The following is a 57,671-nucleotide window of genomic DNA, read 5'->3' as shown; positions in this document are numbered from 1 at the left end:
CGCGAGACAAGATTGTTTCACCGAAACCGTCTTCAATTGCATCTAGAGCAACATCAACTTGGTCTCCGATTTCAACATCAAGTGTACCGTCAGCATTACGGAATTGTTCAGCTGGGATCGCGCTTTCAGATTTCAAACCTGCATCTACAAGTACGATGTCTTTGTCGATAGATACGATAGTACCCTTAACAATTGCACCTGGACGGGTTTCGATTTCTTTTAAGCTTTCTTCAAATAGTTGAGCAAAATTTTCAGTCATAGTTAAGTTATTTGTTTCATTTTGACATCCACACTGCAATCCGGCTAACGTGGGGTTGTTATTCATTGCCAACTTCATCCTGATGTTGGGCAGTTTACAAGTTAGGTAATGTTAGCTCTTAAATCAGATTTCGATTTTAGAACTAGCAAATTCAGTAATCTTATCAATTACTTGCGTTATTGTTAATTCCGTAGAATCGACAATAAGCGCGTCTTTTGCTGGTACTAAAGGCGCTACGCTGCGATTTGAGTCGCGCTCGTCACGAGCCTCGATGTCAGCCAAAAGGCGCAATATGCTAACATCATGACCAGCTTCTTTCAACTGATTAAATCTACGGTTAGCACGCTCTTGGGCGCTAGCGGTAAGAAATATCTTTACGTCTGCTTCTGGGAATACAATGGTACCCATGTCACGCCCGTCGGCGACAAGACCTGGCGATTCTTTAAATGCCCGCTGGCGACGAAGTAACGCCTCACGGATACTTGGTAATGATGCCACTTTGGAGGCCACCGCCCCAACTTCTTCTGTACGAATGTCATCGCTGACATCTTCACCTTCTAGAATCACCTTACAGCCATGCTCTGCTGGCTCAAAATTAACATCCAAGCCTGAAGCCAATGGCAATAGGCCTGCTTCGTCATTAGGATCAATTTGATGATGGATAGAGGCGATAGCCAAAACACGATAGATCGCGCCGCTGTCGAGGAAGTGCCAACCTAAACGATTGGCTAATAAGGTACTCACGGTGCCCTTACCAGCTCCACTTGGGCCGTCTACTGTGATGACGGGAAATAATTGCATGCTCTCTCCTGAGCTAATGAAAATCGCGCGCAATTATACCCGTTGAATTTATATAAGCAATGTAAGCAAGTTTACAATCTTGTGAACACTGTAAACACGAGCTCATGTTCACAGCGGTCACTAATTTAGACGCTTATTTGCTTTAAACGAGTGAAGTAATCAGGGAAAGTTTTAGCCGTACAGTCAGGATCATTAATCGTCACGGGTGTATCGCTCAATGCCACAAGTGAAAAACACATGGCTACGCGGTGATCATCGTAAGTATCGATATCCGTTTGAACCAACGTGTCCGGAGGCGTAATAGTGATGTAATCATGACCTTCAATAACCTCGGCGCCCACTTTACGTAATTCACACGCCATAGCAGCTAATCTGTCTGTTTCTTTGACGCGCCAATTATAAATATTACGAATTGATGTGGTGCCTTTAGCAAATAACGCGGTCGTCGCGATGGTCATTGCTGCATCAGGAATGTGGTTCATGTCCATGTCAACAGCAGTCAAAGGTGCACCTGTGACTTCAATATAGTCTTCGCCCCATGTGATTTTCGCGCCCATTTTTTCGAGTACATCGGCGAAACGAATATCCCCTTGGATACTCTTCTTCCCTACGCCAGTAACACGCACCGTGCCGCCTTTAATCGCACCTGCGGCTAAAAAGTAAGATGCAGATGAGGCATCACCTTCAACCAAAAAATCGCCAGCAGCTTGGTACTGTTGATTGCCTTTAATAGTGAAGGTTTGGTAGTTATTGTTTTCAACTATTATACCAAATTGCGCCATGGTATTAAGCGTAATGTCTATATAAGGTTTAGATACCAACTCACCGACAATATTGATAACGCTGTCATGTTCAAATAATGGCGAGGCCATCAGTAGTGCGGTTAAAAACTGACTGGAAACCGTACCTTCTACACTAATATTACCGCCTTTTAAGGGCATGCCTTTCATTCTTAATGGTGGATAGCCTTCATTTTTTAAATAGGTGATCTCAGCGCCAGCCTGGCGTAACGAATCAACTAAGGCGCCAATTGGGCGCTCTTCCATACGGGGTTCACCCGTTAATTCAAACTCACCTTTGGAGGTGGCTAAAACAGCACACAAAGGACGCATAGCGGTGCCGGCGTTGCCTAAAAATAATGTCTCTAGGTTATCCACACTAAAACCACGACCTAAGCCTTGCACCCAACACTCGGTTTTATCGTCAGATAAGCGGTATTTTACCCCCAGTTGTGTCAATGCTTTCAACATGTGACGAATGTCTTCACTATCGAGTAAATTAGTCAGGTGCGTTTCACCATTTGCTACTGCGGCAAGCAACAAAGCACGATTAGATAAACTCTTAGAGCCGGGCACATTAACTGTACCCGAAATCGCTGAAATAGGATTGAGGAGTAGTGGAGCTGAACGACTCATATTAACCATTCCTCTTGGCAAAATCTTGCATGAAGTTGAACAAAGTTTGCACACCTTCGATTGGCATGGCGTTGTAAATACTAGCGCGCATACCGCCAACAATACGATGACCTTTTAATGCTTTTAGTCCGGCATTTTCGGCTTCAGCTAAAAACTGCTTGTCCAGTTCGGCGTTTTTCAAATGGAACGTGACGTTCATCCGAGAGCGATACTCTGGAGCAACGTTGTTGCTATAAAAATCTAACTCATCAATGCATGAGTAAAGCAGATCTGATTTAGCTTTGTTGCGTTCAGCCATCGCTGCTACGCCGCCCTGCTCTTTCAACCACTTGAAAACCAAGCCAGCTAAGTACCAAGCAAATGTAGGTGGCGTGTTATACATAGAATCATGTTTGGCGATAACCGTGTAATCGAAGATTGCAGGGGTAATCGAGCGTGCCTTGTCTAACAAGTCGTCGCGTACTATTACAACGGATAAGCCTGAAGGCCCAATATTTTTTTGGGCTCCGGCGTAGATCACCCCAAATTTACTCACGTCTATAGGCTGCGACAAAATATTCGATGACATATCGGCCACAAGGGGAATGTCTCCGGTTGCTGGGATCCAGTTGATTTCAACGCCATCTACCGTCTCATTAGGGCAATAGTGAACATAAGCGGCATCAGGATTTTGATTCCAACTGTCTTGGACAGGCATCACCACTAGGCCGTCTTCGCTGGTCGTAGTGGCGGCAATATTCACGTTAATATATTTTTGCGCTTCATCAACGGCGCTTTTTGACCAAGAGCCACTAACGATATAGTCAGCGCTGTCACCTTCTTGTGACAAGTTCAGAGGCACTGCAGAGAACTGACCACGGCCACCACCGTGAGTAAACAACACTTTGTAGTTATCAGGGATACTCAATAAGTCTCGCAAGTCTTGCTCGGCGGTTTCAGCAAGGGCGATAAACTCTTTACTACGATGACTCATTTCCATCACCGAACAACCTTGGTTCTGCCAGTTGATGAATTCATTTTGGGCTTGCTGCATCACAGCTTCGGGTAACATGGCCGGACCGGCACAAAAATTATAAACCTTGGTCATTCTTTAATTTCCGATACAAAAAGAGCGGCTAAGCCGCTCGTTTTAATAAACTATAGGACGATAAAGTAAGCGTGCAGCCTACCTTATCATCTACGGGCTTTACTCTTCGTTTTGAGGATCTTCATCCGTGGTGTTATCCACGTCTGTTGCTGCGGCTTCGACTGTCTCGTCACCCTCAGCTAACGCCTCTAGTTCTTCTTCTAACTCTTCAACTTCGTCGATGCGCTGCAGACCTACTACATGTTCGTCCTCTGCAGTGCGTATCAAACGTACGCCCTGAGTGTTACGGCCCACGGTAGAGACTTCACCAACGCGAGTACGCACTAAAGTACCTTGGTCACTGATCAGCATGATTTCGTCGCTTTCATTGACCTGTACAGCACCGACTACCTTGCCATTACGCTCTGACACCTTAATGGATACCACACCTTGCGTGGCACGGCTCTTAGCTGGGTAATCTTCGACTGGAGTACGTTTACCGAAACCATTTTCGGTGGCGGTTAAAATTGCGCCATCACCTTGAGGTACAATCAACGACACCACTTTTTGGCCATCTTGTAAACGTATGCCACGAACACCCGTTGCGGTTCGACCCATTGGGCGCAGTGCTAGGATTTCTTCGCCAGTTTCGGGATCAATTTTAACTGCCCCTGTTTCTGAATCACGCGCTTTCTCATTAAAGCGAACGACTTTACCCGCATCCGAGAACAACATAATATCACTGCTGCCGTCGGTGATATCAACACCGATTAGCTCATCACCGTCGTTTAAGTTAACCGCAATAATACCGTTTGCACGTGGGCGAGAGTATTGAACCAAAGCGGTTTTCTTCACTGTACCATTGGCCGTAGCCATTAATACGTACTTGCCTTCTTCAAATTCTTGAATAGGCAAAATCGCAGTGATACGTTCATTTGCTTCCAACGGTAAAATATTCACAATTGGACGACCGCGCGCATTACGACTCGCTAATGGCAATTGATATACTTTTAGCCAATACAATCGGCCGCGTGTAGAGAAGCACAAAATGTGATCATGGGTATTGGCAACTAGTAACTTTTCGATGAAATCTTCTTCTTTCATCTTGGTCGCTGATTTACCTTTACCGCCACGGCGCTGTGACTCGTAATCGTTTAGCTTTTGATACTTAACGTAACCTTCACGAGATAGTGTCACCACAACCTCTTCACGTTCAATCAAGTCTTCAATATCGATATCATGAGATGCGGCAGTGATTTCGGTGCGACGCTCATCTCCGAATTCATCACGAATTTTTTCAAGCTCTTCACGTATGACTTCCATCAAGCGCTCTGGGCTACCTAATATATGCAGTAATTCTGCAATCAGGTCTAATAACTCTTTGTACTCAGAAAGAATTTTTTCGTGCTCAAGACCGGTTAACTTATTCAAACGTAGGTCAAGGATTGCTTGTGCTTGCTGCTCTGTTAAATAGTACAAGCCATCACGAATACCAAACTCAGGCTCTAACCAATCAGGACGAGCAGCGTCATTACCGGCACGCTCTAACATGTCAGACACATCACCTAACGCCCAACCTTGAGCAGTCAATGATATTTTGGCATCAGACGGGCTTTTAGACGCTTTAATCAATGCGATTATCGGGTCTATATTAGCCAATGCAATCGCTAAACCTTCAAGAATATGGGCACGCTCACGGGCTTTCTTCAGTTCGAAAACCGTACGGCGTGTTACCACTTCGCGGCGGTGTAAAACGAAGGCTTGCAGTATCTCAAGTAGGTTGAACACTTTAGGCTGGGTTTTATCCAGTGCCACCATGTTGATCCCAAACACGGTTTGCATTTGTGTCTGCGAATACAAGTGGTTTAGTAAAACTTCACCTGACTCGTTACGTTTTACTTCAACTACAATACGCATGCCGTCTTTGTCAGACTCATCACGGAGAGCTGAAATGCCTTCAATTTTCTTTTCTTTTACTAGCTCGGCTATCTTTTCAATTAGACGCGCTTTGTTGACCTGATAAGGAATTTCGTGCACGACTATGGTCTCTTTACCATTGTCTTCACGCTCAATCTCTGCGCGGGCGCGCATATATATTTTTCCACGCCCCGTACGGTACGCTTCTTCAATTCCTTTACGACCACTTATAAAGGCGGCGGTTGGGAAATCTGGCCCGGGGATATATTCCATCAACTCTTCAATGGAAAGCTCAGGCTTATCAATTAACGCAATACACCCGTTCACAACTTCCGTTAAGTTGTGAGGAGGAATGTTAGTCGCCATACCAACAGCAATGCCTGAAGAACCATTGATTAATAAGTTAGGTACTTTAGTGGGCAGCACGTCAGGGATGAATTCAGTGCCATCGTAGTTCGGTACGAAGTCGACGGTTTCCTTTTCTAAATCCGCCAATAATTCATGGGAAATTTTCGCCATACGGATTTCGGTGTAACGCATTGCAGCGGCTGAATCACCATCAACTGAACCGAAGTTACCTTGACCATCTACCAACATGTAACGTAAAGAAAACGGCTGAGCCATACGTACTATCGTATCGTAAACAGCTGAGTCTCCGTGTGGGTGGTACTTACCGATAACATCACCGACAACACGTGCCGATTTCTTATATGGTTTGTTAAAATCGTTTTTCAGCTCGTTCATAGCGAATAAAACCCGGCGATGCACGGGCTTCAAGCCATCTCTTACATCAGGCAGCGCCCTGCCTACAATTACACTCATGGCGTAATCAAGATAAGAATTTTTAAGTTCTTCTTCAATATTAATAGGAAGAATTTCTTGGGCGTGATCAGTCATATACAGCCTTGTCCCTAGTCATTATTATTAGAAATAGAATTAGACATAAAATTTACAATCCGCGTCAGTGCATTTGAGCTAGGCCTCAAAATAACAGTCAACGATTAACTCTGGAATTTCGTATTATCGAGCCTTGGGATTCTATCACTGACCGTAAAAAATAAATAGATAGGATCCGCTCATATAGTAGCCAAAGACGCTAAAAAACCGCATATATTGCGCTAGCCAGCTTTAATACATGCTGGCTATAATAGCGAAATTCGAATTTTTGGACCGCAATATGAACTCAGCGCAAAATGTTGACCATCAAGAAATACAGAAATTTGCCGATTTGGCATCTCGTTGGTGGGACCTAAACGGGGAGTTTAAACCCTTACATACCATCAACCCCCTCCGAACCGATTATATCGTGCACCGCACTCAAGGGCTTGAAGGCAAAAAAGTGATTGATGTGGGCTGCGGTGGCGGTATTTTAGCGGAGAGTATGGCGCGCTCTGGTGCTGAGGTAACCGGCATTGATATGGGCGAAGCCCCCCTTGAAGTAGCAAGATTACATAGCCTTGAATCGCAATTAAGCATTGACTACCAGCTCTCAACAGCGGAAGAGTTCGCTGATGCCCACACTGGGCAATTCGATGTGGTGACGTGCATGGAAATGCTCGAACATGTGCCTGACCCGTCATCTGTTGTTGAGGCCTGTAGCAGACTGGTTAAACCTGGCGGCACGGTATTTTTCTCGACCATAAACCGTAATATCAAATCATATTTGATGGCGATAGTCGGCGCAGAGCACATTCTTAAGTTAGTGCCAAAAGATACCCACAATCACGACAAATTTATTAAACCCTCGGAATTATTAAACTGGGTAGACAATACACCTTTGGTGGCAAAACATATGACAGGCCTGCATGTGAGTCCCATAACTCAACAGTTTTATTTATCTGACAAAAACGTTGATGTGAACTACATCGTGCATTGCCAACACAGTGGTGATGCATAACATGCTAGATAAACCCAAAGGCGTATTGTTCGATTTAGACGGTACATTATTAGACACTGCACGAGATTTAGGCAACGCCCTAAATTGGGTTTTACAACAACACAAAATGCCCTCGTGCGCGTTCAGCGTATATCGTAATATTGCTTCTGATGGCTCTCAAGGTCTACTCGAAATAGGTTTTGGCGATAGGCTCGCGGATTATGACGTCGAATCACTCAAGGCCCTTTTTCTTGAAAGATATGAAAAAGAGATATGTGTAGATACCGTTTCTTTTAACGGCATCAAAGAGCTACTTGCACGCTTAGATAAGGATAATATCCCTTGGGGTATTGTGACCAATAAGCCACAATGGCTCACCGAGCTTTTGTTGCCTCATTTTGATGAGTTTGCCCAGTGCCAAGTGGTCATCAGTGGTGACACCCTAGAAAAACGTAAACCACACCCTTTGCCCTTGATACATGCAGCAAATGCGATGAATATTGATCCTGCAGACTGCTGGTATATCGGTGATGCTAAACGTGACATAGATGCAGCGAAAGCCGCGAACATGTTTAGTGTGGTGGCAAACTATGGTTATATAGGCCCAGAGCATAGATCGGATAGCTGGAATGCGGATCTGTACATCGATCAACCACAGGCAATCCTCGCCCACCTATAACAGCAAACACGATATGTAGTGGTTTTGTAAACACTCACACACTATATATCGTGAAATTATAACAACTGAATTTTCCGATTAAAAAAGTTTATAAAAAAATAATTCTTAAAAATGATCTTGCATTCCCTATACGTGCAAAGCGAATAGCCTTGTTAGGTGAGTCATTACTAACATAAATTTCTTGTTGATTTGAACGTCTACAAAAGCACCAGATGTGGGGTTGCAAAGGCACCAAAACCTCATTATCTTGTGTTTTATCGACAGGATGGACGTTGTAAAAAGGATCCGCAACTTTCCCTCTTCGTCAAGCACAATTTCCACAGAAATGGTGAAATTCATCGTTTCTATATTTTGTAAAAACTATAATCAAAACGGCGTATACATGAATAACAAACTCTTCGTTACCAAGCGAACTGGCGAGCGCGAAAGCATTGACCTCGAAAAAATCCACAAAGTCATTACTTGGGCAGCTAAAGGCCTTAATAATGTGTCTGTATCTCAGGTGGAAATTAAAGCGCATATTCAGTTCTACGACGGTATCAAGACGGAAGATATTCATGAGACGTTGATCCGCTCTGCGGCCGATCTTATTTCAACAGATGCGCCAGATTATCAATACTTAGCAGCACGCTTGGCTATCTTCCATTTACGTAAGAAAGCTTATGGGCAGTTTGAGCCCCCAGCGCTTTTCGCCCACGTTACAAACATGGTTGAGATGCAAAAATATGATCAACATTTGTTGAGTGATTACAGCGAAGCTGAATTTCAAGAAATGGATGATTATATTGATCACTGGCGCGACATGGACTTTAGCTACGCCGCAGTCAAGCAGCTAGAAGGCAAATACCTTGTTCAAAACCGGGTGACTGGCGAAATTTACGAGAGTGCCCAATTTCTGTATATATTGGTAGCAGCGTGCTTGTTTGCTGATTACCCAAAAGATTCGCGCATGGAATACATTAAGCGCTTTTATGATGCGACCTCTAAATTCAAAATTTCACTGCCGACGCCCATCATGGCTGGTGTACGTACACCAACAAGACAATTCAGCTCATGCGTATTAATTGAAGCTGGCGATAGCCTTGATTCAATTAACGCGACGGCCAGCGCCATTGTTAAGTACGTGAGCCAGCGCGCCGGTATCGGTGTTAATGCAGGGCGTATACGTGCTCTTGGTAGCCCTATTCGTGGTGGAGAAGCATTCCATACGGGTTGTATTCCATTCTACAAGTATTTCCAAACTGCAGTGAAAAGTTGTTCACAGGGCGGCGTTCGCGGCGGTGCAGCAACACTTTTCTACCCACTTTGGCATATGGAAGTGGAATCACTTCTAGTATTGAAAAATAACCGGGGGGTAGAAGAAAACCGTGTTCGCCACTTAGATTACGGCGTGCAATTTAATAAGTTGATGTATCAGCGCTTGATTAAAGATCAGCACATAAGCTTGTTTAGTCCATCTGACGTACCAGGTTTGTATGATGCATTTTTTGCTGACCAGCCTAAATTTGAAGAGCTATACGTTAAATACGAGCAAGATGACAACATCCGTAAGACCCAAATCAAAGCGGTTGAGTTGTTTAGTTTGTTCATGCAAGAGCGTGCCAGTACCGGCCGTATCTACTTACAGAACGTGGATCACTGCAACACGCACAGTCCTTTCGACCCGAAAGTTGCACCGATCCGTCAAAGCAACTTGTGCCTTGAAATCGCTCTGCCGACTAAACCCCTTGAGCACGTTAATGACGAAAACGGCGAAATTGCCCTTTGTACATTATCAGCGTTTAACCTAGGTGCTATTGAAAGCTTGGAAGACTTCGCAGAAATGGCTGATTTGGCCGTGCGTGCGCTAGACAATCTACTCGATTATCAAGATTATCCTGTACCCGCTGCGTATAACGCCACGATGGGACGTCGTACTCTAGGAATAGGCGTGATCAACTTCGCTTATTATTTGGCTAAGAACGGGGTTAAATACTCAGATGGCAGTGCAAATGGCCTAATTCACCGTACGTTTGAAGCCATGCAATACCACTTGATGCGTGCGTCTTGTAACCTAGCAAAAGAGAAAGGCGCATGTCCTAAGTTTGATGAGACCACTTACTCTCAAGGCATCATGCCAATTGATACCTACAAGAAAGACTTAGATAAGATCTGTAACGAGCCACTGCATTGTGATTGGGACAGCTTACGCGCCGACATCAAGCAGTATGGGCTACGTAACAGTACCTTATCAGCCTTGATGCCATCTGAAACGTCATCACAGATATCAAATGCCACCAATGGTATTGAGCCGCCACGTGGCCACATCAGTGTTAAGTCCAGTAAAGATGGTGTGTTAAAGCAAGTGGTACCTGAGTACGAATTGCTGAAAGACAAGTACGAATTGTTGTGGGATTTACCGTCTAACGATGGTTACTTGCAGTTAACCGGTATTATGCAAAAGTTTATTGATCAAACGATTTCAGCTAACACCAGTTACGACCCGAACAAATACGACGGTGGCAAAGTCCCCATGAAGTTGTTGTTAAAAGACTTGCTAACCGCTTATCAGCTGGGCGTAAAAACCTTGTACTACCACAACACTCGTGATGGCGCAGCAGATACATCACAACAAGAGCTGAAATCAACCCAGTTCGTTCCACAAGAAGCGGTCGTTGAAGAAGACGACGATTGTGCTGGCGGTGCGTGTAAAATTTAATCCTTCTGCGTACTTTCTTTCTGTGCCCTTTAGTGCGTGACTAAAGGGCGAATTCAACTCTAAATGGTCTGCTAACATTCATGAAATACACAACGTTTAATCAAATCAATAACGACCCTTTGCAAGAACCTATGTTTTTTGGCAATCCGGTCAACGTTGCCCGTTATGATCAACAAAAACACAGCATTTTCGAAAAACTTATCGAGAAGCAAATCAGTTTTTTCTGGCGCCCCGAAGAAGTAGATGTCAGTAAAGACAGAGTTGACTTTCAAAAGCTGAGTGAATCAGAAAAGCATATTTTTATTTCGAATTTGAAATATCAAACGTTATTAGACTCTATTCAAGGTCGTAGCCCGAACATTGCGTTCTTACCGATTATTTCTATCCCTGAGCTAGAAACATGGACTGAAACATGGTCGTTTTTTGAAACCATCCATTCACGTTCGTACACCCATATTTTGCGTAACTTGTTTGGCGACCCTAGCAGTATTTTCTCTGATATCGTTGAAAATGAGCAGATCAAAAAGCGCGCAGCTGATATCTCTAAATACTACGACGACTTGATTTTTTACACCCAACTTTGGCAAACACTGGGGGAAGGTACGCACACTATCAATGGTGAAGAGCACGTTGTGACTATGCGTACGCTAAAGATAAAACTATTCTTGTGCATGAATTCTGTGAATGCCTTGGAAGCAATTCGTTTTTACGTGTCGTTCGCGTGTACGTTTGCTTTTGCTGAGCGTGAATTAATGGAAGGTAACTCTAAAATTATTCGCCTGATTTCACGTGACGAAAATCTACACTTGACCTCGACGCAGCATATTTTGAACTTGTGGGCGAAAGGTAAAGACGACCCTGAAATGGCTGAAATCGCCCTTGAATATAAACAACAAGCCACGGATATATTCCTTGATGCAGTCAATCAAGAGAAAGAATGGGCTGAGTACTTATTTCAGAACGGCTCAATGATTGGCCTAAATAAAGATATTTTATGCCAATACGTGGAGTTTATTGCGAACCACAGAATGTCAGCGATTGGCCTAGGTCAGCCATTTGATATTAAAAATAACCCCTTGCCTTGGATGAATAATTATTTGAATTCAGACAACGTACAGGTTGCTCCGCAAGAATCCGAGATCAGCTCCTATCTTGTCGGCCAAATCGACTCTGAAGTCGGCAGCAACGACTTCGACGAGTTCGAGCTATAGTGTGCAAAAAAGTCACGGTTGTTGAACATGACCCAGACGCCCCCTGTGAGCAAACGATTTCGTTTGCTCACAACAATCTCCTCGACTGTTTACTCACCCATAATATTCCTAAGGAATACCACTGCAAAGAGGGATTTTGCGGCGCATGCAGAACGCAGTTAATCGAAGGTGAAGTAGAATACTTACTTGATCCTCTTGCTTTCATCGATGACGGTGAAATACTGGCTTGTTGCTGTAAACCCTTGGGCCATATAAAAATTAAAGCGTAATCCAATCTCCCGTGCACTCGCAGCGTCGATCGATTGGAGTTGGCTAAAAAGAGGCTTGTTAAATTAACGGTTATAAAACAAAAAAAGCCAGCAAACTAGCTGGCTTTATGAATCTCACATTTCAAACGAGATAGGAGTTTAGTCAATAAGCTGGTACTTATCCCGTAACACATTGATCACTTCTTCTTTAGGATTATCACTGAGCACAATTTTTTGGCCGGTGATTTTCTCAGCTATTTGCGTATAGGTCTTTGATATGTCCATTAACACCTTTATAGGTAAGGCATTGTCTCGGGCTAATGCCTCGCGTTCATCCATACGCTCTTTGTTAAGCAAGATGTCAGGATCAGGGAAGTAATTAAGCAGCAACTGCCTGAACCCTTCTTTTGAGTTCTCGACTATACAGCCTTGCTCGTATTGCTTGGCGTCCCATATACGTGATGAATCTGGGGTACCCACTTCATCCATATAAATTAATTTATCGTTGCCCTCTACGTCTTTTACGTATCCGAATTCGAACTTTGTATCTACGAAAATTTGCCCTATTTTGTCAAGCGCATGGCTTATGACCCCGAAGCCTTCAGTCAATAATTTTTCGTACAAAGCAATGTCATCAGCAGAGTTAAAATTAAACGCAGCATAGTTTTGCGCTATATCACTGCGAGATACATTGACATCATCTGCTTCTGGCACACCCTCAATGCCTTTAAGAACACCTTTGGTGGACGGAGTAATCAATATATTGGCTAACTTGCTGTCTTTTGATAACCCTTCCTCCAGGCGGATACCGCAAAACTCGCGCTCGCCTTTTTCATAGGCGCGCCACATGGAGCCCGTAATATATTGACGGCAAATCGCCTCAATCATGATTGGGCGAGCTTTCTGAACAATCCATACCAATGGATGAGGAATGTCTAATATATGACTATCAGCCAGCTCCTGCTCTTTAAATAGGCCAAACCAATGGTTTGAAATAGCATTCAAAGCTGCGCCTTTCCCAGGTACGCCTTGCATACCTTCTTCGCCATGCCAAATGCAATCAAACGCTGAAATACGATCGCTTATCAACATGATGGCCAATGGCGTGTCTTTCGGAACTGGGTAATTATGCTCTTCAATAAGACGTCGGCTGTCATGTTCTGTTAACCAATAAACAGAGCGAACTTTGCCACTGTGTACAGGTAAATCAGTGCGAATCGGAAGGTTGTCATTAACAGCAAGCACTTTATCAGCGAAGCTCATACAAGATTGTCCTCAAAAAGGGTTGCCTAAAAATGAAAAAGCACCCTTGCGGTGCTCTTTCAAACGATACCAAATCTACTATATATCTAGATTGTCGTCTGCCATTACACGGGCAAAAACATCATACAACCCAGTCAGTTTTTCTTTTGTAAATGGTGTGCTTTCGTTATCAAGCACAGTCAACGAGGTTTGCTCTCCCGCTTCTTCCACTCTGAAGCGATATTCCTGCTTTTCGAGGGGTAAAGCATTCTCGTCGTTAGACCATACTGAATCCCACCAACCACTCTCGGTACCGTTGTATTTAACAAACAGTAAACCATTAGATTTGTCGTAATCTTTCACGTCAAAACCAAGTTTCCGTAACACCAACAGTACGCGGGGCCATGCTGTGTCGTAGTTACTGTCGATAATAAACGCGGGGGCATCTTCGTCATCTTGGCCAATAGTAATTTGCATACCACGGCGAATTTCACGTATGCGCTTTGCATCAGCCACTCGAATTTGATATTCGTAATGCCCAATCACCTTATTCAAAATGTCGACTTCTTTAGCGCGTGAATCTACATCAGATTTATCAGCAACAACGGCTTCCCCCTGACGCTCTTTATATTCCACTAAGTGCGCGTTCAATGTTGCTGTACGCCCGTGAGATTTCATTTCTAAATCAAATTCGAAGCGTTGGCTGGTGTCACGCTCAACAGATGACCAACTGTACCAATGATCATCTAAAATCTCTTTGACCACGACCCAATCGGTAACGAGGCGCTGTTTGTCTTTATCGAACGAATCAATGCCAATGCCCTGCTCTTCTAAATAACTTAGCAGCGAATTCCAAATGGTGGTGTCTAGCGGTTGGCTATCGTCGACTTGGTCGAAAAACACTTTCGCGTCTTTACTGCCATCATCAACATGAGAGCCAGTGACTAAAGGCAACACCAACGAGGGTGAAACGACCTTGAGCTTTTTGCCGATAAAATTGCGCGGCGCATCAGCATCTAAAGCAGGAAGCTTATAAGCCTGACTAAAATTAGGACGGTCAACATCGGCTGGTACTTGAATATCATGACCTGGCTGTTGCTTGGTATATTCAAAATTACCGCTGGCGATTTGTCGCTCTTCTAATGAACTACACGCGCTTAAAACACTAACCGCGATAGCTGTGCCAATGAAAAACTTAGTTGTCATGCAATCTCCTTAAGATAATACGCCCGAATTGCGCATGACTTGTTCGATATGATTTTGGCTATCAAGTTCCGATTCAATTAACGGTAAACGCAAAAATGCAGATTGAATGAGCCCCATTTTGTACAAAGCCCACTTAGGCAATACTGGATTTGGTTCAATAAATAGAGCGCTGTGAAGCTCGGCTATTTGCTGATCGATTTCTTTAGCTTTGGAGTAATCACCAGCAAGCGCCGCTTCACACATCTGAGACATTTGTTTAGGTACAACATTCGCCGTCACAGAAATAACGCCATGACCACCTGCGGTTAAAAATTCACAACCTGTGGCATCGTCGCCACTTAAGAATACAAAGTCCTTATCGACTAAAGGCTGCATTTGTTTTAAACGGGCAATATCACCGGTGGCATCTTTAAGGCCAACGATTTTAGGGTGCGTCGCAAGTTCCGCCACTGTGTCAGGCAGCATATCTGCCACCGTACGCCCGGGTACGTTGTACAATAGAACCGGCAGGTCAGTTGCATCAGCAACCGCGTTGAAGTGCGCCACCATGCCTTTTTGTTGCGGTTTATTGTAATAAGGCACCACACTGAGGAAACCATCAATCCCAGTACCCGACATTTGCTCACTTAAAAATATAGCCTCAGCGGTAGAGTTGGCTCCACTTCCAGCGATTACTGGAATCTTATTATCGGCGAACTCGACCATGCGCTTGACCACTTCAATGTGCTCATCAAAGGGCAACGTGGCAGACTCACCCGTGGTGCCCACAGCAATTAAGCCATGGCTGCCATTGGCAATATGAAAATCAACCAACTTCTTTAACGACGGATAATCTATCTCGCCTGATTGGTACATGGGGGTGATTAATGCAACGTAACTACCAGTAAACATGCCTACTCCAGAAAAAATTCGCGCCTAATGGTAAAGAGCATGTGGGGTAAAAACAAGTAATGAATGCGCAGAATGCAAAACCAATCTTGAAACTGGAAATACTAGGGGTAATTCAGGTATGTTAGTAGAGTCAAAATTCACGAAGTAAGCTTAATACGTTAATGAAACAACAATTAATCATCACCATTTTAGGTGCCAACAAAGTCACCATGCTCAGTACAATTACTGATGTGGTTAGTGAGACTAATTGCAACATTCTAGATAGTCGCCAAGCGGTTTACGGTCAGGATTTTTCACTTACCATGATCGTAGAAGGCACGCAGAGCGCTATTGCACGTGTTGAGGTGGCTATACCACTGGCTTGTCAGCAGCTTGATTTGTTATCCATGATGAAACGAACCAAACGCCATGCTAAACAAAACCTAGAGCACCTTGCGGACGTGACCTTCTCAGGTGTTGATGCTGTAGGCGTCATTAAAGAAGTGACGCAATTTTTCTCCACGTTTTGCGTGACCGTCAGTGCTCTGCGTTTAAAGACGCTGCAAACATCCCCAGATGAACCAGATGAAGTGAAATGTAAAATGGTTGTCAGTATGCCTCACGATATTGACATTGGGGATTTCGAGAAAAAGTTTGAAGTGTTGTTGCAACAGCTAGATTTACATGGGGCTATTAAGCAAAATCACTGAACTTTCACTAATCACATTTCCACAATTTTTTTACATCCAAATTAAGGACATTTTATGAATAGACTGACAGCGGGTGCACCAGCACCTAAATTCTCCTTGCCAAATGAACACGGCGAAACCGTGAACCTAACGGACTTCAGCGGTAAAAAGGTATTGGTGTATTTCTACCCCAAAGCCATGACGCCAGGCTGCACTGTACAAGCTCAAAACCTTCGTGATAATAAAAGTGAACTAGAGAAGCTAAATGTTGTTGTGCTTGGCGTCAGCCCAGACGCCGTTAAGCGCCTGCCTAAATTTATTGAAAAAGAGCAACTTAATTTCAGCCTGTTGTCTGATGAAGACCATGCTGTGGCAGAGGCCTTTGGCGTTTGGGGTTTAAAGAAGTTTATGGGCAAGGAATATGACGGTATTCACCGCATCAGCTTTCTGATTAACGAACAAGGCGTGATTGAACACGTGTTTGATAAGTTTAAAACCAAAGACCATCATCAGGTCGTACTTGATTATTTAAATCAATAAGATAACACCGTGATGCTTGCTTACACTAAAACCATTTCCAGTGCAGGCAAGCATCGTCCGAAAGCTTAAATAGCAGGGGGAAGTTCCTGCAGAGGCCCTTTCCAAGCGTTAATCACCGCTTTTACCAACGTAGCCAATGGTATGGCAAAAAACACGCCCCAAAAGCCCCATAAACCGCCAAAAAATAACACAGCAATAATGATGTACACCGGGTGTAAGCTCACCGCTTCAGAAAATAGTACCGGAACAAGCACGTTTCCATCGAGTGCCTGAATCACCCCATAGGCAATCATTAACCACCAAAAATCCGGTGTGATCCCCCACTGAAATAGGGCCACTACCGCCACAGGAATAGTCACCACTGCCGCGCCAATATAGGGTATCAATACTGAAAAGCCCACCAACACGCCAAGCAATAAGGCATAACGTAAATCCATTAAGGCGAAGGTTACGGCTGAGATCGTACCCACGATAATAATTTCGATTACCTTACCGCGAATGTAGTTGGCAATTTGGGTGTTCATCTCACTGCCCACTTGTTTAATAAGCCTGCGCTGAGACGGAAGAAGCGGTGACAAATTGTCTAACAGCTGGTCTTTGTCCTTGAGCATAAAAAACACCATTAATGGCACCAACACAAGGTAAATCAACAACGACGCTAAGCTCCCAAGAGAACTAACAGAAGCTGAAAGAAGCTGTTCTCCCAAACTAACGATACGTTCATTCACGCCATCAAGCATGTCTTGCACATCACCCAAATGTACAAAATCGGGATACTGCTCAGGTAGCTGCAATAACCATACTTGTGCGTGCCCCCAAATTTGTGGCATTTCGCGAATGAGGTTGATGCTTTGCTGTGATACCACAGGCACTATGCCGATAAAGGTCAAAATACATAATGTCAAAAAGCCAAAGATAACCACACTACAGGCAAAGCCTCTACGCATACCCGCACGCGACAACTGACTTACAGGCCAATCCAATAAATAGGCGATGACTGCCGCTACCAATACCGGCATTAAAATGGTGCCTAACAACGCCAAAAGCACAGACACCGCAATCAGCATGATCAGCAACATAACGGAATCAGGATCAGAGAATTTGCGCTTATACCATCTTTCAAACACACTTATCATATAACTGTTATACCTCTTTAAACCGCGGTTAAAATTGCTTTGACTCGATGTAGATCACATCTAAAAACGCTATTCGTTAAATGTGTGCCGTGCAAAAATCGATTAGCGCAGCATAATATAGTGTGCCACTAAAGAAAGATAAGATTTTAGCAAAGTAGTGATGGCTTTTTTGCCCATCTGTTTTAAATAACGCTTAAGTGTGTTGCTTAGTGCCAATAAAACACTTGAAGTTAGAGCCATTCAACGCAATATTAACGGTTATCATCAGTTTTTCGGAACTAAATCAGGCTATTGCCTTTCTTATTAACGAAGTTGTAATTGATTAAATAGGTGAAATGATTAAAACATCCCCAGTTTACAAAAAAGCATTGCTTAGTTTGGCTGTATCGCTCGGAATTATGACGAGCGCTACCGGCTTTGCTGCTAACCAAAAGAATGCTTTGCCCGAAATAGGCGTCGTTGCTTCAAGTGCCATTAGCTTGGACAAAGAGATGCAAATTGGTGATGTGTTAATGCGTCAACTCCGAGGACAGGCCCCTATTATTAGTGATCCTCTGCTTGATGAATATATTCAAGATTTGGGTAACCGCTTGGTTGCCCAAGCCGATAATGTTAAATTTCCGTTTGAGTTTTTCCTACTCAATAACGCCGACATCAACGCCTTTGCTTTTTTCGGTGGGCACGTGGGTGTACACACAGGTTTAATTTTTAATGCGCGTAACGAGAGTGAATTAGCCTCAGTACTCGCCCACGAGGTCAGCCACGTTACCCAGCGGCACATCGCCAGAAGTATCGCCGCACAGCAGAAATCGTCACCTTTGCAGTTAGCGTCGGCCTTGGGGGGTATTTTACTTGCTCTAGCTAATCCAGAAGCCGGTATTGCCGCCATTAGTGCAGGCTCCGCTGCATCGGCACAATCCTCAATCAATTACACTCGCCAAAACGAAAAAGAGGCGGATAGCATAGGTATTCGTATACTCGCGCAAGCAGGTTTTGACCCAAATGCTGCCGGTGAGTTTTTTGGTACATTAGTGGAGAAATACCGCTTAAAATCTAAACCACCTGCTTTTTTATTAACTCACCCATTGCCTGAATCTAGGGTTGCAGACGCCCGTACACGTGCTGCAAGTTATCGCACAGCAAGAGTGGCTCCAAGCTTAAGCTTCCATCTTGCTAAGAGCCGTATTTTAGCCCGCTATTACGCAACGCCTGAATACAACGTGAGCTATTTTGAAACCAGTTTAGAGCGTGGTAGCTATACTTTTAAAGCCGCTTCTGAGTATGGTCTAGCCTTGGCTTATTTAGCAGATAAACAGTACGACAAAGCCCGTAACCTCATCGATGGTTTGCTAAAAGATGATCCGCGTAATTTGTTTTATCTCGATACCTATACCGACATTGCACTTGAGACTGGGCGCGTACAAGATGCCATCGACAAACTCATGGCCCAAGCAGCATTAACGCCCCGCAATCGCGTCATTACACTGAATTTAGCCAATGCGTTGGTTAAAAATAAGCAATATGATCGTGCTGTACGCATACTAAAAGATTACTTATTGGTCGAACCTGACAACATGCTCGCCCACCAAATATTGTCTGACGCTTACGCCGAAAATCAGAACAAATTGGAGATGCACCAAACCAAAGCTGAAGTCTACGCATTGGCGGCGTCTTACCCTCGCGCAATAGATGAATTACACAGTGCGTATAATTATGCAGGCGCGCAAAATATTGAAAAACAAAGAATACGCGCTCGAATCGAGCAGTTTCGTGAGTTTCAAACCCGGCTAGAGAGTTTGTAATATCTCGATAGCGCTGTATAAAGACGCAGCGCTTTGTTCCCCTAACAATTGTTTTTTAACTTCTCCGTCAGGTCCAATAATAAAAGTAGCGGGCAAACTGTTTGGTTTTGCCATTGGCAGCGGCTGCTCAATATCGGCAATAACCGGAAATTGGATCGCAAATTTTTGTTTCAACTCGGCTAACTCTTGTGGAGTGACGTCATCGAAACTAATCGCAAATAATGGAATGTCACCTTCATTTTGCTGATGAAATTTGTTGAGCTCGGGCATTTCTCGCAAGCAGGGGGCGCACCAGAGTGCGAAGTAATTGACTACAACCCACTTTCCTTCGTAGTCGCGCCATTGGTGTGAGAGCCCATCATCTGTAGTAAAATCATTTCTAACCAAAGAATAGCCATACATTCCCGCCAACAACCCGGCAATAATAAGCAGCGAAAATAGAAATTTACGTAACATTGTACAGCCTTCCCTTTTACCAATGAGAGCGAAACGATAGAATAACGGTATTCATTGCAGATAATAGTAGAATTTACCATGTCGAAGCTGACCATACTACACAACCCACGTTGTTCAAAGAGCCGCCAAACGCTTCAATTATTGATTGATAATGGCCAGCAACCTAAGGTAATCGAATACCTTAAAAATCCGCCGAGCGTAGAAGAACTACAAGCTATCTTACTGATGCTGGGTATGTCAGATCCACGCTCCCTAATGCGTAAAAAAGAACCTGAATACAAAGCGCTAAACATAGACAGTGACAATATATCTCCTGACGAACTGCTCACCGTTATGCACGTCACCCCCAAGCTTATTGAGCGCCCAATTGTGATAAAAGGTGCGTTAGATGACCGAGAAAGCTTAGCCGCAATCGGCCGCCCGCCAGAGAATGTTCTTAAGCTACTATGAACAAGCATATTCTCATTTTATATTACAGCCGACACGGCGCCACCAAAGCGATGGCAAACCGAATTGCCCAAGGTGTAGAGTCAAAGGGTATGCAAGCGAAGCTTCGTACTGTACCTGAAATATCTAACGGGATTGATTTCAGCCAAGCCAGCGTGCCAGATGAAGGTGACCTATTTGTACAAAAAGATGACTTGAAGACGTGTGCGGGATTAGCGTTAGGCAGCCCCACCCGCTTTGGTAATATGGCTTCTGCGTTAAAGTACTTTCTCGACAGTACCAGCAGTCAGTGGTTGTCCGGCGCGTTAGTCGATAAACCAGCGAGTGTATTCACATCAACAGGAAGTATGCACGGCGGTCAAGAAAGTACGTTGCTCAGTATGATGCTACCGCTACTACATCACGGGATGGTCATTGCAGGGTTACCTTATACTCACCCTGAACTACATAGTACCACCACAGGCGGCAGCCCTTATGGTGCAACCCATTATGCCCATGGCGAAAAAGGCAACAAACTCAGTGATGATGAACGCGCACTGTGTTTTGCCCAAGGTCAACGCTTGGCAGCTATCGCACAAAAGTTAGCATCTCAATAGTTTATTAAAATCAGGACACCACATGACCCTAAACACCCAATTCTATAGACGCCTTGCTTTGGGCAGTTACTTTTTATTAATTGCATGGCTAATCGTTTGGCACTTCTTTCTCACCATAGATAAAAACACATCAACACTGTTTACCCTATTACTGTGGATAGTCCCTATCCTGTTGCCGATACGTGGCTTGCTTGCAGGCAAACCGTACACCTATGCATGGACTAATTTTATTGTCATGTATTATTTACTGCATGGTTTGACCGCTGTATACGCCGTAGAGGGTGAACAAGTCTATGCTGCTATAGAGATATTATTGTGCGTGGGCTTGTTCACTGGCTGCAGCTTTTATGCTCGATTACGTGGAAGAGAGCTCGGTACCGGCATTAGAAAATTAAAAGAAGAATTACAGGAAGAAAAAGAAGCATTTGAAGCGCACAAAAAAAATCGTTAATTGAGATTAAGCGCTTCTTTTACAAATGGGATGGTCAGCTTTCTTTGCTGTTGTAAAGACAGCTGATCCAGCTTATCTAATGTACTCATCAGCGATGGCATATCGCGCTGCCAATGATTCACCAGATACATGGCGACTTTCTCTGGCATCACCAGACCTCTTTGTCTCGCTCGCGTTAAAAGCGCCACACAGCGCCCCTCATCACTTAAACTGGCTAACGTGAAACTTACCCCCCAAGCTAAACGAGATGCTAAGTCCGCTAGTTGCAGGTTTAATGACGTGGGCCCACCGTTAGCGCACACGACCACATGACTGCGACCTAGCTCTTTGACTCTGTTTAATAAATCAAAAACCGCTATCTGCCATGTTTGGGAATCCTGCAGTGCATCTGCGTCGTCTAAACAAATGAGTTGGCTGTGCTCTAGCCCGTCAAGCACTTCAGGGGAGTATTGCTGTTTATCTTTAAAACTAAGATACACAGCGCTGACATTCGCCGATTGGGCTTTGTGACATAAAGAATAAAGAAGATGACTTTTACCTACGCCATGATCGCCACTGACAAACGTTAGCCAAGGTTGATTTTTGGTATTCAACGTTTTGTTGAGCAAACTTTTGAGCCGGTGAACCAAGTGCACGTTTTCGCCAACAATAAAACTATCAAATGTTTCTGTATCGCGTAAATTCACAGCTAAAGACAATTGCTTGCTCATTATAGTTTCCAGAAATACTCCAACTTTTGCTTATCCAGTTCGAAGCGATTCACCGGAGAAATTCGATTGTCTAAGCTCATTGCATCTACGAGGTTGTCTACCTCACCCAACAAGCTTAGTTCGAACTGCGCCACTTGGCCGTTTTGACTCACTAAACTGGCGGAACTTACGACACTAAGACTATTAAAAAACGTTAATATTTCTCCGTATTGTCTGAGGCTACTCAAGTTATTTATAGTGACTATGGTGCGCATAGCTGCTGGGTCGAAACGGCTAAAATCAATTGCATATTTGTTCGCTAGGTTGTCAGCCATTCCTTCGATTAGCGCACTGACCACTTGCTCTTGATCTGCTCCTGAAACAGTCCCACCGCTTGTGCTTCCCGCTTCTAGTAGCGTCCAATCAGCTTGCCAAGCAACCTCAACGCCTTGGGCACTACCTTGGTCATCCTTTCCTTCAGCATCGTTGTTTTCCAACTTGTAGATCCTAGCTGAAAGCACATTCTCCACGCCATAACGCTTGCTTGCCTGTGCTAGTTGATGCACAAAACCGCCCCATACATCATAGATACTGATATTTTGCATATCATCTAAATCTAATAGAGGTTGAACAATCTCGACGCCTCTACGTTTTGCCACGTTTTGCGCAGCAACAAACAATTCTTGATGATTGCCTTCAGAGACCAACTCACGACGACCGTTAGGCTCCTTGATCGCCAACCATAATATGGTTTCTGGGCGAAGCTTGTCCCAAATTCGATAACCCGAATCGCGTAATTGCTTATCTACTTTTTCCTGATCAAAGTTAACCGCAAGATACAAATGCTCTGGAGTTTGCTCAAACCGATAAGTGCGTAAGTATCGTTTCGCTTGCTTAAGCTGTTGCTTGATTTGAGGGTCATTCAACAAAGTCGAATTACCACTGACCTTGACAAATACATCTTGTAGACCATCGCGTATGGCCGCATTCTGCGTGGCCGTTGATTGATCCGCAACCTCAATTTGCGCATTGTATAATCCTTCAATGACACCCGCATTAGCGCTCGCTAAACAACATAATGTCAGACAAAAAATAAGGTGCAATCGAGCTACAATAGCGACGCCTTTGAACATTTATCAACTTCACTCCAGAGTAGAAAGGCCCTATTGTCATTGATTTAAGTAGAAATTTCATCATTTGTTTCACCCTAGTTAAATTCCCCTTGAGCAAAATTGAGTAGATTAGCTGTACCTTTTGCCATTCTGAACTGGTAAAATCTGCGCTCATTTTTGGACCCTCACCCTCAAATAGGTAATTACGTGACCGATAATAAACCCTCCTTAAGCTATAAAGACGCAGGTGTCGACATCGATGCGGGCAATGAACTTGTCGAAAGAATCAAATCTGTAAGCAAGAAAACACATCGCCCTGAAGTCAGAGGAGGTTTAGGTGGTTTCGGCGCGCTTTGCTCGCTTCCAACTAAGTATAAAGAGCCGCTACTCGTTTCAGGCACCGATGGCGTAGGCACTAAACTGCGCTTAGCCATGGATTTAGAGCAACATGATGGCATCGGTATCGACTTAGTCGCAATGTGCGTCAATGATTTAATCGTTCAAGGTGCTGAGCCGTTATTTTTCTTAGATTATTACGCTACAGGCAAACTTGATGTTGATACCGCCGCCAAAGTTGTCACAGGTATTGGCAAGGGTTGCGAATTATCGGGTTGCGCATTAATCGGTGGTGAAACCGCTGAAATGCCAGGTATGTACCACGGTAACGATTATGACGTTGCAGGTTTTTGTGTCGGCGTTGTAGAAGCGGCCGATGTGATTGATGGAAGCCGAGTAAAAGCAGGAAATGCTTTAATCGCGTTGGGCTCTTCTGGCCCGCATTCTAACGGTTATTCTTTGGTGCGTAAGATACTCGAAGTATCAGGTTGTGAGGCCAGTGAAGTATTCGACGGTAAACCTTTATCAGAGCACTTGCTCGAACCTACGCGCATTTATGTAAAGTCAGTCCTTCATTTATTAGAGAGTGTACAGGTGAATGCCATTACACATATTACCGGTGGTGGTTTTTGGGAAAACATCCCTCGTGTATTGCCTCAAGGCACAAAAGCCGTTATTGACGAAAGTAGTTGGCAGTGGCCAAGTATTTTTAACTGGCTGCAAGAAAATGGCAATGTTAGCACACATGAAATGTACCGTACCTTTAACTGTGGCGTGGGTTTGATGATTGCCCTTGAAGCGGACAAAGCTGACGAAGCCATTGCGATCCTAAAAAGCCAAGGCGAAAATGTGTGGAAAATTGGCCATATTGAAGACAGCAATGATAGCAATCAGGTTGAGATTAAATAGTGACAGTCAATACCGATATCACAAAAATCGTAGTGCTGATTTCCGGTAACGGGTCAAACCTACAAGCATTGATTGATGATATAGCTGAGCAAAAAATAACGGCACAAATTGTTGCCGTTATTTCTAACAAAGCCGACGCCTACGGGTTAGAGCGCGCATCTCAGGCGAATATCCCCCATCATGTCGTAAATCACAAAGATTACGCATCACGTGATGAATACGACGCCCAATTACACAGCACAATTGCAAGTTTTTCGCCTGATCTGGTTGTATTAGCCGGATTCATGCGCATATTAACTCCTTGGTTTGTTGAGCAATTTACGGGTAAGATGTTAAACATTCATCCATCTTTATTGCCAAAATATAAAGGTTTAGATACGCATCAACGAGCCATAGATGCTAAAGATGAAGAACACGGCGCTTCGGTGCACTTTGTTACCCCCGAGCTAGATGGCGGGCCAGTTGTATTGCAATCCAAAGTACCTGTTTTTGCTGATGAAAATGCCTCACAACTTGCATCAAGAGTGCAAGAACAAGAGCGCCAAATGTATCCATTAGTTGTCCGTTGGTTCTGCCAAAAAAGACTGCTAATGCTTAATAATAAGGCTTATTTAGATGGAAACGAGATACCAATTACGGGTTATGCAGCTGATTAGCAAACGTTGGCTAGTGGGCCTTTTATGCATAATAGGATCTGTGGCACAGGCAAGCGCTCTACCCACATTTGATGCTGAGTACACCGCATTTCGTTACGGTAAGAAGTTAGGTTATGCCTTGCTCAGCGTTGAAAACGTAGATGATGAAACCTATCGCATGGAATATCACTCGAAGGTTTCCTTATTCTTCTTATCTGATAAGCGCACTGAGATAAGTGACTTTGCTTTTATCGACGATAAAATAGTGCCGAAAAATTATCGGTATAGTCGTACTGGCACCGGCAGCAATAAGAGTATCAAAGTTGTTTTCGATGCAGGCAAAGAGAAAATATTTATCGATAAAGAGCCTGGGATTGACTGGCAAGATCAGTTTGACAACCAACTCTACCGGTTAGATTTGCAACAGAAGCTTGCCCAAGGCCAGAAAGAGTTTAGTTACCAAGTGATTAATTATCGCGGCCAAGAACGCGATTACCATTTAAAAGTCATGGGAACTGAACAGCTAACTTTGCCTTACGGTATGCTCGAAGGCATAAAAGTGGAAATTGTTCGTCATAACTCAACACGAGAGACCTTCGCATGGTTTTCACCTCAGCTAAATTATCAGCTTGTACGTTTACAACAGTTCAAAGACGATAAAGAACAAGGTGATATTCAATTGAAGACCTTCACCGCCACTCAATAGTAAAATAATTATACAGTGACTCATCTGAGTCACTGGTACATCACATCGGCCCCCTACCCTTACCATCCATTACCCTGTTAGATAATCAACCATCAACTAAAACATTAACCAAATAGTGACAATTGGCGTAAGCTAAGACTTGATATTGTGTTGGCAAAATACTACTCTGACACTCTGGTCTGACCTCTACATCTGGAGTCTTTATGCAAACGTTATTATGGACACTTATTATTATCGCCACCCTTGGTGCGGCGAGCTACTTTAGAATGAAACTCATGAATGCCACTATCGCAGTGGCGGTTGCTATGTTGCTTGGCAGCATATTTGGCCCTGTAGGCGGAATCGCTTGGCTGGTATTTTTAATCATTGCTATTCCACTGAACGTGGAATCTTTGCGTAAGAAATATCTTACGGCCCCGATTTTAGATACCTACAAGAAAATCATGCCTGAGATGTCAAGCACCGAACGCGATGCCATCGACGCTGGTACAGTGTGGTGGGACGGTGAAATTTTCAGCGGCAACCCGAATTGGCAAGCCTTACATAGTATCCCGCAGGCGCGCTTGACCGCAGAAGAACGTGAGTTTTTAGATGGTCCAGTCGCACAAGTGTGCGAAATGGTCAGTGATTGGGACATTACCCATAAAGACACAGATTTGACACCTGAAGTATGGCAATTTCTCAAAGACAATAAGTTCTTTGCGATGATTATTAAAAAGCAATACGGTGGACTTGAGTTTTCAGCCTATGCGCAATCCCGTGTGCTGCAGAAACTGTCAGGCGTCAGTGCTGTATTATCTACCACCGTGGGTGTACCAAACTCCTTAGGTCCAGGTGAATTACTTCAGCATTACGGCACCAAGGAACAACAAGACCATTACTTACCTCGCCTTGCAACAGGTGAGGAAATTCCGTGTTTCGCATTAACAGGCCCAGAGGCCGGTTCAGATGCTGGCTCACTGCCTGACAGCGGTATTGTGTGCAAAGGCGAATGGGAAGGTAAAGAAGTCATTGGCCTGCGCTTAACATTTGATAAGCGTTACATCACCCTTGCACCGGTAGCCACCGTTATCGGACTTGCATTTAAAATGTATGACCCTGAAGGACTGGTAGGCGACAAAGTAGATATTGGTATTACCTGCGCCCTATTACCGCGTGATACCAAGGGGATGGAAATCGGAAATCGCCATTTTCCTCTCAACGTACCGTTTCAAAATGGTCCCATTCGCGGAAACGATATATTCGTGCCGCTTGACTACATCATTGGCGGCGTAGAAATGGCCGGTCAGGGCTGGCGCATGCTGGTTGAATGCTTATCAGTGGGGCGTTGTATCACTCTACCTTCAGCATCAGCAGGGGGGGCGAAAAGTATCGCTCTGGCCACAGGTGCCTACGCGCGTATTCGCCGTCAATTTAAAATGCCTGTCGGTAAGATGGAAGGCGTAGAAGAAATGTTGGCCAGTATTGGCGGTAATGCTTACTTGATGGATGCCGTCACCAGCTTGACGACCAAAGCTGTAGATTTAGGTGAGAAACCGTCGGTTATATCAGCAATTTGTAAATACCACTTAACCGAGAAAATGCGCCAGTTAGTTAATGACGCTATGGACGTTCATGGTGGTAAAGGCGTCATGCTTGGGCCAAATAACTATTTGGGTCGAGGTTATCAAGGTGCGCCTATCGCCATCACGGTAGAAGGTGCCAATATTCTTACCCGTAATATGATGATATATGGCCAAGGCGCCATGCGTAGTCACCCTTTCGTGCTTAAAGAGCTTTATGCGGCAAGTAATGAGGACAAAGAGCAAGGCTTAAATGAATTTGATGATGCGGTATTCGGCCACATCGGCTTTGCCATCAGTAACACATTCAGAAGTATTTGGTTCTCTTTTACAGGTGCGCGCCTAGCGGGTGCACCTTTTGATGATGAGACTGCTGGCTACTATCGTTCTTTGCAACGCTACAGCAGCAACTTGGCCTTATTGTCTGATATTTCCATGGCCGTACTCGGCGGTGAACTAAAACGCCGTGAACGTATATCAGCGCGTTTAGGCGATGTGTTGAGCCACATCTATTTAGCCTCTGCAGTATTGAAGCGCTATGATGACCAGGGTCGTTTAAAGGAAGATTTACCCTTGGTTCATTGGGCCATGCAAGACACTTTGTTCAAGCTTGAAACAGCCTTGATTGAATTGTTCGAGAACTTCCCATCGGCAGTTTTGGGCCTGATGTTAAAAGGAATAATCATGCCGTTTGGCCGTTCATACCGTCGTCCTTCAGATAAGGTAGAACATAAGATTGCAGCTATTTTGCAAAGCCATAATCCCTCACGAACCCGTTTGGGTGAAGGGCAACATTTCGGTGGGCAAGATTGCTTAATGGGTGATTTAGAACAAACGTTGAAAGATGTACTTGCAAGTGAGCCCGTGTTTGACAAAGTGTGTAAGGCAGCCAAAGAGCGTTACCCTTTCACTGGTCTTGACGTAATTGCGCAAAAAGGACTAGAACTAGGCGTTATCACTGAGCAAGAGGCTGAACTGCTTACACGCACCGAAGCAGGCCGCTTACGTACAATCAATGTGGATGACTTTGACCCGAAAGAGTTGATCGCTAATACACAGGCGACTAAGCCTAAACGTCGTACGACTAAGTCTTCAGAAGCAGCCTAATCATCATAGCTTTAGGATGATAGCGCTCTAATGAAACAAAACCGCTTCAATTGAAGCGGTTTTTTTATGGGTGCAGTTTTCTAAAAATTAAATTGTCAACAACGATAAATTTCAGGTATAAAAAATCCGCTGCCTAGCATGCTAGGTAGCGGACTAATTGTTAAAACCGACTCGGTATTACTCAGTCGGTTTTGTATTCTCTACGCGGCTTTTGAGCTTTTGACCAGGTCGAAATGTGACTACGCGTCTCGCCTTAATAGGGATGTCTTCACCCGTTTTGGGGTTGCGCCCTGGTCGTTCACTCTTTTGTCGTAAATCAAAGTTACCAAAACCAGATAGCTTAACTTGCTCACCTGATTCCAATGCCTCACGGACCTCTTCGAAAAATGCTTCAACAAGATCTTTGGCATCTCTCTTGTTCATGCCCAACTTTTCAAATAAATGTTCCGCCATTTCGGCTTTGGTTAACGCCATATCCGTCAATCCCTCAATGTAGCCCCAAATTGCTCTGACAGTTTAGTCAGAATACCATCGACCACGGCTTGAATTTCAGCTTCTTCAAGCGTTCTTGCCATGTCTTGTAAAGTCAATGAAATAGCCAAACTCTTAAACCCTGGCTCGATGCCTTTACCTCGATAGATGTCGAACAAGTTTAGGCCAACTAGTTGATTTGCGCCAAATTTTTGGATGCAATCTAAAATTTCACCAACAACTTTATCATCGTCTACAACGATTGCAATGTCACGTCGATTTGCAGGAAATTTCGATATTTCTTTCGCTTCAGGTAACTTTTTCTCTCCAAAAGCGGTAATTTCCAGCTCAAATACGAAAACTCGGCCATTTAAACCCAGTAATTTCTCAAATTTAGGATGTACCGCACCAATCACGCCAATAAATGTATCTCCGCGGTAAATAGCGGCGCTTTGTCCTGGATGAAGAGCACTATGCTCTGTCGCCTCGAAACGGAATACGTCAATAGGAGCAATAAGGCTGAGTAGAGCTTCAACATCTGCTTTAGCATCGAAAAAGTCTACCGCTTTATCTGCTCTATCCCAATTGGCCTCGTGTAAATTGCCTGCTATTACACCAGAGAAAACTGTTTCTTGACGCACGCCCATCTTTTCAGATGCATCAGGAATAAAACGTAAACCTGACTCAAACAAGCGAACCCGCGCTTGCTGACGTTTTTGATTGTAAGAAACAGCTTGCAACAATCCAGTCCACGCACTTACGCGCATAGCTGACATATCAGCGGAAATAGGATGCGGTAGTACAATGGCGTCAATCGTCGGGTACAATAGACTCTGTACCTTAGGATCAACGAACGAGTACGTAATTGCTTCCTGGTAGTCGCGGTTGGTCAGCGTTAGTTTGAGTTCATTCACGTCCATCGCCTGCTCTTTACGACCAGACATTTTTAACGCAGCTTGTGGCGCCACGTTAGGAATATTGTCATAACCGTAGACCCGCGCGATTTCTTCAATCAAGTCTTCCTCAATCGCGATATCAAAACGGTAAGCAGGCACTTTCACTTGCCATTGCCCGTTTGACTCATCGGCATCTAGCCCTAAGCGCATCAAAATATCACCGACTACGCTTGCTTCGATTTCTATACCCAAAACACGTGTCAGACGGGCAGCGCGGAGCACCACATCTTTAACTGGCGGGATGTATTGTTCGTCAATTGCTTCTACGATAGGGCCAGCTTCACCACCTACTATTTCAAGCAGTAAAGCGGTTGCCCGCTCCATTGCTTGGCCTTGCATTTGAGGGTCAACACCACGCTCGTAACGATGTGATGCGTCAGTATGTAACCCGTACTGGCGCGCTTTACCCATGATTGCGTCTGGTGCGAAAAACGCACTTTCTAAAAATATATTTTTACTATTTAAGGTAACACCGGAATCGAGTCCACCGAAGATGCCTGCCATAGCAAGCGCCTTTTCCTGATCCGCAATGACCAAGGTGTTGTCTTTTAACTTAACCTTGGTTTCATCTAATAAGACCAACTCTTCATCTTGCTTAGCCATACGCACAACAATATCGCCACTAAGCACATCGTTATCGAATGCATGCATTGGGTGGCCTAGTTCTAACAATACAAAGTTAGTTACATCAACCACGGCGTCAATACTACGCACACCACTGCGACGGAGCTTTTCTTGCAGCCACAAAGGTGAAGGAGAATTAACATCAATCCCTTTAATAACGCGGCCTAAATAACGTGGGCACGCTTGTGGTGCCGCAAGTGAAATCCCCCTAGTATCAGCAATACTCGCTGCCGTTTCTGGATAAACAGGCATATCCACATTGCTTTGATTCAACACGCCTACTTCACGTGCTAGGCCGCGCAAACCCAAGCAATCTGCACGGTTCGGCGTTAAATCAACTTCAATCGTGACATCATTCAAATCAAGGTATTCGCGAATATCTTGACCTATAGGTGCGCCAGCTGGTAACTCAACAATACCATCATGATCATCGGAAATGCCGAGTTCAGAAAAGCTACACAACATGCCAAATGAAGGCTGACCACGCAATTTCGCTTTCTTAATTTTAAAGTTACCAGGTAACACTGCGCCGACTCTTGCCACAGCCACTTTTAAGCCTTGACGACAGTTCGGGGCACCGCAAACGATATCGATTAATTCATCATCACCTACGTTTATTTTGGTTACTTGCAATTTATCTGCATCTGGATGTTGACCACATTCAACCACCTCACCCACAACTACGCCACTGAACTCACCGGCGACAGGCTCAACACCGTCTACTTCAAGGCCAGCCATAGTAATTTGATCTGCAAGCTGCTGTGTAGAGATATCAGGATTTACCCATTCTCTTAGCCACTTTTCACTGAATTTCATACTTTCTCGCCCTTACTTAAACTGCTTTAAAAAACGAAGATCGTTTTCGAAAAATGCGCGTAAATCATTCACGCCATAACGCAACATGGTGAGGCGTTCCACCCCCATGCCGAAGGCAAAGCCAGTGTATACCTCTGGGTCGATGTTTACGGCGCGCAATACATTTGGATGCACCATGCCGCAACCGAGTACTTCTAACCACTTACCATTTTTCCCCATCACATCCACTTCTGCTGAAGGTTCAGTGAATGGAAAGTACGATGGGCGAAAACGTACTTGCAAGTCCGCTTCGAAAAAGTTGTTCAAAAAATCGTGAAGAATGCCTTTTAGCTGCGTAAAACTTACATTTTTATCCACCATTAACCCTTCGACCTGATGGAACATCGGGGTATGAGTTTGATCGTAATCGTTACGATAAACCCGTCCAGGAGAGATAATACGCAGTGGCGGCTGCTCTGCCTCCATAGTGCGAATTTGTACACCTGAGGTCTGCGTTCTTAACATCACATCAGGGTTGAAATAGAAAGTATCGTGATCAGCACGCGCTGGGTGATTCGCCGGAATGTTCAATGCATCAAAATTGTGAAAACCATCTTCAATTTCAGGGCCGGTTTTTACGCTAAAACCCAGCTCCGCAAAAAACCCTTCAATACGATTGATAGTACGCGTGACTGGGTGTAAACCACCTAGTTCAGTTGAGCGACCCGGCAAAGATACATCGATTGATTCAGCAGCGAGCTTGCTGTTCATCTCTTGCTCACGAAGAAGCTCTCCGCGTTGATGAATAAGTTGCTGAATTTGCTGTTTAGCCTGATTTATTTTTTGACCGGCTGCAGGGCGCTCTTCGTTAGACAGTTTACCTAAGCCTTTAAGTAGCTCAGTCATACGGCCTTTTTTACCCATGAAGTCTACGCGAACCGCATCAAGCGTGCTGGCATCTTGGGCGACGTTGATTTGCGTTTCTGCCTCTTTGATTATGGCATCAAGATCCATAGTTTCCTCGAATTGGATTAAATATTGAGTCACTGACCATAGATCTAAAAGCATGGCTGGACATTTAAAAAGAACCCGCAATTCTACACGAAAGCAACTGGGTCAGGCTAGATGCAATTACCGGAAAGTACGGATATTAAACGCTTTTTCATTGATTTATTGTAAACAAGGAGAGTTATTACATGCAGGATCGTAAAGGTAAGTTTGATTAAACAGAGATTAAATTCCAAACAAAAAAAAACGGCGAGCATCCTGCTCGCCGTTCTTCGAAAGAACTTAAACTTAATTGTTAATTAATTAAGCTAATGCACCTTTAGCGGCATCTACTAATGCGCTAAATGCGTTTTTGTCATGTACTGCGATATCAGCCAAAATCTTACGATCGATTTCAACAGATGCCTTCTTAAGACCGTTAATGAAACGGCTGTAAGACATACCATTTTGACGAGCCGCAGCATTGATACGAGCAATCCACAATTGACGGAATTGACGTTTCTTTTGACGACGGTCACGGTAAGCGTATTGACCAGCTTTTGTTACTGCTTGAACAGCAACGCGATAAACTCGACTACGAGCTCCGTAATAACCTTTGGCTTGCTTTAGTACCTTTTTGTGACGGGCACGTGCGACAACACCACGTTTTACTCTTGCCATATTCTAAATCCTCTCTTAAACGTAAGGTAACATGCGTTGAATCAACGCTGTGTCAGCTACATGGGCCAATTTCTTGCCACGAAGGTGACGTTTACGCTTAGAGCTCTTTTTAGTCAAAATATGACGCAAGTGAGACTGCTTGCTTTTGAAACGACCTGAAGCGGTTTTTCTAAAACGCTTGGCTGCTCCACGGTTTGTTTTCATTTTAGGCATTGCTAAAACTCCGCATTGTTAATGACTAAACTGCTTTGCAGAAACAGTAAGTCGTAGTTACATAGTGTGTAATAAGGTGAGCTAGGGTGCAGTTCCCTGACTACTTGTAGACCTTAATTACTTCTTAATTGGGGCGAGCACCATGATCATCTGACGACCTTCAACCCGGTTAGGGAAGGATTCGCAGTTGGCAATGTCTTCTAAATCAACTTTAACGCGATTAAGTAGATCAATACCGATATCTTGATGAGCCATTTCACGGCCGCGGAAGCGGATCGTTACTTTAGCCTTATCACCACCTTCTAGAAAGCGACGCAGGTTGCGCAGTTTTACCTGGTAATCGCCTTCATCAGTGCCAGGGCGAAATTTAATCTCCTTGACCTGAATTTGCTTTTGTTTCTTCTTTTGCTCTTTCTGAGCTTTACTCTTTTCGAAGATGAATTTTCCGTAATCCATTACCTTACATACAGGCGGTTCTGCATTAGGGCTAATTTCAACCAAATCTAAATTAGATTGCTCAGCCGTCTCGAGAGCTTCAGTGATTGATACAACGCCAATCTGCTCCCCATCCTTTCCAACCAAACGAACTTCATTTACTGTAATTTCTTCGTTAATACGAGCTTTGCCCGAATCTTTAGCCTTAATGTTAGCGCCTTTAATATGTTATTCCTCCACGAAATTTACTGAATTTGTTTGCTTTTGATCTGTTCACAAGCCAATTCAATGAAAGCATCGACCGACATCTTACCAAGATCATCGCCTTTGCGTGAACGTACTGCTATTTCGCCAGCTTCAATTTCTTTATCACCAACTACAAGCAAATACGGGACACGCCTAAGCGTGTGCTCGCGGATTTTAAAGCCTATCTTCTCATTTCTCAAGTCTGACTTGGCTCTAATTCCAATTTCTTTTAGTTTTTTTACTACTTTTTGCGCATATTCACTCTGATTATCAGTAATATTCATCACAACTGCTTGAGTAGGGGCTAACCAAAGTGGGAAGAAGCCTGAATACTCTTCTATCAAAATACCGATAAAACGCTCAAGTGAACCTAAAATTGCACGGTGGATCATAACTGGCACTTTACGTTCGCCATCTTCAGCGACATAAGTTGAACCTAAACGACCAGGCATTGAGAAATCCAACTGGACTGTGCCACACTGCCACGCTCTATCGAGGCAATCGTGCAATGTGAATTCTATCTTAGGACCATAGAATGCGCCCTCGCCAGGCAAATATTGGAAATCAATCCCCTTTGACGTGAGTGCTTCTGCTAGTTCTTTTTCTGCTTTGTCCCAGACTTCATCACTGCCCACTCGTTTTTCAGGACGAGTAGAGAGTTTTACAGAGATATTCTCAAAACCGAATATTTTGTAGATTTCATAAACTGAGTCAATACATCCACCTACTTCTGCCAATATCTGGTCATCGGTACAGAATATATGTGCATCATCTTGGGTAAAACCACGTACACGCATCAAGCCATGTAACGCACCTGATGGCTCATTACGGTGACAACAACCGAATTCAGCCATACGCAACGGCAAATCACGGTATGATTTAAGGCCTTGGTTGAAGATTTGTACGTGGCCTGGGCAATTCATTGGCTTGACCGCATATTCACGCTTTTCTGATGTGGTAGTGAACATATTTTCAGCGTACTTATCCCAGTGACCTGATTTTTCCCATAAAGAGCGGTCCATCATCAAAGGGGCTTTGACTTCATCGTATTCGTATTCACGTAATTTGCTGCGCACGAATTTTTCAAGCTCTGTGTATATACTCCAACCATCGTTGTGCCAAAACACCATGCCAGGAGCTTCTTCTTGCCAATGGAATAAATCCAGCGCTTTGCCAATTTTGCGGTGATCGCGCTTTTCAGCTTCTTCTAAACGATTCAAGTAAGCTTTCAGTTGTTTTTTATCTGCCCATGCGGTGCCGTAAATTCGTTGCAACATTTTATTGTCACTATCACCGCGCCAATAGGCACCTGCCACTTTCATTAATTTAAAGTGCTGGCAAAAACGCATGTTGGGTACGTGTGGGCCGCGGCACATGTCCACGTACTCTTCGTGATGATACAAACCAGGCGTTGCATCTTTTGGAATGTTCTCGTCTAGGATCTGCAGTTTATACTCTTCACCGCGTGCTTCAAATGTGTCTCTGGCTTCTTGCCAGCTAACGACTTTCTTAACCACATCGTAATTGGTTTTCGCCAATTCAAGCATGCGCTTTTCTAACTTGACTAGATCTTCGTCGTTAAGGGAATGCTCCATATCAATGTCATAGTAAAAGCCGTTGTCAATCGTAGGACCAATCGCCATTTTTACGTCAGGCCATAATTGTTTAATTGCATGACCGATTAAATGCGCGCATGAATGGCGAATAATTTCTAAGCCATCTTCATCTTTTGCAGTAATAATTTGCAACTGTGCGTCTTGCTCTATCAGGTCACACGCATCAACGCGAACGCCGTCTACTTTTCCAGCTATGGTGGCTTTGGCTAAACCAGGGCCAATATCATTTGCCACGTCTAGTACTGAAACTGCGTTATCGAATTGGCGTTGACTGCCGTCGGGAAGTGTAATTATGGGCATAATAATCCTTGTGCAGTGGTGACACCTACCAAGCGCCACATGCAAAATCTGTGTTGCGATTACATCGCGAGAAAAATAAAAAAACACCTCTAATAGGTGTTTTGTCTGCTGTTCTGTTACGATCAAAACAGAACTGGGATTATAACGAAATTTGTTTAAACTATGCAATCGTCTTTCAGGCACTATCTATTGGTAATATATGTAAGTGCGAGCTTTTCTGAAGTCAGTCTTGCTCACGACCTGCTAGCTCAGCCTATTCCAGATTGGGAGCTTGCCACTACGAACAACAATGTGGCCATTTACCAACAAGACACTGACAGTCGTCACATAAAGGTGCGCGGTATAGTACATGTTCACAATAGCCCTGAAGCATTTATAGAATTGTTAGAACAAACACATCTAGCGCCGAAATGGATCGCCCATAACCAAGCCGTCCACTTGCTCAAGGAAAATGACAACGTTCGCTTAGTTCACAGTAAATTCGATGCGCCTTGGCCCATAAGAGACAGGGACATGGTGACTCAATCCATTACCTATGTTGAACAAGGCAATGTGTATATCGATATTGTCGATGCGAGTGAGAAATATCCAGAATCAGAGAATTTCGTGCGGATAAAAGGCGTAAGTGGTCGCTGGTCACTCAGTGCACATGCCAATCGCTTCACTTATATTGAGTATCAGGGACAAGCCAATCCCGGAGGCAATATTCCCATATGGTTAGCCAACCGTACTTTAATATCCTCAATAAGTGAAACGTTTGAAAATATCGTACAACAGCTAGATAATCCCTCTTTAGTGCCGCAAGATTAACCGCTAAGCTAAATCAACAGGTGCCATTCCTGTATTTTACATGTGTAATACATCCAGCAGTACGAGTGTTAACGAGTAAAGTACACCTGAAATTGAGCGCCAATAATCAAAGCCACCATGGAGCATTATGTCAACCAAAGTTGCCTTTATTACCGGTAGTGCCAAGCGTATAGGTGCATCTACCGCCACCTATTTACATAACAAAGGGTTTAACATTGTGCTGCATTGCCATCACTCTGTATCCGAAGCCGAAACCTTGCTAGTCAGTCTTAACAGCCAAAGGGAAAATTCCGCGCGCTTGGTGGTAGCCAACCTGTGCGAAATCGACGACTTAGGTTTACTAGCAGAGCAAGTGGTTGGAGCATTTGGGCGCTTAGACGTGCTAGTCAATAATGCGTCTTCGTTTTACCCCACTCCCATGGGTGATATCACGCAAAGCCACTGGCATGATCTATTTGGCAGTAATGTACAAGCGCCGCTGTTTTTAGCACAGCATCTAGCTGAGAATTTGACCGTTAATAAAGGAGTCATTATTAATATGGTTGATATTCATGCCGATAGGCCACTTCAACAGCATACTGTTTATAGTATGGCAAAGTCAGCACTGGTGACTATGACCAAATCATTGGCCATTGAGTTAGCGCCAGATATACGCGTTAATGGTGTCGCCCCTGGTGCAATTCTATGGCCCGAACAAGCGTTATCTGATGCTGACAAAAAACAGGTGTTACAACAAATCCCAGCTAAAACCTTAGGCACACCTGAAGATATTGCTCAGGCTATCCATTATTTATGTGAAGCCAAATATGTGACAGGGCAGATCATTGCTGTAGATGGCGGGCGCAGTGTCGTGTCGAGCCATAAAGTATGATGTAAAAGATGAGTCGGTGTCAGGCTATTTATTTCATGTTTACGCGGTTCACTATAGCGTTAGCCCTAATCATTGCTATGGTAGGATGCGGGCGAAACGACATCAGTCATACGATAAACCAATACCAAGAGCGCATAGCTAATGTATTAGACACTCCGTTTAATGCCCCCATGCCAACCACGACATCTGTCTCACTGGTTTACCCAAGCAAACGATTATTAGTAAATGTAATCACCCCACCCCAGTTGGACGTAAAGCAATTCTTTGCATTAAAGAAATGTGACCTAAATTTGTTGATAGCCCAGCGAAACACCCCGTTAGGGCGTACACAACCACCTTCAGTACGCTACCTTTATGAGCGTGAAGTGGTTGAGTCGTTGTCACGCTGTAAGGTGCTGATGCCAGAGTACAGCGCATTACTCGATGACTGGCTGGAACATAAACTCGCGGCATTACCATTAGCATGGGCGAATTTAATTCAAACCAGTGATGAAACCATTAATGCTTTTAGTAACAACAGTGATTTTTTTGACTCAGCAAGCTCAACTGAGCTACATACAACAAAAAGTGCTTTATCGTATTTGCTAGACGCAAATAGCCAACTACGCACAGCCTCAAATAGCCAAGAACTAGAAAGCTATTTATCCCAACTCTCAAAATCGCACTTACCGACCAAAACATGGCGAACCCAATCGGTGATAAGAGAAGAATTAAATAGAACCACACTATGGTTACAAAAGCAGGATCTGCATGAGCAGTGCGAGGATGGCCAACCCAGTCAGAAAATTAAGTACCTGAAAAACGTATTTACCTTGTTTTTTATCGAGAAAATTCAACCTATCGGCAGTGAACTGAACCGCGTGCATTATGCGCTTTCACCGCTCTATCAAAAGTTGAGTGCAGAACCGAATTTAGCCTTGCCATTTCGCCGGTTTATCGACGTTCAAGGTGACAAGGGTTTTAACGCATATCAACAAGCAATCAAATCGCATGTGCAATTTTGGCAGACATTATTCAAGCAATGTAACATGTCACCAACGAGCCTTAACTCCAGATAGCTGAGATTGGCGCGTTATCATCCGGGTAATGTGACGCTATCTGGGCCTGCAGCAATTCTGCACATGCCAATGCATCGGTTAACGCATTATGTTGTCGATAATAAGGCAAACGATAGCGAGAGCGACAATCGGTGAGCCGAATGGACGGCGTTTTCTGCCCCAATAAACTGCGCAGAAATGTACGCTTTATGGTGCGGGAAAAGCGCGCTTCCAAGGCCATTGTATCGATACACGGGAAAACAATTTCCTCGCCGATATAATGCTTTAGCGCTGAATTTAAAAAACGAACTTCAATATCTTTGTGATGAGCCACCACTACTTTGCCCTGCAAGTGCTGCAATAGCTCATCCAAAACCCTGTTGAATGACGGTGCATCCGCTACATCAGAGTGGGTAATACCGTGGATCACCACCGACTTGGTTTTCAATTCAGTATCCGGTTTTATTATCCAGTGCTGCGCCTCTTGGCAACGAATACGCTTCACTGTCATTGCCACCAAACCAATACTGACAATGCTATCCGTTTTGGGATTTAAACCTGTGGTTTCAAAATCTAGTGCGACTAGAGGTGCCTCTGCGATAGGGGTATCTGCACTTATTACCCCTTGGGCGTAGTAATGTTTAAGTGCAGGATACTTTGCTTGTTTTTGGCGTTTTGCAAACTCACCCGTCCAATTAAATCCTTTACCAGCAGGTTTATTATTTGGCGTATCCTGCAGCGCTTTTTTATCTAAATAAAACATCCGATGACCTTTTGCATTACAAGTGACGACCAGGTTGATATCGATACTTCATGTATTTTTGTGCATCGCTGAGAATTTGAAAGGCGTCTCGCAAGTTTTTACGTTCAAAATCCGACAAATACTCTGGCTCAATGTCATTATCAGGAACACGTTTCATTTCCAAATCAAATGCTTGATGGCGAATGCGCACCATAGCGATAAACTCGAGTGCGTCGCGTAAGTCGACTCCGCGGCCTGGGGGCAGTATTTTGGCATCAATCACACCATTGAGCCGCGAAAAGCTATTACGCCCCTCAGCCCCAACCGACAAAGCATGCACCCGGATTAAATCGGCAATGGGGGCCGTCCCCCTACGCTTCATATTAATAGAATTGGTTTGCCGTCCATCCGTTTCCATCACAAAGTCTTTAAAGAACCCCAAAGGGGGCGTGCGCAGCAATGCGTTTCGCGCCATGCATGCCAGAAAACGGGAATTTTTAAAGGCTTTCTTGCGAATCAGTCTATTTAACGTGTCGGCCCACACTTTTTTCCCCCACACTCCGTCTAAATCGAAAAATATTGCGCTATGTAAAAGTGTTTCAGGCGTCGGCTTATCTATCCATTGAGTGAAATACTGCTCCCATACTTTCAATGGTTGACGCCATTTTTTATTAGTTGCCATAATCCCACCTTTGCAATAGGTATAACCGCAGCGGTCTAAACCGTCACAAACAAAGTTGGCCAAGTCATTAAAATAACCGTCGTGCAGTTTGGGTTCAAAGCGGTTATCGAGCACCAAGGCATTGTCTTGATCTGTTACTATGAGTTGCTCATCACGCGCCATTGAGCCAAGGGCGAGAAAACAATAAGGTATCGGCGGCGGGCCAAACTCTTCCTCAGCCAACTCCAATAGTCGTTGTTTAAAACTGCGGCCGATAACCGCCATTGCACTGCCGATCATTTGCGAGTTTGCATCTTCGTCTACCATGCGTGAAAAGCATGTTTGCACTTCATCCTTAAGTGCTGCGAGTTCATCAACGTTTTGTGCATTAAAAATACTTTTGACCACGAACAAACTGTTTTGTGATTCGTAACGCAGTATGTCTTGATGGCTTATCAAGCCAATGGGTTTCGATTTTCTGAGCACTGGTAAGTGTGTCACCTTGTGTTTTAACATTAACATCATGGCTTCAAACACGTATTGGTTGCTTTGCACTATCGTGAGTTGCGTAGTCATGATGTCCGTCACCGGAGTGGATAAATCGAGTCCGTGAGCCACCAGTCGGCTTCGAATATCCACATCGGTAACGATGCCAATGACCGGCTCGTCATCTGAGCTTGCATCATCGCTTACATGCTCATTTGAAATGAGTAGAGAGGAGACCCCCTCCTCGGTCATTCGCAGAGCAGCATCTTGCACACTGGTGTGGGGTGGTAAGATCAGCGGCAATTGCTCAATAAGCTTTTCCACCTTTACCGTTAACAACGCATTATTGTCTTTTTTATCTGGGCTGGATTCACGTAATCGGCTGCGATCTTCTACCTCTACGAAATCAGCGAACTGCTCATCGTTGTCGAATAAATTGTTAAAAGTATCAGCGTCGATGAGGTAAACCAAGGTATCTTCAAGGGCAACCACGGGAAAACGCACTGGGCGGTTGCGCATTAAGGCTAATTCGCCAAAAAAGTTTCCTTCACCTAAACGGTTGTATAACTCGCCGTCTCGACGAAACACTTCAACAGCACCGCTTCTGATCACAAACCAATGCGTGTTGTCTTGACCGAATGTAAGAATGGGTGAGCCTGCCTTGTAATAGGCTATTTCTACCCGCGACGCCACATGAGATAACTCAGACGCCGCTAAGTCTGAAAACGGTTTATGTCGTTGTAAGAAATCGGTAACTTCAACTTGTTCAGTGGCCATAGAGCAGCAATTCCTGTTGGAAATAGGCAATGAATAACAACTTATTGAGGTAGATTATACCGGTTAGTTGTATCGCGTAAAAACAACAAATCCAGCCTGATAGCTGGATTTGTATAATCAGATAAGTGACTTATCTTGGTTCAGACATCAAGCCTTTGACCATAGAGAATGCCGCAATTAACAACACTATGGTAAACGGGAATCCAGTGGACACAGCCATGGCTTGAAGTGCAATGAGCCCGCCGCCTAGTATCAGAGAAACGGCGACTAAACCTTCAAATACACACCAAAATACGCGCTGAGGTGTCGGCGCTTCTACCTTACCGCCAGCCGAGATAACATCAATCACCAAAGAGCCTGAGTCAGATGACGTCACAAAGAACACTATAACTAACACAATGGCCACAAACGAAGTGATATTCGCTAAAGGAAGCCCCTCAAGTACAGCAAACAGTTGTAATGGTAAGTCAGCATTTACCGCTGCTTGGTAACCATCAACGACAACTTGTTGAATAGCGGTTCCACCGAACACTGTCATCCAAAATACACAAGCAACTGATGGCACAAGCAGTACTGAAATAATGAATTCACGAACCGTACGGCCACGAGAAACCCGAGCGATAAACATCCCCACAAAAGGACTCCAGGAAATCCACCACGCCCAGTAGAAAGCAGTCCATCCAGTTGCGAAGCCGGTATCCTCACGCCCGACCGGATTCGCTAACTCGGGTAAGTAACGAATATAAGATACCATGTTGTCAAAAAATCCTGTCAGGATCGCTATTGTCGGCCCGACAACAAGTACAAAGGCCACCAATAATACCGCTAAAACCATATTAATTTCAGACAGCTTTTTAACGCCAGCATCAAGGCCGGCTACCACTGAAAACAGCGCCAACGCTGTTATGCCTAGCACTAACAATATCTCAGTTGTCTCACCTAACGGTAATCCGAATACTGAATGTAAGCCTGATGCGGCTTGAGATGCCCCTAGCCCCAATGATGTCGCTAAACCAAATAAGGTTGCCAAGATCGCCAAAATATCAATGATATGACCAGGCCATCCCCATACTCTCTCACCTAAAATAGGATAGAAAACCGAGCGAATAGTCAGTGGCAATCCCTTGTTGAAAGAGAATAATGCCAAGCCTAAGGCCATAATGGCGTAAATTGCCCATGGGTGAAGTGCCCAGTGATAAATGGTGGCGGCCATCGCCAGTTTTTGTGCTGCAACCGCGTCGCCGGCTGCGCCTGCTAGGGGAGCGTAATCGGTGCGAACGCCGTTCTCGAGTGTCGGTCCAGCAAAAGCAGTACCGAAATGCCCCAATGGTTCACTAACGCCATAGTACATCAAGCCTATGCCCATGCCTGCAGCAAACAGCATAGAAAACCAACCTAAATAACTGTAATCAGGTTTCGCTTCGGTGCCGCCTAAACGCACGCGACCTAAGGGGGAAATAACCAATACCAAACATAGTATGACGAATATATTCGCCGCTCCCATAAAAAAGCCATCCAAATTACCCGTTAGCCAATTTCGAATGTCACCGAAAAAGGGTTCAGCTTCCGCTTGGAATAATAATGTCAGTGCCACGAATGCAATAATCATTACCCCTGACACCGCAAATACGCGGTTGTGTATGTCTAATCCAAACGGACCAACACTGACCACGATATTGTCTTGTCCCACTTGATAGTCAGTATCAATGGGGTTGACCTCCCCGTCCGGTATCATCGGATCTTTATTCTCTTTCATCGAAATGTCCTTTTTATTAACCTGTGTTTCAAAATTTTTTGAGTATGTGTAACTTATTAATGTGCTTCAAATTGAGTGTGTTTGTAATCGTATTTATAAAAATGAACACAAATACCATCGCGAAATTATCGATTAGAAGTAGTAGCCAATATTAATATTAAAACGTTGCTCCGTTTCATCGGTATCACCCGCAGCACTGCCCCCCACAAAAGGTTGATTCTTTGCGTGCACCAAATCGAAATAGGTGAATAACCCACCTGCTGCCACCGACATGCCCAACACATTCATCATGGTATCTTCGCTGTTGTCAGACTTGTCATATACCAATCCAAAATTGTTGTAGAACTGCAAGTCAGTTACAGGGCCGAAATCAACAGCCATATCATAGGCAATGTTGAGTGTGGTTGATTTAGCATCAGCAGCAATTGAATCATAAAACGAATATGCCCCAACGGCTAAGCGGTCAGCCTCTCCAATATCATAGTCATATTGACTGTGTTGAAATTGTAGATGCCAATTTCTGTATTGACTGCTGGTATGAAACGCCCACGCTTGATAATCCCCAGCGCGCTTCTCACCGTTATGAATACCGCCTTGTAACGCAGATACCCCGACCTCCGTCTTCACCTCACCCGAGGTAAAATGATAAGCGAAGCGGCCAGCTAAGGTATTGTATTCCCCTAACCCTTCGGTGGGTTCATCGTAAATACCATCACCTTGCGCTCGAATACCAACAATATCATATGAATAGCGGTCTGAGCGATTGTCTACGTAGCCATCGACGCCGCCGAGTTCATCATTTTTAAAGAAACCTACATCTAGCTGCCAGTTGTCGGCTACGCTGCGTTTAAAGACCACACCCAAATCAAAATCATCCTCTAAACCCAAGTAATAGTTGGTACTGAAAAAATAATTTTGTGAGTTGTATGCTTGGTTACCAAACGGCACTTGAGTGATACCGGCCTGTACTTGCCAGTTCTCGCTGAATTGATAACCTGCGTAAGCATATTTAACAGCCGTCATGTAATCAAAGAAGCGAATTTCACTATTTAATGTGACCCCCCCTACTTCGCCACTCATGTTGATGCGGAAGATATCAAAATCGAAGTCACCACCTCGGTTCTTATTACCGTCATCATAAGAGGTATAACTGTAATTCGTTCGAATGGCACCGCCAAACGTGACCCCATCGGTCGATTCAGGCTCTGCACGTTCGGTTTCAACAGTGTTTGTTTCGACTTTCTTATCTTGTAGAGTTAAATCAACTGATTCAGAAGATTCTGCGTTGGATGATAGAGGCGAATTTGCCGCAATATTAGTGGGATTAGTTTGGTTTTCCAGCTGTTCTAAGCGAGCCTGCAACGCTGAAATTTGTGCTTTTAGTGTCGCCAGTTCTTGTTCGCTAACTTCTACAGCCGATGTGCTGAAAGAGCTCGCTAATGCACCTGATAGAAGGGCTGGTCCGATACACTGTGTGAGTTTCATATTATGTCCTTTCACTATAAAATAAATATTGGTTCCTCATTACTAACTTTATTGTCGACAACATTTAAGCGCTGAACACCCTCTACGGCCTAGTAATAACCAGCCCTAGCCCCTACTATGCGTAACGCAAAAGCGGCCCCAGAAAATTGGTCTTACTCATCACTAAAAACACGGTTTCTTTGCTCTTGTCATTTCTTATTATTAGGTTTGTGCCACATAAGTGACATTTTCCTTCCTATTACTAGTCTTGCACTTTTATTGTTATTGGCCGGGTTAACGATATGGCCCTTAGTATTGTGTTCTGAATGCTAAATCCTTTAATGCTATTTTCCTAAGTAACGCTCCTTCTCTAGAGGGCTACAAGTACTAGGCTCAAAGCACTGGGCTTTTAAGAATTTTTCAACTAAAAGCTGTGCCCCTTGTACTGAGCGAGCAAGATATACACCACATGCTTTTATACTTATATCAACCAACTAAAATGCATTGAGTTAGATCTATTAATTAAAATTTAGACACAGAATCACAGGTGAAATTTTAAAAATCACATTTGACATCAGCTTAAATACAGTGCTTAGGCTAACATACCAAACTCTTTTATTCACACAGAACAGATAAAAAAAAGCAAAAAAAATAACATTAAACCATTAAATTCAACATGTTATACAATAAAATCCAGATTGTATTTTATGAGAATGTGAGATTTGTTATCAGCTGATAAAATTTTATTGCGCCACTTGTAACAATATTGACAATGTTAATACTTGGGAGGGAGATTAATTAGAGTACGAATTAAAAGTGTGGATTTAATGACTAACAAAGCGGATCAATTCAAACAGGAAATTCAATCACAGAATACCAATCGGAAATAAAGTAACGCTATTGTAAAATATACAAAAAAGGGGAATGTAAAGAAGTGGTGCGTCCGAGATGACTCGAACATCCGACCCCTACCATGTCAAGGTAGTGCTCTAACCAACTGAGCTACGGACGCACTGTGTAGATATTGCCTGAGGAATCCCTCGAAGCGGCGCGTATAATAACGATGCTATTGACTGACTGCAAGCGGTTTTTCATCGCAAGTGATCAGATGCTGAATTTATAGACAAATAAGATAATAGCGGTGCTATCCACCTATGCTTTTCATCAATTCCGAATGCCTAGTAAATTAAAATGTTACACCAGTAAGTCGAAAATCCCACTTGTCTAAGGCGATAACCAGCTAAAAATTTAATAGACTTATTACAACTTTATTCAGCAATATCATCTCAGTTTGGGTAAGCTAACTACATATTTTTAATTACGTTTTAGCTTTGATTATGTTAGATATTTACGCAGGAAAGTCAGCCCTAACGCTGATCGAAAAAGAAGGATTTCAACAAAGTATTTTCAGTTCTTTTCTAGGCGCTAGCGGCGGTCCTAAGTGGTTTAGTTTATTTGGCTTAGATAAGTACTTATTCGGTGAGTTCTTTGCTAATCGAACTGACCCTTTGAACCTCATCGGTTCATCGGCAGGTGCTTTTCGTGCAGCTTGCTTTGCACAAAATGATCCCGTTAGCGCTATTACTCGTTTAGCGAAATATTATTCTGAAACGTCCTATGAAGATGATGTGACCCCACTAGCTATTAGTAACAGTGCTCGCGCGCTGCTTGATAGAGTTTTTGATGAGCACGGTGCTCAAGAAATCATTGATAACCCCATATTCAAAGCACATTTCTTGGTAGCTAAATCAAATGGACTGGTTGCTTCTGAGCGTAAGCCGCTACAAATTGCTGGCCTGGTTAAAAGTTATGCTTTAAATAGAATGAATCGACGTTTACTGACCAAACAGTATGAACGTTTTGTTTTCCAAAATGCTAACAGTACACTGAGTATTGAAGACGAAAGTGGTTTTCTGACTCATAAAGTGCCCTTAACTCAAGCCAATATAAAAGAATCATTATTAGCGTCTGGCTCAATCCCAATGGTGATGTTAGGTATTAGGAATATTCCCGGTGCGCCAAAAGGTATGTACAGAGATGGTGGTATCATCGACTACCATTTCGATATTTCACTAAAAAATTCCCCTAAGTTAACCTTATATCCGCATTTTAATGCTCAGCCTAAAGCGGGCTGGTTCGACAAGTCTCTTAAACGCAGGGTCAACGCCCTTAATTATGATAAAACGGTGATGTTAGTGCCATCTGATGAATTTATCGCTTCTCTACCATTTGGCAAGATCCCCGACCGAGAAGATTTTACTAAAATGCCTACCCAAGAACGTATCGAATACTGGCAACAAGTATTACGTCAAACTGAGGCACTGGCGGACAGTTTCAGTGAATTTATTAAACAACAGGATTTTTCACGCATCAAATTGATGGGCTAAACATCTGATAAAATCGCGATCGAATCCGATCGCAGCCAGAATGATTAACATTTAAACAATTAAAACTAACCAAAAAGGTGGTTTTAACTATTGCAAGTTATCAACATAGATGCTTTCCAATTAAAACTGTGCGTTTTACAACCAACTTAAAAATTGTTAGTCATATCAAGCGATTAAGGCACAATATCAAAGAACTCAACAAGGTTATCCACAGATTCAGTGGATAACACCGGTATAATTCACAGTTAATGTGAATAACAGACCACAAATTTGTGAATAAGCAACAAATAAAATGATCGACCGTTTTGCCGTACGATCAGCAAACGAACGATCTGTGCCGAATATATAGCCCTGGTCCAACCAGACCCTACCTGTCGCTGACGTTCATGGTGTTGACAATATCCAATGCATGAATAATCAAGCAGAAGTACTTGCGTTGTTCGCCAAAGGCCGCAAAATAGACGCAATTATTAGTTGAAAACGGACTCTTCATGCCTAAACAGACGTTAGCCCTTCATTCAGCAACTTTTTGTATCCACAGCTTAGATCACGACTCCCCCATTCCTGATGACGTTCTCCAATCCCCAATATTCTTTATCAGTAAAACCGAAGATGAGTTAAGCGTAGTGGTGCCAGATGATGTAAAAGTGCAAAGTGAAGCCAGTGACGCTAATTGGCGAGCGTTAGAGGTGCTAGGCCCGCTAAGTTTGTCCATGGTGGGGATCATGGCGCAGTTAGGCTCGGTATTCGCCAAAGTGAATGTGAGCATTTTTGTCGTATCCACCTTTGACACCGATTACTTTTTGATAAAACACAGTGATTTAAAAGCCGCCGTTGATGCTTTGCGCACCGATGGCTACAAAGTCACAGAGTAAGGCCTTGTTTAAATCTATCGTTGCACCATCGCCCCCTAAGACTTTTAAAAAGGCATTGCCGGTACAGTCCCCTTTGTCAGGTAGGATATCGCCAATTGTGAATATCCCCAACGCGCTTTTTAGTCAAGGCATGTACGGTGACGGAGTGGCGATTGAGCCTTCTGGTTATCAACTCTTCGCCCCTTACGCAGGTATTGTGACCGCTTTGCCTGAAACCGCTCATTGCATAACCTTAGTCGCTAAGAATGGCCTGCGGTTTTATATTCAATTAGGTATGAACAGCCACACCATGATGGGTGAAGGCTTTAAACGTATCGCTAAGGTAGGGCAACAATATAAGGCGGGTGATGTATTGTTAGAATTTGATTTGATTAAAATGCGCAGACGACTTGATAGCACTCTGTCAGCATTTACAGTGCAAAACCCGCAGAACCTATCAGCCATTCAAGGACATTACTATCAGGCCATAGCAACGAAAGATGTTGCTATGACCTTATACATCTAACGCCTATTTAACGTTATACCGAGTACACTTTGTTTACGGGTAAAGCGCGAATACGCTTACCAGAGGCCTGATAAATCGCATTGGTTACCGACGCGGCTACAGGCGGCACACCAGGCTCACCCACGCCACCCGGCGCAGCGTCTGACTGAATAATGTGGGTCACAATTTTCGGGCTCTGGTGCATACGAAGTACAGTATAATCATGGTAATTAGACTGCTCAACTGCTCCTTCTTTGATCGTAACTTCCCCCATTAAGGCAATTGATAAACCAAATATCATTGCCCCTTCTTGCTGTGATTTTACTCGGTCAGGGTTAATCACCCTACCCGCGTCAATCACAGAATGCATTTCAAGCACAGAAACTTTGTCGTTTGCTACTTGCACTTTAGTCGCCACCGCCACATAAGACACGAAGCTACGATGCACACTTATCCCCCAGCCTTCATTATCGGCTGTAGGGCTATTCGCACCCGATTTCGCCATCAGTTCGTTTAACACATTCTTCAAGCGCTTCGTTTCGATAGGAAAATTATCGTAAGACTCACCATAGTTCTCATATTTAAACCCTTGGGTCTTCGGGTCAACTATTCGGTCATCCCCTATAAGATTTAGCCACATTTGGTGTGGGCTAACCGAAGATTTTGCCGCTAATTCGTCCACAAACGAACCAATCGCAAAGCCGTGCTGAATATTGCTAACTGAACGTATCCAACCAATACGCACATGGGCCGGCGCTTTATGAGTTTCACAAGACAAGTTTTCGATAGCAAAAGGAAGATCACCAAAACCAAGGGACAATTCCCCCGTTTGCGGCTCGTCAGTGGTGCCGGTGAATGTCCAACTAATACTTGGAAACGCAGTGCGTTGAACCCAACTTGTGACTTTACCGGCCTCATCTAGTCCAGCTTGGAAATGTTGGGCGCTGATCGCATGATAATAGCCATGGCGAATATCATCTTCACGGCTCCACACCACTTTTACCGGCTTACCGGTTTTTTGCGCCAATACCGCCGCTTCTACTGAAAAGTCAGGTTTAGATTTACGTCCAAAGCCTCCGCCCAACAAAGTAACGTTCACTTTTACCTTGCTCTTATCAATCCCTAGGGCACCGGCAACATTCTGTTGAGTTGATTGCGGCGTTTGGGTACATGCCCACACTTCACAGTGGCCATCTTTAAACACTGCGGTGGCCGCAGGTGGCTCCATGGGGGCATGCACCAAATAAGGCACTGTGTAGGTTGCATCAAGTTTCGTATCTGCCGTATCAAATGCTTTATACGCATCACCCACACTGCGAATTGACTTGCCCTTGGTGACTATGCGCTTCTCAAGTTCAGCTAAATAAGCATCTGAATCGTGACTTTGGTTATCGCCTAAATCCCAGGTGACATTTAACGCCTTGCGACCTTGTAGTGCCGACCAAGTATTACTAGCCAATACCGCAACGCCATTCAAATTCTTAAACAATACCGGAAAACTTTGTTCGGGCATTTCAATCACGTCAACCACATTTGCCACGCCACGCGACGCTTCTTTATCGAAGGCTTTTACCGTGCCACCGACAACTGGGCAACGCTCAATGCTCGCGTAAAGCATGTCGTCTAATTGCACATCTTGGCCGAAAACCGTGTCTCCGGTCAGCACTTTAGGTAAGTCCACCGATGTCACTGGCTTGCCAATGAATTTGAAGTCTTTTGGCGACTTAAACGTTAAATCTTTTACCTCTGGAACGTTTTGCTGGCTTGCCACCTGTGCTAGTTCACCAAAGCTCAACGACTTACCTGAACTTTTATGCACTACCGCACCGTTTTCAGCGAAAACGTCACTGACAGGCACGCCCCATGTCTGCGCGGCGGCATTTTCAAGCATGGTTCTAGCGGTCGCACCCATTTCGCGCATCGTGGTATAAAAACGGCGAATTGAGCGAGAGCCATCGGTATTTTGGCTGCCATATGCTTCGTCACCGAGTCCTTGCACCACATTCACTTTTGACCAATCAGCACATAACTCATCAGCGACTATCTGTGGAATACCCGTGCGCACACCTTGTCCCATTTCACTACGATGACAAACGATGTTGACGGTGCCGTCATTATCAATGCTGACAAACAAGTTCAACGTATTTGCAGCATCGTCAACAGTTGATGAAGCCCAAGCTGGCGTTATGCTAGGCAGCAACGTGCCCAGTACCAGAGCGCCACCAGCAACACTGGTATAGCGGAGGAAGTCTCGGCGACTGACTGATTTTATGTCATTACGAGCGCTCATGCCTGACCTCCAACTTCTTTAGCTAAAGTGTAATCGAAAGCAGTTTGCTTATTTTTAGCAGCGGTTTTAATGGCCGCTTTGATGCGTGGGTACGTACCACAGCGACAAATATTGCCCTGCATGTAGGAATCTATTGTTTCATCATCTGGATTTGGGTGTTCCTCTAACAACGCCACAGCACTCATGATTTGCCCAGACTGACAATACCCACATTGAGGTACATTGTGCTCAAGCCACGCTTGTTGAACAGGGTGTTCGCCGGTCGCTGACAAGCCTTCAATTGTGCTAATGTCTTTATCAGCAATAGCAGATAATGGCATGACGCATGACCGTATAGGTTGACCATCAAGATGTACCGTACATGCACCGCACTGGGCCATGCCACAGCCAAACTTCGTGCCCGTCATGCCCAGCACATCACGCAAGGCCCATAATAAGGGCATATTTGGGTCGGCGTCGATTTCTACTGGTTTAGTGTTTAGGTTAAAACGAATCATTTAATGCTCCATTTAGGTGATTATCTTTTGCTAACGAGTGCTGTCGTCCGCTGGCGTTTGTTGCCAGCGAGCAAGGTCAATTTGTGTATCTATATCATACTGTGCATGAGTAATGTCTATCGCCAACACATCTTCTTGGTGTTGCTGCAGTATTTTACGTGCCCCAACGTCGGCGTTTAATGCTATTAGTTGCACGAAGTAACGACGAGGGAAAACAACCGGCGCACCCAGTACACCTTTGTATCTAGCGGCGATGATCTTATCGGGCGAAGCAATACAATGATGCAGCATTGTGGCTATATGCTCACGTGTTAAAGCGACCTGATCAGCTAAAGTCACCAATAAATGGGATGACTCGCTGTTTACTTTTTTCACGCCAAACGCCAGCGTTGCCCCCATTCCTTTCTGCCAATGCTCAAATATATGGGATGTTGCATAAGCAGGTACCACAGAAAGGAGCTCCGCGGCGTTAGCGCCTAAAATGACATTCAATTCGGTCAGCTTTTCAAGCAAAGACCCATTTGATGTCAGATTATCAAGGGTGTGAAGCAACATGGGCTTGCCATTCACATCAGCCAATTGCTTAGTGCCATTAAAGCGCTTACTTTGGCCTGCTGCCAACATTAGCGCCGCTATTGAAGGAGGTTTACCATGGGCTTCATTCATTGGGGGAGAATGCCGCTGATAGATAACCCATTTTGCTGCTCAATAAAGGCATGGGCCTCAGATAGCATAGATAAAGCAATTGATTCAGGTAGCTCTCCACCTAAGCGTAATCCAACCGGATTAGCTAAGGGTTTAACAAGCTTTTCACGGGTGGTGGGGATCAAATCAAGCACCCGATCAGTACGGTGAATTGGGCCAAGCATACCTACATACTTTGCGCTACTTTTCTGCGCTAGTGCCAACGATTTGGCATCTAATGTAATATTGTGAGTCATGATGATGACCATATCAATTTGCTGTAACCATCGACTTTGCTCCAGCGACTCAATGGCGTCACGTACCACGTTAACACTGTTATCAAAATGACCATTTCTTGCGTAACTGGTGCGTGGGTCGACCAAGGTCACTTGCCACCCAAGTTGCGTCGCTATAGACACCACTGGGCGAGCGTCTACACCGCCACCAAACACGGCTAGATGTGGCGCGGGTTTTAGGTATTGCTTGAAAACCACCTGCTGTGTTTCATTGTCACCGTCGATGTCCGCCTCTTTCAAAGCTAATTGACTTGACGTTGCTTGCTCCGGAGTTAATTGCTCCGGATTTACTTGCTTTGACGTTAGTTTCTTTAACGTATTAAGCGGGGCTTGCTCGTTAATGACTTGGCAATATTCTGCGGTTTGGTTGTTTTCTAATAGCGCGTACAACGAATCAAGCTGCAAATACTGATTCGCCTCATCCACTGGTTGCAATAATATGCGCACCATACCACCACAGCCAATACCCAGTTTCCACGCCAAGTCTTCTTCTTCACGCATATCATATTCGACGATACGGTTGCGCCGTGAATCCCAACATCGACGCGCTTGTAACATAATATCGGACTCTAAACAGCCGCCACTGAGTAACCCAAAATATTGCCCTAAATCGTTGATCATCATCATTGCACCGGCTTTTCGATAGGAAGAGCCGTCAGTTTCTATGATGGTGGCTAACACCCACTTTTGTGAATTTTTACTGCCCTGCCACTGCTTTAACAATTGGTTTAATCTATTTGCCACTTAACTACTCGTTGTCTGTTGATTCATTTGATGTTGATTTAACCGCTGATTGCTCGGGTACGGTATGAGGATGCACAAACTCCACTCGCTCGTTACGTAAGTCGATCACTAACGTTTCAGAAATTTTGTCTTGGATTGCTTGGCGGTTAGGATCCCAGTAAATTTGTAAAAATCCTAATAGTCCTGTCGCTATCCCTGCGCCATAACCACCATAGCGGCCAAAGCTTTCCCATAAATTCAAACTACTACCATCCAGCTTAATGACCTGAATACCCAGCACACGTTTACCCGGCGTTTGTCCGTGCCACCAAGCGGTGAAAATACTAAAATAGAAAGCTGCCCAGCCAAATCCCAGGCCAAGATCGGCAGCTATTCCTTGCACCCAAGCCAGAATACTCGGTGGCGACGAGCCTTTCGCACGTGGCCCTTCAATTTCGCTCAAGGTGTCAAAAAAGGATTGGGCATTTTCTTTTTGTTCAGCGCTTTGGCCAGCATTTTCACTTTCATCGTTAGTATCAAGGTTGTCAGGGAGAGCCTTACCTTCAGTACGTGTTTTAAAAGCGTTTTCAAAGTCAATATTGTCTACCTCACTTTGTTCAATTTCACTTTGTTTTGTATCGCTTTGCGAAAGGTGGTTCTCGCTATACATGCGCTCATACGTTTGTGTCATGGCAACCTCTAGCTGGCTTTTTTGCTGAGGAGATAAATCGTCACTGACTGCATCGCGATACCCACTAAACAGCTCTTCAGCAACCTTTTTATCTATGGGCATAGTGGCTAAATCCGTCGCGAGTTTTTCACCTAGCGTCGTCCAGCAAACTAACGGCTCAATGCACTTGCCGTATTCGATGTCTTTAGCCACGCTTTTCGTTTCAAATAGATATTTCGCGGTTAACCCTATCAAAGCTAAATCTTCGACCTTATCCAACTCTAAATCGCCGAGTACATCGTCTTCGACTAATTCTGAGCGTACTTTTTGATTTTCGTCTGGGGTTTCTATTACCTCTTGCACGAACTCAATACTTTGTGCAGCAATTAAAAAAACTAAAATGGCCGTAACAAATCGCAGGGAAATTCGCGCAACGTTAAACCGCTTTTTCTTTTTTAAACGGTTACCGGCCCTGAAAAAAGTGATGGCTGCAATAAGTGCCAGCAAAATGTTACTTGCCTGACTTAGTAAACCAATAAGTGCGGCATCTATCAGCAGTGCAAACGCGCGTTTGATGGGACGAGCCAAAGGCGTTCCGAAAAGGGACTTAGAAACATGAAACGCATAGGGCGTAACCATATTGCGTGTTTCTTTTTGGCTTAAATGAGCGGGATTTACGGGCGCGTCTTCTGTAGCTGATTGTATTGGTTCGCTCACGCGCCCACCTTTTTTATTTTTTGTGTAGCGCTTTTATTGCCTCCCCTAAGCCGTCGATCGTCAAGGGATACATGCGCTGTTCCATAATGTCTTGCATGATACCGATAGAGGCATAGTAATTCCAATATTGTTGAGGCTGCGGATTTAACCAAATACCATGTTTGAAATGCTCCAAAATGCGTTGCATCCAAAGGGCACCAGGCTCTTCGTTCCAGTGCTCAACACTGCCACCAGGATAGGTAATTTCGTAAGGGCCCATGGTGGCATCACCGACGAAAATCACTTTGTAGTCAGCGCCATATTTGTGAATAACATCAAACACCGACATGGTTTCCTTGCCCCGGCGTTTGTTGTCTTTCCACACGCCCTCGTACACGCAGTTATGAAAATAGAAATACTCTAAATGCTTAAATTCTGTGTGCGCCGCCGAGAATAACTCTTCACACTCTTTAATGTGGGCGTCCATTGAGCCCCCTACATCAAAAAACATCAACACTTTAATGGCATTACGCCGAATAGGCATCATCTGAATATCAAGCAAGCCTGCGTTTTTAGCTGTGCCCTCTATGGTGTGAGGCATATCTAGCTCTTCGCTGGTGCCACTTCTGGCGAATTTACGCAGTTTACGCAAGGCAACTTTTATGTTCCGAGTGCCCAGCTCAACATTGCCTGCTAAGTCTTTAAACTCGCGCTTATCCCAAACCTTGGCTGCCGAAAAGTTACGATTTTTGTCTTGTCCTATCCGCACACCTTCAGGATTGTAGCCATTCGCTCCAAAAGGTGATGTGCCACCAGTGCCAATCCATTTATTGCCGCCTTGATGGCGTTTCTCTTGTTCAGCAAGGCGTTCTTTTAGGGTTTTCATCAACTCATCTAAGCCACCAAGGGCTTTGATTTTAGCCTTTTCTTCTTCACTAAAATGACGCTCAATTTCTTTACGTAACCATTCTTCTGGAATGTCTTTGCCGAATAAGTCGATTTGCTGCACACCTTCGAAGTAATCCGCGAAGGCTTTATCGAATTTGTCATATTGGCTTTCATCTTTGACTAAACACAAGCGGGCCAAATAATAAAATGCTTCAATATCCGCAAATACCACGCCAGCTTGTAAAGCGCGCAGTAAGTCCATTAGCTCACTTAAGCTGGTTTTGAGCTTGTACTCTCTTAGCTTAAAAAAGAAATCAACCAACATTAGCGACGCGCCATAAATACCAGTTTTTCAAAAAGATGAATATCTTGCTCGTTTTTAAGCAATGCACCGTACAGAGGAGGGATCGACTTTTTGCTGTCTTTATCTTTTAACGCCTCAGGAGAGATATCTTCTGCCACGAGTAGTTTCAACCAGTCGATTAGCTCAGAGGTAGATGGCTTTTTCTTTAAACCTGGAATATCACGTAAGTTAAAAAACGACTCTAGCGCTTGGCTCAGCAGATCTTTTTTAATGTCCGGGAAGTGAACATCCACAATGCGTCGCATTTCATCTTGATCAGGAAACTGAATGTAATGAAAGAAACAACGACGCAAAAATGCATCTGGCAGTTCTTTTTCATTATTAGAAGTAATGATCACGATCGGACGTTGCACCGCTTTTATGGTCTCGCGAGTCTCGTAAACAAAGAACTCCATCTTATCCAGTTCTTGCAGTAAATCGTTCGGAAACTCGATATCCGCTTTATCAATCTCATCAATGAGTAATACTGGGCGGTTGTTATTTTCAAAGGCGTGCCACAACTTGCCTTTGACGATGTAATTTTTAATATCGTGTACTTTGTCATCACCTAGTTGAGAATCACGTAATCGAGACACGGCATCATATTCGTATAAACCCTGTTGTGCTTTAGTGGTCGACTTAATATGCCATTGAATCAACTCAGTGCCTAAACTTGCTGCGAGCTCCTCTGCTAGCATGGTTTTGCCTGTTCCTGGCTCCCCCTTAATCAATAATGGGCGCTCTAATGTGATCGCCGCATTCACCGCCAGCCTTAGTTCATCGCTAGCAATATAGTTACTCGTTCCATTAAAAGACATCAATACCTCGGTTTATTCGTTGGGTTAATCGACCACTGCTTGTAGAAGCAGTAAAGCCATAGATACATTATTTATTAGGGGAACTGCGCCCGATTTGAACTGCCTACAAAGACGAGTGTCATTACTTACGCAACTTTATTTATGCAATAGTTAACCGTGAGCGCAGGTCAATTACCAATGAATAATGCTTAGAGTTAACTATTTCCATAAGATATAGCTAAAAAGCACTTTGAATTTGGTCACTTCGCCTTAATCTAAGTAACCTGACCTTAGGTGTCAGAAAAACCTAAGGCGTGACACAGATTAAAATTCTTAGACAGAAAGTGCCATTGACTAATAAGTATAAACTTACGTCAGCTTAACGAAAGACGTAACAAATTAGGCACTACCCAGACCCCAGAAAGGAAAATTTATGCAAGTTTATGACGACAATTCCCTCGCTATCGGTAAAACCCCGCTGGTTAAATTAAACCGTGTTACTGGTGGTAACGTCTATGCAAAAATCGAATCCCGCAATCCGAGCTTCAGTGTAAAATGTCGCATTGGCGCCAACATGATTTGGGACGCTGAAAAACGCGGAATATTAACCAAAGATAAAGAATTGATTGAAGCAACCAGTGGTAATACTGGGATCGCATTGGCATTTGTAGCGGCTGCTCGTGGCTACAAAATTACCTTAACGATGCCAAGCTCTATGAGCCTTGAGCGTCGTAAGTTGCTAAAAGCACTGGGTGCCAATCTCGTATTAACTGAAGCAGCTAAAGGCATGAAAGGCGCAATTGCTGCCACTGAAGAGCTTATTGCGTCAGCGCCGGGCAAATATGTCCCTTTGCAACAGTTTGAAAACCCAGCAAACCCTGAAATTCATGAGAAAACCACAGGCCCAGAGATTTGGAATGACACTGACGGAAAAGTCGACATTTTCGTAGCCGGTGTTGGCACAGGTGGTACTATTACTGGTGTCAGCCGTTACCTTAAGAATACCCAAGGTAAGGACATTATCTCTGTAGCAGTTGAGCCAACTGATTCCCCTGTTATCAGCCAAGCGAAAGCCGGTGAGCCATTAACTCCTGGCCCACATAAAATTCAAGGCATTGGCGCGGGCTTTATCCCTGGTAACCTTGACTTGGATATTATCGACGCCGTTGAGCAGGTAACCAACGAAGAAAGTATGCAGATGGCGCATCGGTTGATGAAAGAGGAAGGTATTTTAGTGGGGATTTCCTCAGGCGCCGCAGTCGCGGCTGCCAAACGCTGGGCAGAAAAACCAGAAAACGCCGACAAAGTTATCGTTGTATTACTCGCAAGCGCCGCTGAGCGTTACTTAAGTAGCCCACTTTTCGCGGGCGAATTTGGTGACACCGAAGAAGTTCAATAAGCACCGGTCATACTGCCTCACAAAGGCGCTTAAAAGATCGTAAAAGGGAGGCA

At 44.2% G+C, this 57,671-nt stretch carries 52 protein-coding genes and 1 tRNA gene (1 of these 53 running past the window's edge); 22 read left to right on the top strand and 31 right to left on the bottom strand.

Translation table 11 applies throughout. The annotated features are described in order from the left end of the window. The 5 genes from rpsA to gyrA all read right to left on the bottom strand — a co-directional run. Window positions 1-325, bottom strand: partial view of a 30S ribosomal protein S1 gene (gene rpsA / locus GMES_RS03270; protein WP_006991150.1) — the beginning only. Its footprint begins 1,415 nt before the window's first position; 325 of the gene's 1,740 nt are visible here — the first part of the coding sequence; its start codon is at window positions 323-325; the stop codon falls past the left edge of the window. Between the two features lie 57 nt (window positions 326-382). Next, window positions 383-1,060 (bottom strand): (d)CMP kinase, encoded by a 678-nt coding sequence (cmk, locus tag GMES_RS03265; RefSeq protein ID WP_006991149.1) that lies wholly within the window; start codon window positions 1,058-1,060, stop codon window positions 383-385. Window positions 1,061-1,185: 125 nt separating this feature from the next. Further along, complete coding sequence (gene aroA / locus GMES_RS03260) at window positions 1,186-2,475, bottom strand: 3-phosphoshikimate 1-carboxyvinyltransferase (protein ID WP_006991148.1); 1,290 nt, start codon at window positions 2,473-2,475, stop codon at window positions 1,186-1,188. Window position 2,476: 1 nt separating this feature from the next. Next, a complete protein-coding gene (serC, locus tag GMES_RS03255; protein WP_006991147.1) occupies window positions 2,477-3,562 on the bottom strand; it encodes a 3-phosphoserine/phosphohydroxythreonine transaminase in 1,086 nt (361 codons plus the stop codon). 99 nt (window positions 3,563-3,661) lie between these two features. After that, window positions 3,662-6,355 (bottom strand): DNA topoisomerase (ATP-hydrolyzing) subunit A, encoded by a 2,694-nt coding sequence (gyrA, locus tag GMES_RS03250; protein ID WP_006991146.1) that lies wholly within the window; start codon window positions 6,353-6,355, stop codon window positions 3,662-3,664. Between the two features lie 280 nt (window positions 6,356-6,635). Here gyrA and ubiG point away from each other — a divergent pair, with 280 nt between their 5' ends. From ubiG to yfaE, 5 genes are all read left to right on the top strand, one after another. Beyond that, window positions 6,636-7,355 carry a bifunctional 2-polyprenyl-6-hydroxyphenol methylase/3-demethylubiquinol 3-O-methyltransferase UbiG gene (ubiG, locus tag GMES_RS03245; protein ID WP_006991145.1) on the top strand — a complete coding sequence of 240 codons (720 nt, stop codon included), beginning with the start codon at window positions 6,636-6,638 and terminating at the stop codon, window positions 7,353-7,355. A gap of 1 nt (window position 7,356) precedes the next feature. Continuing rightward, window positions 7,357-8,013, top strand: a complete 657-nt coding sequence (locus tag GMES_RS03240; protein ID WP_006991144.1) for an HAD family hydrolase — start codon at window positions 7,357-7,359, stop codon at window positions 8,011-8,013. 382 nt (window positions 8,014-8,395) lie between these two features. Beyond that, window positions 8,396-10,711, top strand: a complete 2,316-nt coding sequence (gene nrdA / locus GMES_RS03235; RefSeq protein ID WP_006991143.1) for a class 1a ribonucleoside-diphosphate reductase subunit alpha — start codon at window positions 8,396-8,398, stop codon at window positions 10,709-10,711. A gap of 80 nt (window positions 10,712-10,791) precedes the next feature. After that, the gene (nrdB, locus tag GMES_RS03230; RefSeq protein WP_006991142.1) at window positions 10,792-11,922 is read left to right on the top strand and encodes a class Ia ribonucleoside-diphosphate reductase subunit beta; all 1,131 of its coding nucleotides are present in this window, start codon (window positions 10,792-10,794) and stop codon (window positions 11,920-11,922) included. Beyond that, on the top strand, window positions 11,922-12,191 hold the full coding sequence (yfaE, locus tag GMES_RS03225; protein WP_006991141.1) for a class I ribonucleotide reductase maintenance protein YfaE: 270 nt from the start codon (window positions 11,922-11,924) through the stop codon (window positions 12,189-12,191). The genes nrdB and yfaE overlap by 1 nt, the downstream gene beginning before the upstream one ends. Window positions 12,192-12,329: 138 nt before the next feature. On the opposite strand, the gene GMES_RS03220 is transcribed toward yfaE, so the two are convergent. The 3 genes from GMES_RS03220 to dapA all read right to left on the bottom strand — a co-directional run bounded on the left by GMES_RS03220 (window position 12,330) and on the right by dapA (window position 15,509). After that, the gene (locus tag GMES_RS03220; protein WP_006991140.1) at window positions 12,330-13,433 is read right to left on the bottom strand and encodes a phosphoribosylaminoimidazolesuccinocarboxamide synthase; all 1,104 of its coding nucleotides are present in this window, start codon (window positions 13,431-13,433) and stop codon (window positions 12,330-12,332) included. A 78-nt stretch (window positions 13,434-13,511) separates the two neighbouring features. Further along, window positions 13,512-14,618 carry an NlpB/DapX family lipoprotein gene (gene bamC / locus GMES_RS03215; protein WP_006991139.1) on the bottom strand — a complete coding sequence of 369 codons (1,107 nt, stop codon included), beginning with the start codon at window positions 14,616-14,618 and terminating at the stop codon, window positions 13,512-13,514. A 9-nt stretch (window positions 14,619-14,627) separates the two neighbouring features. Continuing rightward, the gene (gene dapA, locus GMES_RS03210) at window positions 14,628-15,509 is read right to left on the bottom strand and encodes a 4-hydroxy-tetrahydrodipicolinate synthase (RefSeq protein ID WP_006991138.1); all 882 of its coding nucleotides are present in this window, start codon (window positions 15,507-15,509) and stop codon (window positions 14,628-14,630) included. A 161-nt stretch (window positions 15,510-15,670) separates the two neighbouring features. On the opposite strand from dapA, the gene GMES_RS03205 reads away from it, so the two are divergent. Together GMES_RS03205 and bcp are read left to right on the top strand one after the other, a co-directional pair. Beyond that, a complete protein-coding gene (locus GMES_RS03205; RefSeq protein ID WP_006991137.1) occupies window positions 15,671-16,198 on the top strand; it encodes a glycine cleavage system transcriptional repressor in 528 nt (175 codons plus the stop codon). Window positions 16,199-16,252: 54 nt separating this feature from the next. After that, entirely contained in the window at window positions 16,253-16,717 is a 465-nt protein-coding gene (gene bcp / locus GMES_RS03200) for a thioredoxin-dependent thiol peroxidase (protein WP_006991136.1), read from the top strand. Between the two features lie 65 nt (window positions 16,718-16,782). Here the strand turns inward: bcp and GMES_RS03195 are convergent, their stop codons facing one another. Beyond that, window positions 16,783-17,853 carry an AI-2E family transporter gene (locus GMES_RS03195; RefSeq protein WP_006991135.1) on the bottom strand — a complete coding sequence of 357 codons (1,071 nt, stop codon included), beginning with the start codon at window positions 17,851-17,853 and terminating at the stop codon, window positions 16,783-16,785. Window positions 17,854-18,188: 335 nt separating this feature from the next. Here GMES_RS03195 and bepA point away from each other — a divergent pair, with 335 nt between their 5' ends. Then, on the top strand, window positions 18,189-19,655 hold the full coding sequence (bepA, locus tag GMES_RS03190) for a beta-barrel assembly-enhancing protease (RefSeq protein ID WP_006991132.1): 1,467 nt from the start codon (window positions 18,189-18,191) through the stop codon (window positions 19,653-19,655). Here the strand turns inward: bepA and GMES_RS03185 are convergent. Next, window positions 19,641-20,111 carry a TlpA family protein disulfide reductase gene (locus GMES_RS03185; RefSeq protein ID WP_006991131.1) on the bottom strand — a complete coding sequence of 157 codons (471 nt, stop codon included), beginning with the start codon at window positions 20,109-20,111 and terminating at the stop codon, window positions 19,641-19,643. The two genes, bepA and GMES_RS03185, sit on opposite strands and share 15 nt — an antisense overlap. A gap of 78 nt (window positions 20,112-20,189) precedes the next feature. Here GMES_RS03185 and arsC point away from each other — a divergent pair, with 78 nt between their 5' ends. The 3 genes from arsC to GMES_RS03170 are packed head-to-tail and all read left to right on the top strand — an operon-like array spanning window position 20,190 to window position 21,605. Then, a complete protein-coding gene (gene arsC, locus GMES_RS03180; RefSeq protein WP_006991130.1) occupies window positions 20,190-20,561 on the top strand; it encodes an arsenate reductase (glutaredoxin) in 372 nt (123 codons plus the stop codon). Beyond that, a complete protein-coding gene (gene wrbA, locus GMES_RS03175; protein WP_006991129.1) occupies window positions 20,558-21,154 on the top strand; it encodes an NAD(P)H:quinone oxidoreductase in 597 nt (198 codons plus the stop codon). The genes arsC and wrbA overlap by 4 nt, the downstream gene beginning before the upstream one ends. Before the next feature lie 22 nt (window positions 21,155-21,176). Further along, window positions 21,177-21,605, top strand: a complete 429-nt coding sequence (locus GMES_RS03170; protein WP_006991128.1) for a DUF2069 domain-containing protein — start codon at window positions 21,177-21,179, stop codon at window positions 21,603-21,605. On the opposite strand, the gene hda is transcribed toward GMES_RS03170, so the two are convergent. Both hda and GMES_RS03160 read right to left on the bottom strand, forming a co-directional pair. Further along, the gene (gene hda / locus GMES_RS03165; protein WP_006991127.1) at window positions 21,602-22,315 is read right to left on the bottom strand and encodes a DnaA regulatory inactivator Hda; all 714 of its coding nucleotides are present in this window, start codon (window positions 22,313-22,315) and stop codon (window positions 21,602-21,604) included. The two genes, GMES_RS03170 and hda, sit on opposite strands and share 4 nt — an antisense overlap. After that, window positions 22,315-23,427 carry a DUF2066 domain-containing protein gene (locus GMES_RS03160; RefSeq protein WP_006991126.1) on the bottom strand — a complete coding sequence of 371 codons (1,113 nt, stop codon included), beginning with the start codon at window positions 23,425-23,427 and terminating at the stop codon, window positions 22,315-22,317. The genes hda and GMES_RS03160 overlap by 1 nt, the downstream gene beginning before the upstream one ends. Window positions 23,428-23,613: 186 nt before the next feature. On the opposite strand from GMES_RS03160, the gene purM reads away from it, so the two are divergent. From purM to fadE, 4 genes are all read left to right on the top strand, one after another. Further along, on the top strand, window positions 23,614-24,651 hold the full coding sequence (gene purM, locus GMES_RS03155) for a phosphoribosylformylglycinamidine cyclo-ligase (RefSeq protein ID WP_006991125.1): 1,038 nt from the start codon (window positions 23,614-23,616) through the stop codon (window positions 24,649-24,651). Continuing rightward, on the top strand, window positions 24,651-25,307 hold the full coding sequence (purN, locus tag GMES_RS03150) for a phosphoribosylglycinamide formyltransferase (protein ID WP_006991124.1): 657 nt from the start codon (window positions 24,651-24,653) through the stop codon (window positions 25,305-25,307). The genes purM and purN overlap by 1 nt, the downstream gene beginning before the upstream one ends. Then, entirely contained in the window at window positions 25,267-25,992 is a 726-nt protein-coding gene (locus GMES_RS03145) for a DUF3108 domain-containing protein (protein WP_033187760.1), read from the top strand. Before purN ends, GMES_RS03145 begins: the two co-directional genes overlap by 41 nt. Before the next feature lie 203 nt (window positions 25,993-26,195). Beyond that, on the top strand, window positions 26,196-28,661 hold the full coding sequence (gene fadE / locus GMES_RS03140) for an acyl-CoA dehydrogenase FadE (protein ID WP_006991122.1): 2,466 nt from the start codon (window positions 26,196-26,198) through the stop codon (window positions 28,659-28,661). Window positions 28,662-28,838: 177 nt separating this feature from the next. Here the strand turns inward: fadE and GMES_RS03135 are convergent, their stop codons facing one another. From GMES_RS03135 to thrS, 7 genes are all read right to left on the bottom strand, one after another. Continuing rightward, on the bottom strand, window positions 28,839-29,135 hold the full coding sequence (locus GMES_RS03135) for an integration host factor subunit alpha (protein ID WP_006991121.1): 297 nt from the start codon (window positions 29,133-29,135) through the stop codon (window positions 28,839-28,841). Window positions 29,136-29,140: 5 nt separating this feature from the next. Beyond that, a complete protein-coding gene (gene pheT / locus GMES_RS03130; RefSeq protein WP_006991120.1) occupies window positions 29,141-31,528 on the bottom strand; it encodes a phenylalanine--tRNA ligase subunit beta in 2,388 nt (795 codons plus the stop codon). 12 nt (window positions 31,529-31,540) lie between these two features. Then, window positions 31,541-32,521 carry a phenylalanine--tRNA ligase subunit alpha gene (pheS, locus tag GMES_RS03125; RefSeq protein WP_006991119.1) on the bottom strand — a complete coding sequence of 327 codons (981 nt, stop codon included), beginning with the start codon at window positions 32,519-32,521 and terminating at the stop codon, window positions 31,541-31,543. Between the two features lie 297 nt (window positions 32,522-32,818). Next, window positions 32,819-33,175, bottom strand: a complete 357-nt coding sequence (gene rplT / locus GMES_RS03120; protein WP_006991118.1) for a 50S ribosomal protein L20 — start codon at window positions 33,173-33,175, stop codon at window positions 32,819-32,821. 15 nt (window positions 33,176-33,190) lie between these two features. Then, a complete protein-coding gene (gene rpmI / locus GMES_RS03115) occupies window positions 33,191-33,388 on the bottom strand; it encodes a 50S ribosomal protein L35 (protein WP_006991117.1) in 198 nt (65 codons plus the stop codon). Window positions 33,389-33,505: 117 nt separating this feature from the next. After that, window positions 33,506-34,033, bottom strand: a complete 528-nt coding sequence (infC, locus tag GMES_RS03110; protein WP_081429939.1) for a translation initiation factor IF-3 — start codon at window positions 34,031-34,033, stop codon at window positions 33,506-33,508. Window positions 34,034-34,068: 35 nt separating this feature from the next. After that, the gene (gene thrS, locus GMES_RS03105) at window positions 34,069-35,985 is read right to left on the bottom strand and encodes a threonine--tRNA ligase (protein ID WP_006991115.1); all 1,917 of its coding nucleotides are present in this window, start codon (window positions 35,983-35,985) and stop codon (window positions 34,069-34,071) included. A 189-nt stretch (window positions 35,986-36,174) separates the two neighbouring features. Here thrS and GMES_RS03100 point away from each other — a divergent pair, with 189 nt between their 5' ends. The 3 genes from GMES_RS03100 to GMES_RS03090 all read left to right on the top strand — a co-directional run bounded on the left by GMES_RS03100 (window position 36,175) and on the right by GMES_RS03090 (window position 38,724). Continuing rightward, window positions 36,175-36,795 (top strand): START domain-containing protein, encoded by a 621-nt coding sequence (locus tag GMES_RS03100; protein ID WP_006991114.1) that lies wholly within the window; start codon window positions 36,175-36,177, stop codon window positions 36,793-36,795. 127 nt (window positions 36,796-36,922) lie between these two features. After that, complete coding sequence (locus GMES_RS03095; protein ID WP_006991113.1) at window positions 36,923-37,666, top strand: pteridine reductase; 744 nt, start codon at window positions 36,923-36,925, stop codon at window positions 37,664-37,666. A 35-nt stretch (window positions 37,667-37,701) separates the two neighbouring features. Then, entirely contained in the window at window positions 37,702-38,724 is a 1,023-nt protein-coding gene (locus GMES_RS03090; protein WP_006991112.1) for a DUF3080 family protein, read from the top strand. Here GMES_RS03090 and GMES_RS03085 read toward each other — a convergent pair. The 5 genes from GMES_RS03085 to GMES_RS03065 form a co-directional block, all read right to left on the bottom strand. Then, window positions 38,711-39,466 (bottom strand): 3'-5' exonuclease, encoded by a 756-nt coding sequence (locus GMES_RS03085; RefSeq protein ID WP_006991111.1) that lies wholly within the window; start codon window positions 39,464-39,466, stop codon window positions 38,711-38,713. The two genes, GMES_RS03090 and GMES_RS03085, sit on opposite strands and share 14 nt — an antisense overlap. 16 nt (window positions 39,467-39,482) lie before the next feature. Continuing rightward, on the bottom strand, window positions 39,483-41,369 hold the full coding sequence (locus tag GMES_RS03080; protein WP_006991110.1) for a DUF294 nucleotidyltransferase-like domain-containing protein: 1,887 nt from the start codon (window positions 41,367-41,369) through the stop codon (window positions 39,483-39,485). Between the two features lie 130 nt (window positions 41,370-41,499). Next, a complete protein-coding gene (locus tag GMES_RS03075) occupies window positions 41,500-43,125 on the bottom strand; it encodes a BCCT family transporter (protein ID WP_006991109.1) in 1,626 nt (541 codons plus the stop codon). A gap of 132 nt (window positions 43,126-43,257) precedes the next feature. Further along, on the bottom strand, window positions 43,258-44,610 hold the full coding sequence (locus GMES_RS03070; protein ID WP_006991108.1) for a porin: 1,353 nt from the start codon (window positions 44,608-44,610) through the stop codon (window positions 43,258-43,260). A 914-nt stretch (window positions 44,611-45,524) separates the two neighbouring features. Then, window positions 45,525-45,601, bottom strand: a tRNA-Val gene (locus GMES_RS03065). A gap of 325 nt (window positions 45,602-45,926) precedes the next feature. On the opposite strand from GMES_RS03065, the gene GMES_RS03060 reads away from it, so the two are divergent. From GMES_RS03060 to GMES_RS03050, 3 genes are all read left to right on the top strand, one after another. Beyond that, window positions 45,927-46,976: a patatin-like phospholipase family protein gene (locus GMES_RS03060; protein ID WP_006991106.1), complete on the top strand. Its 1,050-nt coding sequence runs from the start codon at window positions 45,927-45,929 to the stop codon at window positions 46,974-46,976. 491 nt (window positions 46,977-47,467) lie between these two features. Next, the gene (locus GMES_RS03055) at window positions 47,468-47,851 is read left to right on the top strand and encodes an ACT domain-containing protein (RefSeq protein WP_006991104.1); all 384 of its coding nucleotides are present in this window, start codon (window positions 47,468-47,470) and stop codon (window positions 47,849-47,851) included. Beyond that, complete coding sequence (locus GMES_RS03050; protein ID WP_307522798.1) at window positions 47,814-48,356, top strand: PTS sugar transporter subunit IIA; 543 nt, start codon at window positions 47,814-47,816, stop codon at window positions 48,354-48,356. Before GMES_RS03055 ends, GMES_RS03050 begins: the two co-directional genes overlap by 38 nt. A 13-nt stretch (window positions 48,357-48,369) precedes the next feature. On the opposite strand, the gene GMES_RS03045 is transcribed toward GMES_RS03050, so the two are convergent. The 7 genes from GMES_RS03045 to GMES_RS03015 are packed head-to-tail and all read right to left on the bottom strand — an operon-like array spanning window position 48,370 to window position 56,240. Further along, on the bottom strand, window positions 48,370-50,625 hold the full coding sequence (locus GMES_RS03045; protein ID WP_006991102.1) for a molybdopterin cofactor-binding domain-containing protein: 2,256 nt from the start codon (window positions 50,623-50,625) through the stop codon (window positions 48,370-48,372). Then, window positions 50,622-51,122: a (2Fe-2S)-binding protein gene (locus tag GMES_RS03040; protein ID WP_006991101.1), complete on the bottom strand. Its 501-nt coding sequence runs from the start codon at window positions 51,120-51,122 to the stop codon at window positions 50,622-50,624. The genes GMES_RS03045 and GMES_RS03040 overlap by 4 nt, the downstream gene beginning before the upstream one ends. Before the next feature lie 30 nt (window positions 51,123-51,152). Continuing rightward, entirely contained in the window at window positions 51,153-51,788 is a 636-nt protein-coding gene (locus GMES_RS03035; RefSeq protein WP_006991100.1) for a nucleotidyltransferase family protein, read from the bottom strand. Beyond that, a complete protein-coding gene (locus tag GMES_RS03030; RefSeq protein WP_006991099.1) occupies window positions 51,785-52,846 on the bottom strand; it encodes an XdhC family protein in 1,062 nt (353 codons plus the stop codon). The genes GMES_RS03035 and GMES_RS03030 overlap by 4 nt, the downstream gene beginning before the upstream one ends. A 4-nt stretch (window positions 52,847-52,850) precedes the next feature. Beyond that, the gene (locus GMES_RS03025) at window positions 52,851-54,212 is read right to left on the bottom strand and encodes an RDD family protein (protein ID WP_006991098.1); all 1,362 of its coding nucleotides are present in this window, start codon (window positions 54,210-54,212) and stop codon (window positions 52,851-52,853) included. Window positions 54,213-54,225: 13 nt separating this feature from the next. Next, the gene (locus GMES_RS03020) at window positions 54,226-55,404 is read right to left on the bottom strand and encodes a vWA domain-containing protein (RefSeq protein ID WP_006991097.1); all 1,179 of its coding nucleotides are present in this window, start codon (window positions 55,402-55,404) and stop codon (window positions 54,226-54,228) included. Further along, window positions 55,404-56,240, bottom strand: a complete 837-nt coding sequence (locus GMES_RS03015) for an AAA family ATPase (RefSeq protein ID WP_006991096.1) — start codon at window positions 56,238-56,240, stop codon at window positions 55,404-55,406. Before GMES_RS03015 ends, GMES_RS03020 begins: the two co-directional genes overlap by 1 nt. A gap of 412 nt (window positions 56,241-56,652) precedes the next feature. Between GMES_RS03015 and cysK the strand changes: the two genes are divergently transcribed. Beyond that, window positions 56,653-57,618 (top strand): cysteine synthase A, encoded by a 966-nt coding sequence (cysK, locus tag GMES_RS03010; protein WP_006991095.1) that lies wholly within the window; start codon window positions 56,653-56,655, stop codon window positions 57,616-57,618. Window positions 57,619-57,671 lie beyond the last annotated feature (53 nt).

Source organism: Paraglaciecola mesophila KMM 241 (assembly GCF_000315015.1).
GTDB lineage: Bacteria > Pseudomonadota > Gammaproteobacteria > Enterobacterales > Alteromonadaceae > Paraglaciecola > Paraglaciecola mesophila.
Note: the sequence above shows the minus strand (reverse complement) of the source record. Positions and strands in the feature narration are given on the sequence as shown.

Excerpts from the sequence above, each read along its gene's own strand:
- cmk (WP_006991149.1), bottom strand. The coding sequence starts at position 1,060 with ATGCAATTATTTCCCGTCATCACAGTAGACGGCCCAAGTGGAGCTGGT.
- aroA (WP_006991148.1), bottom strand. The coding sequence starts at position 2,475 with ATGAGTCGTTCAGCTCCACTACTCCTCAATCCTATTTCAGCGATTTCG.
- serC (WP_006991147.1), bottom strand. The coding sequence starts at position 3,562 with ATGACCAAGGTTTATAATTTTTGTGCCGGTCCGGCCATGTTACCCGAA.
- gyrA (WP_006991146.1), bottom strand. The coding sequence starts at position 6,355 with ATGACTGATCACGCCCAAGAAATTCTTCCTATTAATATTGAAGAAGAA.
- ubiG (WP_006991145.1), top strand. The coding sequence starts at position 6,636 with ATGAACTCAGCGCAAAATGTTGACCATCAAGAAATACAGAAATTTGCC.
- GMES_RS03240 (WP_006991144.1), top strand. The coding sequence starts at position 7,357 with ATGCTAGATAAACCCAAAGGCGTATTGTTCGATTTAGACGGTACATTA.
- nrdA (WP_006991143.1), top strand. The coding sequence starts at position 8,396 with ATGAATAACAAACTCTTCGTTACCAAGCGAACTGGCGAGCGCGAAAGC.
- nrdB (WP_006991142.1), top strand. The coding sequence starts at position 10,792 with ATGAAATACACAACGTTTAATCAAATCAATAACGACCCTTTGCAAGAA.
- GMES_RS03220 (WP_006991140.1), bottom strand. The coding sequence starts at position 13,433 with ATGAGCTTCGCTGATAAAGTGCTTGCTGTTAATGACAACCTTCCGATT.
- bamC (WP_006991139.1), bottom strand. The coding sequence starts at position 14,618 with ATGACAACTAAGTTTTTCATTGGCACAGCTATCGCGGTTAGTGTTTTA.
- dapA (WP_006991138.1), bottom strand. The coding sequence starts at position 15,509 with ATGTTTACTGGTAGTTACGTTGCATTAATCACCCCCATGTACCAATCA.
- GMES_RS03205 (WP_006991137.1), top strand. The coding sequence starts at position 15,671 with ATGAAACAACAATTAATCATCACCATTTTAGGTGCCAACAAAGTCACC.
- bcp (WP_006991136.1), top strand. The coding sequence starts at position 16,253 with ATGAATAGACTGACAGCGGGTGCACCAGCACCTAAATTCTCCTTGCCA.
- GMES_RS03195 (WP_006991135.1), bottom strand. The coding sequence starts at position 17,853 with ATGATAAGTGTGTTTGAAAGATGGTATAAGCGCAAATTCTCTGATCCT.
- bepA (WP_006991132.1), top strand. The coding sequence starts at position 18,189 with ATGATTAAAACATCCCCAGTTTACAAAAAAGCATTGCTTAGTTTGGCT.
- GMES_RS03185 (WP_006991131.1), bottom strand. The coding sequence starts at position 20,111 with ATGTTACGTAAATTTCTATTTTCGCTGCTTATTATTGCCGGGTTGTTG.
- arsC (WP_006991130.1), top strand. The coding sequence starts at position 20,190 with ATGTCGAAGCTGACCATACTACACAACCCACGTTGTTCAAAGAGCCGC.
- wrbA (WP_006991129.1), top strand. The coding sequence starts at position 20,558 with ATGAACAAGCATATTCTCATTTTATATTACAGCCGACACGGCGCCACC.
- GMES_RS03170 (WP_006991128.1), top strand. The coding sequence starts at position 21,177 with ATGACCCTAAACACCCAATTCTATAGACGCCTTGCTTTGGGCAGTTAC.
- hda (WP_006991127.1), bottom strand. The coding sequence starts at position 22,315 with ATGAGCAAGCAATTGTCTTTAGCTGTGAATTTACGCGATACAGAAACA.
- GMES_RS03160 (WP_006991126.1), bottom strand. The coding sequence starts at position 23,427 with ATGTTCAAAGGCGTCGCTATTGTAGCTCGATTGCACCTTATTTTTTGT.
- GMES_RS03145 (WP_033187760.1), top strand. The coding sequence starts at position 25,267 with ATGGAAACGAGATACCAATTACGGGTTATGCAGCTGATTAGCAAACGT.
- fadE (WP_006991122.1), top strand. The coding sequence starts at position 26,196 with ATGCAAACGTTATTATGGACACTTATTATTATCGCCACCCTTGGTGCG.
- GMES_RS03135 (WP_006991121.1), bottom strand. The coding sequence starts at position 29,135 with ATGGCGTTAACCAAAGCCGAAATGGCGGAACATTTATTTGAAAAGTTG.
- pheT (WP_006991120.1), bottom strand. The coding sequence starts at position 31,528 with ATGAAATTCAGTGAAAAGTGGCTAAGAGAATGGGTAAATCCTGATATC.
- pheS (WP_006991119.1), bottom strand. The coding sequence starts at position 32,521 with ATGGATCTTGATGCCATAATCAAAGAGGCAGAAACGCAAATCAACGTC.
- rplT (WP_006991118.1), bottom strand. The coding sequence starts at position 33,175 with ATGGCAAGAGTAAAACGTGGTGTTGTCGCACGTGCCCGTCACAAAAAG.
- rpmI (WP_006991117.1), bottom strand. The coding sequence starts at position 33,388 with ATGCCTAAAATGAAAACAAACCGTGGAGCAGCCAAGCGTTTTAGAAAA.
- thrS (WP_006991115.1), bottom strand. The coding sequence starts at position 35,985 with ATGCCCATAATTACACTTCCCGACGGCAGTCAACGCCAATTCGATAAC.
- GMES_RS03095 (WP_006991113.1), top strand. The coding sequence starts at position 36,923 with ATGTCAACCAAAGTTGCCTTTATTACCGGTAGTGCCAAGCGTATAGGT.
- GMES_RS03090 (WP_006991112.1), top strand. The coding sequence starts at position 37,702 with ATGTTTACGCGGTTCACTATAGCGTTAGCCCTAATCATTGCTATGGTA.
- GMES_RS03085 (WP_006991111.1), bottom strand. The coding sequence starts at position 39,466 with ATGTTTTATTTAGATAAAAAAGCGCTGCAGGATACGCCAAATAATAAA.
- GMES_RS03080 (WP_006991110.1), bottom strand. The coding sequence starts at position 41,369 with ATGGCCACTGAACAAGTTGAAGTTACCGATTTCTTACAACGACATAAA.
- GMES_RS03075 (WP_006991109.1), bottom strand. The coding sequence starts at position 43,125 with ATGAAAGAGAATAAAGATCCGATGATACCGGACGGGGAGGTCAACCCC.
- GMES_RS03070 (WP_006991108.1), bottom strand. The coding sequence starts at position 44,610 with ATGAAACTCACACAGTGTATCGGACCAGCCCTTCTATCAGGTGCATTA.
- GMES_RS03060 (WP_006991106.1), top strand. The coding sequence starts at position 45,927 with ATGTTAGATATTTACGCAGGAAAGTCAGCCCTAACGCTGATCGAAAAA.
- GMES_RS03055 (WP_006991104.1), top strand. The coding sequence starts at position 47,468 with ATGCCTAAACAGACGTTAGCCCTTCATTCAGCAACTTTTTGTATCCAC.
- GMES_RS03050 (WP_307522798.1), top strand. The coding sequence starts at position 47,814 with ATGCTTTGCGCACCGATGGCTACAAAGTCACAGAGTAAGGCCTTGTTT.
- GMES_RS03045 (WP_006991102.1), bottom strand. The coding sequence starts at position 50,625 with ATGAGCGCTCGTAATGACATAAAATCAGTCAGTCGCCGAGACTTCCTC.
- GMES_RS03040 (WP_006991101.1), bottom strand. The coding sequence starts at position 51,122 with ATGATTCGTTTTAACCTAAACACTAAACCAGTAGAAATCGACGCCGAC.
- GMES_RS03035 (WP_006991100.1), bottom strand. The coding sequence starts at position 51,788 with ATGAATGAAGCCCATGGTAAACCTCCTTCAATAGCGGCGCTAATGTTG.
- GMES_RS03020 (WP_006991097.1), bottom strand. The coding sequence starts at position 55,404 with ATGTTGGTTGATTTCTTTTTTAAGCTAAGAGAGTACAAGCTCAAAACC.
- GMES_RS03015 (WP_006991096.1), bottom strand. The coding sequence starts at position 56,240 with ATGTCTTTTAATGGAACGAGTAACTATATTGCTAGCGATGAACTAAGG.
- cysK (WP_006991095.1), top strand. The coding sequence starts at position 56,653 with ATGCAAGTTTATGACGACAATTCCCTCGCTATCGGTAAAACCCCGCTG.